Below are 56,531 nucleotides of genomic sequence, written 5' to 3'. Positions count from 1 at the left end.
AAAGTGAATCTAATAGTACTGAGATTAATCAAGGCAATAATACTGGCTCTTCTAGTAGTTTAAAGAAGAATGATGGTGAGCTAAAGTCTGTTGAAAAGCAGCAGCCTGATAGTAACAATGGTGTTGATAAGGCTAAGGCTGAAAAGTTTGCAGATGAGACTGATGCAAAGCAAAAAGCTGAAGGTGCAAAGAAGGAATTCGCCTCTAAGGAAACTGCTCACAGAATGAACAGAAGTGCGAAGGAAGAGCCTCAGTTTCCAAAAGAGTGCATGGATAAAGGGAAAAATACCTTATCTTCATGTTATAAGATTGACTACTATAATAGTCGGTCTATTGTTAAAAGTAGTAATCCTATTGGAGTAGAACGTGGTAGGTCTATAACTATTACTCCAGAATTCAAATTCAGGTTTGGTAAAAAACAAAAAACCACTGTGCCAGAAGGCGTGTGGTTTAAGTTAGAACAAGATGGTGAAGATCCTGTACCAAGTTGGGTGAATTTTGAAAAAACAGAAAATGGTAAAACTATCCCAGTTCAGAATACTGAAAATCAAAAAGGCTTTAACGGTTCTGTTACATTGCACCCAGGCAAATGGGATCGCGGTAGTCATAAATTCAAAATTGGCATATACCACCCTGCTGATACTAAAGGTAAAAAAATTTATGTAAATGTAAAAATTGCCAGATCTGTTAGTGGTGATTTAACACTTAATGTTTACAATCATGAGGATTCTGATTCAACGCGTTCAGAAATAAACGATAAAACTGGAATAACTTTTGAATCAGGCGAAGATGGCAAATATAGCGAAATTACACCTATCTTTATTGATTCTCAATCCAAAAAAGAGCCTGGTTTTATTTATCACCATATGATTTGCCATAAAGATGGTAGTGATGGTAGTGGTGATTCTAATGAAAATTACACGGTAGATAAAGTTAACGGCTTGAGCTTAAGCGCTAAAAATAGCAACTCAGGCATACAGACTCAGTTCAAGCATGTGGAAAATAATAAGCCTTCAACTGGTGCAGATGCTTACGCTGTGTATGAAAAAGGGGATGACAGTATTACTGAGCGTTCCCAAAGCTGGATTACTGGCAAGCCGCAGGCACAAAGTGATGGAACTTTTGAGTGCAAAGTGTTTGCTGTTAAGGATACTAAGTTAATTCACATCAGGAATCAATACGTACCTAAGGAAGTAAAAGATTCTTCGGTGTCAGACGAATTCAGCAGTAAAATTAAAGATAAAAAATCTATTGCGCAATTGTTTGCTAATCCAGAAAGCAATATGGTTGATAGTAGTTTGTGGACTAATAGCAACGATATTACAAAAACCATCGACTGGGATTATAAGACCATTAAGATTGTTTTTAAGTCGAAGAAAAAGAAGCAGCTTGAGGTTAAAGATGGAGATCTTAAGCTGAACGTGTATCCGTTTAAGAGCAATGATTATGGCTCTGGTGGTGCTTCTTCGGCGTTGGCGGATGGCGACACTGTTTCTGTTATGAAGGGAATAGAGCTTAAGCCGTTTATTGAAGCTACGTCTAAGGCGGATTCCACAAAACAAATTAAGCTTAAAATGTTGTGCTCGAAGGGTGAGAAGCCGCAAAAAACTAACGCAGGCGCTGCAGGCGGCGCAAGTAACGCATCCAAAACAGGCGCTGCAGATTTTGAGTATACAAAATGGGTAGATCCAAGCAGCCTTGGCTTTAATTTCCCAGATAGTGATAGTCAAACTAAGTGTACTTCAAACGAAGGCGAGCAGTCTTGCACTCCTGATGGAGCTACTACCAAGTTTGCGGCTAGGACTTACGCTAGCGCTACGTTTAAGTCAACGGAAGCTGGCGATTATAAATGCGTTGTGTATGCGCTTAAAAAACCAGATGCGCTTAATAAGTTCAATGACGAAGCAACTAAAACAGACGTAACGCCAGAGAAAATATCTACCTCTTTTAAGGGTGCGAATCTAACAGCCAACAAAGACTTTGCGCAGTTAGCTTTTAAAATTCACGTGCCAGAAGATTTCACTCTGCCGCACACGGGCGGTCAGAATTGGAACTTGCAGCTGGGTGCTGTAGCTGCCGTAATGGTGAGCGTGCTTGCCGCAGGATTTGTTATAAGTCAAAGTGAAGCATGCAGAAAGCTACTTTACGAAAGGCGGCGATGCTAATGTGAAAGCTGCCTACGTAATCAAGTTGTGCGCGCGTATTAGTGCAGTGCGCGTAGCAAAAATAAAAACATAATTAGATTAACTAAACCAAGATATTTCAACAAGATATTCCAGGTAGTCAAAAAACAAAACAAACACACAAACACAAACAAGTATCGAGTAAGTACGTAAACAAGTGCTAAATCGGTACTCAAACAAACACACAGTAACAAACACAAAAACAAAACAACTTAACTCAACTGCTTTTAGAAGCATAGAGTAAAGGAGATAATATGAATAAACTAACAAAAAAGTGCGTTGCGGCGATTGCGTCGCTCGCGATGGCTGGCACGCTGTGCGTTGCTGGCGCTGTGACTATGGCCAGCGTTGCGTGGGGTGTTCCACATCCTGGGGTGCCCCAACCACATGCCGATAACTCTCCGTGGGGTACGAAACAAGATAAAACAGGTACATTAACGATTAACAAGTTTAAGTACGCAGATACTGTAGATGGCGAGGGTCACCACAAGGGCGCTGCTCTTACTGGCGCAACGTTTACTCTTAAAAAGGTTACCAAGATTGATAACGTTGATCTTAAATACGATGAGTTTAGCACTTGGTCCAAGATTGCTGGCATAGTCGGTGCGCTGAATCGTGGTGATGAGGCTAGCGCAAATCTTACATTTGACGATAATACAAGTCCTACGTCTACTGTAAGTGAAAACGTTACAACTTTCTCAAAACTCCCAGAGGGCTTGTACAAGGTTGTTGAAACGCCTCCTGCAGGCTATGGTGCTGCGGATATGACCGAGTTCTACATAACAATGCCTTTGATTGAGACGAAGGTTGAGAATGGCGCTACGACCACCACTTACAACTGGAATCCAACAATCAACCCAAAGAACAAGGATATTTCTAAGACGTTTACCAAGAAGCTAGACGACGGTAAAGATCACAACTCTGTTCTTGCAAAAGATAAGACGCTTTACTACACGATTAGCGCTTCTGTAAACCGTACCAAGTCTGGCACTTTGAGCGCAGATGATCTTAATGGATTTGCTGTGTTTGATGATTTTCCTACTGCTGCATTTGCGTCACCAACGGATGCCAGCAGCGCTGTTGAGTCTGTGAAGATTGGCGATGGTGATAGTGCTACTGAACTAACTAAGAATACTGACTACAACGTTTCTATCGTGAAAGCTAGCTCTGAAGCCGACGGCAAGAATCTTGAATCTGGTCGAAATCGCATCTTAGTTAAGTTCACCGACGCTGGTTTGAAGAAAATTGCTGAAAAGCTGAATGACGTTACCAACGGCCAAGACCCTAAGGTAAACGTTGCTATTAAGCTCGATCTTAGTGATACTTACCAGAACGGTAATGCTCCTACCGACACAACTTCAACAGAGACAAATGGCAAGAACGAAGTCGTAAATAAGTCTGGTTACTTCCAAGCAAGTCCTAAGGGCACGCCAAATCCAGACCCAATCGTGTCTGGAGATGATGACGGCGGTACTTCTAAAGTCAAGTATGGCTGGTTCGACGTGTTCAAGTACGATGCTGCAGACGAAGGCAAGAAAGATAGGACTGGCCTTTCTGGTGCTGAGTTCAGACTTTTCAACACTGAAGAGAAAGCGAACGCTTGCGCTGAGAAACTTGTCGACGCAAGTAAGACTGCAGATAATATCGCCGAATGCAAAGCTGGTTCTTCTACGTTTAAGGGCGAAGAGGCTACAACTCAAGAAACTACTGGTAAATTGAAGGCGGCTGTTAAGGTTCAAGCTGGCACAAACATTTACCTTGTTGAGGTTAAAGCTCCAAATGACTACATTCGTTTGCCAGAAGTTAAGGCTGTGAATGTAGAAGAAGGCAAGCTCAAGATTGTTGACTTCTCTAACACAAAGAAGAACACATTTGGTACATGGTTCAACCTTCCTGCAACTGGTGCTACTGGCGTGATTATTTTCGCGCTTGCTGGCATGGGCTCGATTGCAGCAAGCGTGTTCCTCTACATGCGCAATCGCAAGGAAGAGGAGCAGGCAAAAGCCTGATGCGCTTTTGCAAAGTAGCTGCTTCAGTAATCTAGTAGTCTAAAAGTAAAGTGTGTGAGTCTAGGGTTTGTATGTAAGCCCTAGACTCGCGCATATTTGCGCTTTTGCTGCTTTTTGTTCAATATTCTGTTCATTTTTTGTAGTGCGTTTGTATTTGATTTCGGTGTTTTTTGGTACAAACGCACTACAAGGCAGGTCGTGCCGTTCGCGCGGTCTGAGCGCGCGAACGTCTTCGCCGCGCAGAAGCAATGCTTCTGCTCTAAGCGGCTCAGCGAATCGAAGTGCATTCGCGCGCTACGCTTTAAGCGCTCATGCAAGTCGATTCGCATTGGAGGAGGAATGAAGGCTAAGAAAAAGAAAAGCCCTTTGCATCGAGCGCTAGAGCCAGTTGTCTTGGCAGTCGCCGCAATCCTATGTTTTACGTACCCAGTGGCATCTACTCTTTGGAACAATCACGCTTCGAAGCAGCTCTCTGCAATTTACGACAAGCTTAGTCGCGAGCAGCCTAAAGACGCGCGTGCGATTAGCTTAGAAAAGGCTCGCAAGTATAACGCGCATCGCAGCGCGATTTTTACGGCGGATCCGTATAACGGAACGGAAGATTTTAAGAAAACACCCGAGTATAAAAAGTACAGTAGCGTGCTGGATGAACCAATGGGCATTATGGGAATCGTAAAAATCCCAAAGATTGGTGTAAAACTTCCTATTTATCACGGCAGTTCGCAGGATGTTTTAGCGTATGGCGCTGGTCATTTGTACGGCACGGATTTACCAGTGGGCGGCAAAAATAGGCATTCTGTTATTACTGCGCACACGGGTTTGCCGCATGCGACTATGTTTGACGACTTAATCTACCTTAAAAAAGGCGATTTTTTCTATTTGGATATTCAAGGCGAGACGCTGCGATACAAGGTGTTTCGCATTAGCGTTGTAGAACCTAACGACATCAGTTTGTTGCAGCGCGAGAAGGGTCGCGATTTGGTGACTTTGCTCACTTGCACGCCGTATGGTGTTAATACGCAAAGGCTGCTGGTAACGGGGTATCGCGTGTTGCCAGATCTTGTTAAGGCTCCAGATGACAAGCTGCAGTGGCCTCTTTGGATGACGCTGTTTGTTATTGCGCTTGTTGGGTGCGCGGTGATTCTTGCGACTATGGTTGTTGCGGATGTTAAAAGAAAGCGCGGCAGGTTTGATTTGCACGCTAAGCATTTGATTAGCATTTAGCGCAATATACACAAAGCATGACACAATAGTGTGTAGTGTGTTTTTTGAAGGGAGCAGGTTCCGTGAGTGTTCAACAAACCTTGCAGCGCTGGATGATTACGGTAGGTGGAGTGGAGCAGGCACGCGTTGGTGCGGGTCGGTCTGTAGAAATTGGCAGGAAGCCTATACGCCCTTTGCGTGAAGATGGTTTTATGCGTGTAGACGTTGTAGACAATAAGCGCTCTATGTCTAAAAGGCACGCGCTTTTTATTGTTGATGCGAGCGGCGCTGCTACTATTCGCGATTTAAACTCTACAAACGGAACTTACTTGGTTAGCGAAAGCGGTGATTTGCTGCGACTAGACCCAGGCGTTGATTTTCACATGCCAGACAGCATTGTTCGCATGCAATTTGGCGACGTTCCAGTTGATTTTGTGCGCATTGAAGAAAAGGCGCCGCAGGGAAGTGATGCGGGTGCGCAGCCAGTGCGCGATTTGTTCTCTTATGCTCCAGATAATGATATTAAGGAGCCAGATGCGGCGGATTTGTCGGTAGATGATATTCTTGACATTCGCGCGGGGGAGCCAACGGGAGTGTTCCATGCGCAGTCGGTTTCGCGGCCTGATTTGGTTTGGGATAGTCAAAAGCGGCTTAATGATGCTGCTGCGGCGGATGACCTTGGTAGTGCTTCGGCGGCGGATGCTGGTGCGGATGCGGATGATAATGCGGATAATAATTCTGCTGTAACTTCTGCTGAGCCTTCAAGTGTTGCGCCTTTAAGTGTTGCGGATGTTGCAAGCGTTCTAGATGTTGCAAGCGTTGCAGAAAGCGTTGCAGAGCAAATTAAGCCTGTTATTGCAGGTCAGGTTGTTTTGCCTGTTGTTCGAGATGAGTTTGAATCGCCTGTGGAACCGCGCAATTTATTTGACGATGCTGCAAATAACGATGTATCTAGTAACGATGTTGCTAGTAATGATGTATCTAGTAACGATGTTGCTAGTAATGATGTTGATAGTAACAATGATGCTAGTAACGATGCTGCTACTAACGATTCTGTAGATAATGATGTATCTACTAACGATGCTGTTACTAACAATGATGCTACTAACGATGATGCTAGCGATGTAAGCAATTCTAGCAATGTAAGTGACGCTAACAACATAAGCGATGTAAGCGCTACAATCGCAAGCGATTCCGCGCAATTTACACCAGCTTTTGAGCCAGGATCCGTGTTTGAAAAAGTTTCAAATGGCGAATTTAGCGCTCGCAAAGAAGTGGTTTCCGCTGGAGGATTTACATCGGAAGAAGCGCAAAAAACAGACGATTTTGCCGAGCAATTTGAGATGGCAAAGTACCAAGAGTTGCTGCCATTCTTGGCAATGAACACAAATTTGTACGACGATTTGTATGCGTGGCTTTCGGCGCAGGGGAACGCAGACGTGGATCAAGCGTTGGCGCAAAATAGCGGATACAGCGCGTATCGCAATGCAATCGGCTTGTAAACAAGGGAGTTGAGTAGTATGAGCGATAATCAAAATGACTTTATGCACAGCCAGCAAGGCCAGGCAAGTCAGTTAAGCCAGCAAAATCAGCAAAATCTTTCAGATAAGACAGATAAGTCAGACCAGCCAGACCAGGCTGCATCACGCCAATCTGCACAATCTTTGCGCGCCGAGAAACTCGAGCGCATGAACAAATGGCATGAAAAATATAAGTCGCAGCTTGCTCCATCTCCGCTAGAAGACATAACAAAACTTTGTGCGCAACTAGAGTTGACTCACGCGCACCCTTCGGGAATCGCCCAGCTTTTTGCCAGTGGAAAGGCCACTCTTCAAGCGCTTTTCCGCGATTCGGGAATGCTGCGTGCGGCAGGTAGAAGGCTAGACAGAGTTTTTGAAGACAGAGACAATAAAGCGCACGAAAATGGCGTTTCGGAGCTTTCGCTTGTTGTTGGAGTTGCGTCGTGGAGCGGCAATCATGTGCCAGTTTTAACGTACCCCGTACGCGTTTTGCGAGAAGCTGGAAAAGACGAGACGGCTGCAACGATTTATTTTTCGGGAAACGTTCGCCTAAACCACGCTCTTGTTCTTAGGCTGCAAGAAAGAGGCGTGCACCTTAGCGAAGACGCGCTTTTTGATGGCTCAAACTACCAGAGCGGCACGCCAGAAACATCCGCAGTTTTTGACGCGATTTGTGCTGCTGCGCAAAGAGTTTTCCCAGATTTCGACATTGAGCGAGATATTGTGCTCGGTTGTTTTACGGACTCGGGATCTAGATTCTTAGCAGAAAGCGGCCAGATTTTGCGCGCGCTTAAGCTGGGGAACGTTGGAAATACAATGATTGACGCGATTGCGGGAGATGATATTGCCGTTGAATCGCTGGGCGCAAAAGCTACTTCCGACTATTCTCCACTAGATGCAGACCCACACTACGAATACGAAGTTGGCGACGTTAGTAACGCTGTGCGATACGCTGCAGGAATGGCGGCAAATGGCGCTTCTTTGGCAATAGACGCAGATGCTGGATGCGATTCCGCTTTAATCGCAGCTGCAATTTCTTCGCGCTGCGTTCTTGCAGGAAAGTCCGTTTTGTACGTTCCAAACGTTATGGAGCAGCAGCGCAGATTCCGCCACGCTCTTAGCGCAAACGAGATTTCTTCTCTTTCGCTAGACGTTTCGGATTCGCATCTTGCAAAGCACGTTGATGCGCAGCTTATAGCGGCCGTTGGGTCCCGCCAAAGCGTTGCTTCTAGTCGCTTTGAGCAAGTTTGCGACGAGCTTGTTGGTGTTAAAACGCGATTAAACCGCTACTTGGGTGATTTGCACGGAGTAAACGAGCGATGGGGTGTCTCCGCTTATCAGACTATGCAAAATCTTGCAGGAATCGCCATGCTGCCTACGCATCCTTGCACGCATGTACGTCTTAGCGTAGATGCTGCGCGCTCGCTTTCTGGTCATTTAGACGAGTGGGCGCAAAAGCTGCACGAGGCAGATTCTCTTGGCGAATTTACTACTAATGCCGAAGATACGCCGTGGTTTGGCGCTTCGCTGTTTAGCGAGAACGAAGCTGTAAACGTGTATCAGCGTGTTGTAGACGTTCTTACAAAGCTTTTGCCAGCCGCGCGCGAGCACGTTAAGTCAACTGTGCAAAATTGCGGTTTCCCTATTCCTTCTACGGCGCGAGAATGGGGTAGGCAGGTTACGGTTCTAAAGAATCTTCGCCGCGTTTTAGACGTTTTCCAGCCAGATATTTTTGAGCGCGATCTTAACGCAATGATTGAAGCGAGCAAGCCTAAAGCTGTTCGCAAGCGCGAAGGCACGCCAATGGGCTTTTGGGAGCGCAGGCATCATATTAAAGAAGCGCGCAGCCTTTTGCGTGTTGGCGCAAAAGTAGACGATCTTCACGAAGCGTTAAAGATTGTTGCCGCGCAAGCTGCGCAATGGCGTACTTTTGTGCCTCATGGCGGTTGGCCAGTATTGCCTCCTAAGCTAGACGAAATCGTTAGTACGCAGGAGCTTTTAGATCGTAATCTTGTAGCGCTTAACGCTGTGCTTTCTACAACGCGACTTGGCGCAGACCTTGAAAACATTGAGTTTACTAAGCTTGACGAGCGCTTGCAAGCCTTGCACGATAGTCGCGAATCCTTAGATACGCTACCAGGTAGGTGTGTTATTGAGCGTGAATTGCGCGGCGTTGGTTTAGAAGATCTTGTTTGCGACTTGCGTAGGCGTAAAGTTACGGGCCATGCCTTAGATGGCGAGCTTCATCTAGCTTGGTGGACTACCGTTTTTGAAGATATTGTTAATTCTTCCGAGATTATATCTAATCAAGACGGCTCCGCGTTGCAAGACGCTTCCGATCGTTTTGTTCAAGTAGACACAGAGCACGTGCGTTCCGTAGGGCCAATGGTTCAGCAAGAAGCACTTAAAAAGCTTTGCGACTTGCTTTTTGCGCGTTCACAAGAGGCAAATCAGCTTCACACTGCTCTTGCAAGCAATGGTTCGGGTGTAACTTTTGCTAAGTTGATGAACTCCTACCCAGATTTGCTGCTTGCTGCTAAGCCGATTCTGGTTGCAATGCCGTCTACTTTAACTATGATGACTGAGTTTAAGCCGATTGTAGACGTTGTAATCATTGATTCTGCAGAGCATATTAACAACATTGAGCTGCTTAGCATTCTTGCGCGCGCACGCCAAGCCGTTGTTATTGCGCACAAGCAAACTGTTAGCTCGCAAAGCGTAAGTGACCTTATTAGTGTTTTGCCTACTGTTTGCGTTAAGTCGCGAGCAACCAGGCGGTCCGCGTATCTTGCCGATTTCCTTGAAAACCACGGCTACGGCGCGCTTAGACACGATGTTCCTGTAGAAAAAATGCAAGGCAAGGTTAAGCTTCATCAAGTAGAAGCCGCTGGCGTTCCAGTTATGGCAACGGGTCTTATTGAAAGCAGCCAGCGTGAGATTGATGAAGTTGTGTCTTTGATTAAGCAGCGCGCTAAGACTTTTAGCGTTGTTCCTTCTAGCTATGTTCTTGCAGTTGTGACTCTTACAAGCGTGTTTAGAAATAGGCTTGGAGCGGAGCTTAAGGCGTTGGCCGTTAAAGACGAAAATATGGGTAGATTCCTTAGGCATGTTCGACTTGTAAGCGTAAACGAGGCTGTTGGTGCATACGCAACGGATGTTATTCTTTCGCTGTGCTACGCAAAGACTTCGCACGGAAGGCTTTTGCAGCAGTTTGGAGTTTTGGAAGAAGAGGGCGGAAAGTCCATGCTTCTTGACTCCTTGGCTTTGGCTCGCAGAAACTTGGACATTGTTTGCGCATTTAAGTCTAGCGATATGGAAGATGATCGTTTGCATCAAGACGGGCCTAAGCTTCTTAAGGATTTGATTACTTGGGCGCAGAATTTGGGCGATGATCCAGTTGATGCAGTAAATGCAGCAAATGCAGCGGTTGCTGGCGATGCTGGTGATTCTGCGGATTCTGGCGATTCTGCTGACGCGGGCGAAGCTGCAAAATCGCAAGCTGCTGGCGATTTTTCCGCAAACGGCTTTAGCAACGTTTTGTTTGCTGATTTGGCAGAACGAATTCGCTCTCGCGGCCTTAATGTGGCAGTAAACTACGGTTTTAGTGAAGATCATAGTATTCCTCTTGTTGTTGGCTTGCCAGATAAGCCGTTTGCTTTGGCTGTTCTAACCGACGACGCGAGTTTTATGAGCCTTGAGTCTACTCGTGAGCGCAATCGCATACTCGCTCAAGATTTGGAATATCTTGGCTGGTCTGTTATGAACGTTTGGAGCGTTGGAGCATTCGTTAATCCCGAAAAAGAAGTTGAGCGAATTGTTTCTAGAATTGGCGAGCTTTATAAAAGCGGCGAGCAGCAATGAGCGAATACAACGCTAATCGCAGATGTTCTAGGGGCCATTCGCGCGTGGTTCGTAAAGGGTCGGAGCTCTTTGACGCGGACGGCGTAAAGCAAGAGTCGGGCGACGCTCAAACGATTGAGCAGCGCGCAAAAGACGACGATAATCGTATTCTTGGCGAGCTTCCTCCTCATTGGGCAGTTTTTAGCGAGCGCGGCAGATAAACCACATAGCGGCATAAGTTTCTTTATTGTTCGCTAGTTTTGCACAGCTATAACTGCAAGGTTTGGAATAATCGCCTGCGTGTTTATGATTTGCAACGCGTTTTCTGCTGGCATTGCCAGCAGTGCGCTTTGCGCAGAATTGTTTACGTTAACAACGATTACGTTGTGAACAAGTGAAACGTTTTTGTCTTGCAAAGTAATGTTATCCGAAGAACTAGCGTTGCTAGATGTTTCTATTTGTGCTGGATTTGTTGAATGATTGGCTGTATTTGAGCTGTTTGGAACTTTGCTAAACGCTATAGAAATAACGTCTCCTTGTGCAAGACTGGCGCTACTACTTGCAAGATTCACCGAAATCGTTGTAAAACCAGGCGGAATTTTTGTTTGCTTTGTAACTTGGTTGCTAAAAATCGGCATTCCGTATTTAATGTTGCATGCAGCAATAATCGCGTTTTTAGTGGAATTGCTTATAGAAGTGTAGTTAAGCACATTGTTAAAAACGCTACTTTTAGGAACATTAACGTAATGCAGGTCGCTTTGCTTAATTACGCTGCCTTTTGCTATGTTTCTAACGGCTACTGGCACACTTTGAGTAGCTTGAAACGTTGAAATAAGGTGTATTGAAAACAATGTTGCAACACTTATAAAAAATATTGAAAGCATGTTTAAGGTTTGCGCCTTTTTTCTGCGCTTTATAAGCTCTACTGGCACCTTATTTTCCGTGTTGTAGCCAACTGTTTTTAGTAAAAATGATGTACGCATATAAGCATCATTTATCGCGCGGAGCGCTTTTGCAAGCTTTTTTGTGCAATGTGGTTAAAGGCTAGCTTATATGAGGATTTTACGCACATATAAACATTTTTGATGAATCTTAATAGTCACTTATACACATATTCACATAAATGGCCATTTTTGATTGGTGTTAATCCACATATCAACATAAGTGATTACTAACATACGCACACATGCGTAGCAAAATAAACGCCACTTACGCACATAAGCACATAAGTGGCGTTATAAATTTTCAATTTATTCACATACACACATAAGTTGCGTCATATTTTTTCACTTATGCACATATGCACAAATTTTAATGGGTTATTTGCACGTTACTTATCGGTGCGATAAAATCCGCTACCCTTAAAGTTGATTGGCGGCGCGCTAAAAACCTTACGAACTTCTTGCTTTCCGCACTTTGGGCACACGGTAATTGGCTCATCTTCAAACGATTGATGTTGTGAAAAATCATATCCGCATTGCTTGCAACGGTAATGATAAGTAGGCAACGGTTCCTCCAATCTATAATTCCATCACATATCCTAGCTCATAATATCGCCTCGTTAAAGCTGTTAATCGCTAATCGTAAACGCTTTTTCGTTTGTAAAATTTTGCGAAACAATCGCAAAAAATCCGACACGCCGACTTATTTTTAGCCTTTACATCCTTAATGCACTTTATATTTGTACGTATGGGTTATGAATCGGTGAGCGCGTTAACAGTATTGATCATCATCGTAACCTTAATGTTTGGTTGGTTGCCTAAACGCACTGAAAACAGCATGAAGTCAATGCTGGAACACAGCGAAGATAGGTATTCACCTTCGTTGCACATTGTGGATTATAGCAGTGATTCGCTTTTCCACGCGTGTAGCGGCACGATGGCGAAAGGGGTTGGCGTGCAGCCGTCGAAGATGCAAGCGAATACAAAGCCTAATAATGGCAAGTCCAGTCGCAATGGCGTGAATGCTAATAAACATAAGTGCGCTAAGCAGTTTAATGGTGTTTTTACGCCTGAACATGTTGCTCGTATTCGCGCGCTTCGCCGTGCGGCAATCCGCCGTCGCCGTGCGTTGGTGCTTTCTCTAACGTTTTTAACTCTTGTTGTGTTTGTTGCTGGTCTTTCTGGCCTTTATAGTGCGTGGTTTGCAATTATTCCTCTTGCTGCTGTTTGCACTGTTCTCTACTTTGGTTCTATGGCTGCTAAGCAAGCGCGTAAGTGGGAAGCAAAAGTTGCTTTGTATAACAAGCGTTCTGCAGCTTTTAATGATTCTGTTGTGGAGCCAATTTTTGACGCTGCCGTAAACTCAGTTGTTGAGCACGTTGAGAATTCAGACAATTCCAGCAATCCAGACAACACAGAGACTTCAGTTATGCAACAGCGAGATATAAGCATGGCTTTAGCAGGAGCAAATAGACAAGAGGCGGTAAAAAGCGCGGTTGCTGGCGATTTTTCCGCTGCTAATGATGCGCGCTCGCAAGTCGATATCTCCAACTCTAACCAAGATCTTATATCGTTCTCGTTTGGCGATGATTCTAGTGATTTTGGTGCTAATGGCAAAAATGCGGGTCCGCAAAGCTTAGAGATAAAGTCTACTAAGCAAGTTACTAAAGCGATTTCAACAGACGATTCAAACGAATCGGCGGCGGCTTTCGATTCAAGCAAAGTCTCTGAAGTATCTGAAGTTACTGTAGAGCCTCCAGTTAGCACAAAAGACTCGCTTGGTAAAGCCGATTTAAGGGATGTTTTGGCTCGTCGCGCTGCTTAAAGTTTGTAAAAATTTTCTAAAATTTTAGCACTCTAGTTGGTAGAGTGCTAAAAACGCGCTATTATAAGGTTCAGTGCTCGATAGTTTTGACGTGATCGTCAGCCTCGTCAACATTATTCGCGCAAAGGTTACATTTCTCTAGAAAGAGGTACCGAAGTGTCGATTAAGCTCACACCTTTGGAAGATAAGATTATTGTTAAGCAAGCTCAAGCAGAAACTCAAACTGCTTCTGGCTTGTACATTCCAGATAATGCTAAGGAAAAGCCACAGCAGGGAGAGGTTTTGGCTGTTGGCCCAGGCCGCAGAGACGATAAGGGCGAGCGCATTCCTATGGATGTTAAGCCTGGAGACAAGATCCTTTACTCCAAGTATGGTGGCACAGAAGTTCATTACGAAGGCGAAGATTACTTAATCGTTTCGTCTCGTGACGTTCTTGCAATCCTTGGCTGATTTTGGTTAATCACTTGTATTAGTCAAGTAGTATTAAAGCTATTTATATAAAGCTATTTAGCGCTGAAAATGGCGACTTATCGCTGTTTTCAGCGTTTTTGTTTAATTTGTATAGCTTGGTTTAATTTGTATAGTTTTGTTTAATTTACTTATTTTGTCTAATTTTTCTTAATTTGTTTAAGACGCGACTATTATAAAATCATGGATTACAAACATCGCAGTATTTTAGATACTTTGCCAAATTACAAGCAAGGTAAGCCAGCGCCATCATTAGACGGTATTCGCGCATATAAGATTTCTAGCAACGAAAACCCATTTGAGCCGTTAGAAAGTGTGAAAAGCGCCATTTCTAGCCGTGCGCTTGGTGTTATTAATCGTTATCCAAACATGCGCGGAACAGAAGTCGTAGAAGAGTTAGCTAAAAAGTTTAACGTTACTCCAGACGAGGTTGTTCTTGGATGCGGCTCTACAGAGGTTATTACGCAACTTGTAAATCTTGTTGCAGGCCCTGGAGACGAAGTTATATACCCGTGGAGAAGCTTTGAAGCGTATCCGATTATTGTTACTGGTGCTGGCGCTACAAGCGTTAAAATCCCTAATCGCGCAGATGGGTCGCACGATGTGGACGCAATGATTGATGCGATTAATGAGCGCACGCGTCTTGTTATTTTGAACAATCCAAACAATCCAACGTCTGCATCGCTTTCAGACGAGGAAGCTAGACGAGTGCTGGACGCTGTTCCAAGCAATGTTTTGGTGCTTATTGACGAAGCTTACGTGCAATTTAACAACGCAAAGGGTACGGCGGATGGCATGCAACTTTACCGCGAATATCCAAACGTTGTTGTTGCACAAACATTCTCTAAGGCTTACGGTTTGGCTGGTTTGCGCATTGGCTACGCTATTGCAAATGCGCAAGTCGTAGAAGGCATGCGAAAAGTGGCTGTTCCGTTTGGCGTAAGTCAAATTGCGCAAGTGGCAGCTCTTGCGTCTTTGGAGAATGAAGCGCTTGTAGAAATGCGCAATCGCGTAGATGCGCTTGTTAAGGAGCGTAACCGCGTTGTGAGCGGCTTGCGCGAGCAAGGGTGGAATGTTGCAGAGCCGTACGCAAACTTCTTCTGGATGCCGTTTGGCGAAGATACAGAGCGAGCTAATCAGCGTTTTGTTGATGCAGGTCTTTCTGTGCGCGCGTTTGCTGGAGAAGGTATTCGCATTACAATCGCAGAAACCGAGGCAAATGATCGCGTGCTTAAAGTGTGCGAGTCTTTAAAGAAAGATGGTTTTTCGCTTAAATAATCGCATTTTTTAGATGCATTTAGATGTGATTTTTGCTTTCGGCGTGTCTTGAACTTGCATTAGTCGCGCGTTCGTGGCAAAATAACAAAGTTGCCGTTTGGAGATGTTCTTCTCCGCGCGGTTACGTTGGCGGGTTACCAGAGCGGCCAAATGGGACTGACTGTAAATCAGTTGCTTCGTGCTTCAGTGGTTCAAATCCACTACCCGCCACGCCTCGATAGCTCAGTGGTAGAGCACTTCCTTGGTAAGGAAGAGGTCGTGAGTCCGATTCTCACTCGAGGCTCTCTGGCGGGGTAGCTCAGCTGGCTAGAGCGTACGACTCATAATCGTAAGGTCAAGAGTTCGAGTCTCTTCCTCGCTACAATGGCCAGCAGGAGTTGGTCAACATACAATATTCTAGAGGTGAACAAAATGGCAAGTAAGAGCGCAGACATCCGTCCAGGCATTACGCTTGCATGCACGGAGTGCAAGGAGCGTAATTACATCACGACGAAGAATCGTCGTAATACGCCTGATCGCCTTGAGTTGAGCAAGTTCTGCCCACGCTGCGGCAAGCACACTCTCCATCGCGAGACTCGCTAAAAGCGTGAACTTCGGCGAAGTTTTATAGCTTTATTACCCCGCGTTTTGCGGGGTTTTTTGTTATTTATTGCTGTTAGGATTAGTCGTATGAGTATGCAATCATCCTTATTGGAATCTGATAATCCAACTTTTGCAAATCTTACAACAATCGGCGTTGGAGGCTCTATTGCTCGTTTTGTAGAGCCTACTAGCAGAGTGGCTGTTATTGAAGCTGTAGAAGACGCAGATTGCGCTGGATTGCCGCTTTGTGTTATTGGCGGCGGGTCTAACATGCTTGTAAGCGACGAACCGTTTAACGGAGTTGTTGTGCGTGATGCTCGTCGTGAGATTTGCGTTTTAGATGAGGCAGCTCCTGGCATAGACGGCGTTGATAAAACTAGCGGAGATTTTTTGGTTCACGTTAGTGCAGAGGCTGGCTGCAATTGGGATGATTTTGTGTCTCACACTATTGAGCTTGGATTGCAAGGCGTAGAAGCGTTATCTGGGATTCCTGGAACTGTTGGTGCGTCTGTGGTACAAAACATTGGCGCATACGGTGCGGAAGTATCACAAAGTGTTGATTCTGTAGAAGTTTGGGATCGTAAAGACAAAACCACTTTTTATATGAATCTTGCGGATCTTAAATTTGGCTATCGCACGTCTGTTCTTAAGCAAAGCATGTATAAGGCTCCTGGTGTTGCTGCTGATTGCTTCTTCCCAACGCCTAGATACGTTGTTTTATCTGTTACTTTTTGCTTAAAGCATTCAAAAACAGGTGTTGTGGCTCATTCGCAGCTTGCTCACGCGCTTGGCGTACAAGTTGGAGATAGGATGGAAACGTCTAAGATTCGTCGCGAAGTTTTGCGCGTTAGAGCATCTAAGGGCATGCTCGAAGATGCTATGCGCTACGCAAATAGGTGGATGTGCTACGCGAAAAGCGAAAATGGTGTTGAGTCTTCGATTAGGCTTCAAAATGAAGACTATGTTTGTGGTGATTTGCAAGATGGCGATTCCAAGTATGCGGACCGCCATAGTTGCGGAAGCTTCTTTATGAACCCGATTTTGACTAAATCTCAAGCAGATTTGCTCCCAGAAGACGCTCCGCGCTTTGACGCCACTTTGCCAGATGGATCTAAAGGAGTTAAGACTTCTGCAGCTTGGCTTATTGACCACGCTGGATTCCACAAGGGATTTAGACTTGCTCAAAGCGATGGCGAAAAAAGTAAAGCTGGATTATCTTCTCTGCACACTTTGGCGTTGACTAATCGCAGTTGTGCAAAATGCAAGGATATTGTTGATTTGGCGCGCAAAATCATAGATGGTGTTTACGATTCGTTTGGTGTAAAACTTGTTCCAGAACCTGTTTTAATCGGCGTTAGTGCGGATTGTTAAGACAATTGTTAACACAAATTTAGCATAATTTAACATAATAAATTGCGATTTGTGTTGTGATTTTCCGCTAGACAAAGTACTATGCTCTTTTAATATCGTAAAAATTATTGTTTGATGACTCTTAATGCGAGTTGAACCGTATTTTTTGCGATTTATAACATATATACCCTTATATGGAATGTTTTAGACGTAGTTTTAGAGAAGGTTGGATTATGCAAATATGGAGAAAAAAGTCTGTTGAACAGACTATTGCAGAAACAATGGATGGTGATCGCCATCTTAAGCGTACATTAAATGCTTGGGATTTGGCAGTTATGGGCGTAGCTGTTGCTGTTGGCGCTGGAATCTTCTCCGTTGGCGCTCAAGCAGCAGCATTCCATGCAGGTCCTGCAGTGATTATTAGCTTTATTATTGCTGGAATCGTTTGCGGAACGGCTGCAATGTGCTACGCGGAGTTTGCTTCGATGATTCCTGTTGCAGGTTCTGCATACACGTTTACATATACCACAGTAGGCGAGCTTATTGCTTGGATTATTGGCTGGGATATGATTCTGGAAATGCTTATGGCAGGATCCGTTATAGCTAAATATTGGGGCGTTTATCTTAACGATTTAATGCACTTGTTTGGCCTTAACGTATCTACTTCGGTAAAGCTTGGTAATTTTACTTTTGATCTTGCTCCAGTAGTTATTGTTGCGTTCTTTACGATTATGCTTGTTGTTGGAACAAAACTTTCTGCTCGTTTTGACGGTGCTTTAACAATTCTTAAGATTGGTATTGTTTTGTTTGTTGTTGTTGTTGGATTCTTCTACATTAAGGCTTCTAACTTCACTCCATTTGTTCCACCTGCAACAGACGTTGCTAGCGTTAAGGGTATTCACGTTTCTGGCACTATGAGCCAGCCGCTCTGGCAGTGGATTACTGGCATGCAGCCAGCTGTTTACGGCATTACGGGTATTCTTTCTGGCGCAGCACTTGTATTCTTTGCATTCATTGGATTCGACGTTGTTGCAACTACGGCAGAAGAAACTAAAGATCCACACAAGAACATTCCTAGGGGCATTGGTCTTGGTCTTTTGATTGTGACTGTTCTTTACATTCTTGTTGCTGTTGTTACAACTGGTATGGTCTCTTACAAGGATTTGGCTAAGCAAGAGGCTCCTTCGCTTTCTACTAGCTTTGAGCTTGTAGGTGCAACTTGGGCTGCTAAGATTATTTCTCTTGGCATTGTAATCGGCTTAACAACTGTTGTTATGGTTCTTCTTTTGGGCCTTACGCGTATTGTGTTTGCTGTTAGCCGAGATGGTTTGCTTCCACGCAGCTTCTCTAAGGTTAGCAAGCGCGGAATCCCTGCACGTATTCAGATTGTTTCTGGCGTTGTAGTTGCTATAATCGCTTCTACATTGGATATTGGAATTCTTTCCGATATGGTGAATATTGGTACGCTTTCTGCGTTCTTGCTTGTTTCTGCAGGCGTTCCTATTATGCGTATGCGTAGACCTGATTTGCATCGATCATTTATGGTTCCATGGAATCCAGTTCTACCTATTTTCGCCGCGCTTTCTACGTTCTGGCTTATGCTAAACCTTTCTGTGCTTACATGGATTCGTTTTGCAATCTGGCTTGCAATCGGTTTTATTGTGTACTTTGGCTATTCTTACCGCAATTCTTTGCTTGGAAGGCAACTTCGTAAAGCTAAGAAGCTTGGTGTTCCAGTAGAAACCTTGTTTGCGCAAGATGCTGTTGCTGCAGAAAAAGTTGCGGAAGGCGAGTCGGAAGATCAAGCGCGAGCTGAGGCAGCTCAAGAGGTAGCTCAAGAGGCGGCTGTTGGGTCTGCTCAAGAGGATGCTCAATAGGCTTTTGCTTTTAGACGTTGATTTTTTTTAGACGTTGATTTAATGTGTTGAGTCGGTATGCGATTACGTATGCCGACTCAATGCGTTTTGCACTCGTAACGTGAACTATAATAGAAGAGTTAGTTTATTTTTTAGTATGAAAGGGGGCGTTTGTTATGCCTTACGTTATTGCAGAACCGTGCGTTGACGTTAAAGATAAAGCGTGTGTTGACGAGTGCCCTGTTGATTGCATTTACGAAGGCGATCGCACGCTTTACATAAACCCTAACGAATGCGTTGATTGTGGCGCATGCGAGTCTGCATGCCCAGTAGAGGCCATTTTTTATGAAGACGATGTTCCAGAAGAGTGGGAATGGTATAAAGACGCTGCTGTGGAATACTTTAACAAGCTTGGCGATTTAGGTGGTGCGCAAGAAGCTGGCCCATCTGGTTGGGATGAGGACCGCGTAGCTGCTCTTCCTAAAAAAGATGCTTAAATGCCCATTTGAGCAGCATTCTTACCATACTTTTTTCTTACTGCATCTAATACGTGTTCTGCGTGACTTATTCTTGCATGCGTATTTTTTATTGCGTTTTGCGCAATTTCTGTTGAATTTTTACGCATACCACTTATGGTGTTTTCTCTTTCGTTCTCTTCTAAGATGTCGCTAATCGTAGGCTGAACAAGCGCTTTGCTTTTATCTACAAGATTGCTTACGCTAACGCCAGCAAGCCTAACGGAGCTTAGTAAACAAATATGACTTCCGCCTAATTTGTGGTCATGAACTGTTGGATTTACTGATTCTAGTAAATCGCAAGCATGCTTGTATAACTCTGGTGCGCAATCGGTTACGTTTCTTAATGTTTTGCATCTTGTTGCATAGTGCAAATCGCTGAATCGCAATTTTAACGTTACTGTTTTTGCCATTGTGTTGCGATTGCGTAATTCTTGTGCCACTTCGTTGCAGCAGTGCCTGATCAGGTTTTTCACTGCTGCAATATCCGTGGTGTCTTTATCAAGAGTGCTTTCTGTACCAATGGATTTTTCTGGAACGTGGGGCGTTACTTGCCGTGTGTCAATTCCGCGCGAAGTGTTATAAAGCATTCGCGCAAGAACTTTAGACCCAGCAACTCGTTCCAAAGTCTTCTCATCTACACTTCTAAGCATCTCAATGCTATTTATTCCCCACGTAGCTAGTTTTTTAGCAAGCGCGGGTCCAATTCCTGGTATTGCTCGTAATGGCATTATTGAAACAAAGTCGGCATTGCGATTTTGGGGGATAATCAACATTCCATTTGGCTTTGCGTTCGTTGACGCCATTTTTGCGATCAGCTTATTTGATGCAATCCCAACAGAGCAAGTGATATGAAACTTGCGCGCGACTTCGCTTCTTATCCACTCGCCTATGGCGATGGGCGTTTTCCAGCGTAATAACGCTGAGCTAACGTCCATGTAACACTCGTCTACAGAAACCTGTTCAACCTTATCTGTGATCTTTGAAAAGACCTCCTTAAAAATCCTAGATGAAATGGAAACGTAATATGGCATATCTACCGGCAGGAAAATGCCATTAGGGCACAAGCTTCGTGCTCGCGCTGTAGGCATAGCGGAATTCACGCCATACTTACGTGCTTCGTAGCTGGCTGCCGAAACTACGGAGCGCGAGCCTGTACCAATAATCAGAGGTTTGCCAAGTAACCTAGGATTACGCGCCGCCTCGAGTGATGCATAAAATGCATCCATATCGATATGAAGTATTGTGCAGCCAGACGTGTTGCGCCCCCAATCGCGTTTAGCTGCATTAACTCGCGGTGCTGTGCTCATGAATTTATAGTAGAACAAACGTTCGATTTTGTACAATAGCGTGTCGCAATAAGTTTACGAAAAATAAGTGTAAAATACGCAAAATAACTACTGGCAAATATAACTACTGCCGTGTAGGGTATGCTTTATGAAACAAATCATAGTAAACGCGCTAAATCGCATGCCTGTTTTGCTAATCGTTGTTGCAGAAGCTGCAACGGTCTATCTAGCAACGTCTATAGCAAAAGTCGCGTTTAGCCAGCTCGATCCGCTATATTCTGTGTGGTATCGCGTTGGGTTTATGTCTTTGTTTTTGCTTGCTTGGAGAAGACCTTTTTCGCGTAAAAAGCGCGCTCGCAACTCTCTTCCTAAAACATTAAAAGAATGGTTAATTGTTGTTGCAGTAGGCATTTCTGTTGTTCTTATGAACACAATGTTTTATTTAGCTATTAGTTGTATGGCTGTTGGAGTGGCTGTAACTATTGAGTTTGTAGGGCCTTTAATGGTTGCTGTTATAACGGGTAAAACATGGCGTGAGCGCGTTGGTATTGTTATTGCGGCTTGCGGAATTGTGCTTCTTGCAAGCGCATCGATGGGCTCTAACGAAAGCCCGCATTTTCTTGTTGGATTAGTGGCGATTCTTATTGGCGGATCAATGTGGGGAATGTACATTGTATCTGGGCGCATGCTTGCAAGAGGCTCTAATGCAATTGACCGAGTTAGTGTAGCTATTTTAATTGGTTGGCTTTTGCAATCGAGCGTTCTTGGAATCCCTGCAATTTTGCATGTTGTGCATCCTAAATCGAGTGCAACATGGGCTGCTCAGCCTTACGGATCTTTGAAACTTCTTGGATTAATGGTTGTTATTGCGATTTGCGCGTCTTTTATTCCAACGCTTTTAGACCAGGTTTTGCTAAAGCGTGTGTCTTCTGCAAGATATTCAGTTATGCAAGCGCTTTACCCTGCGATTGCAGCGCTTGTTGGCATGGGATTTGGCGAAATGCCAACGTTGATTGATGTTTGCGGAATGGCTCTAGTTATGTTGGCTGTTGTGATTACATTTTCGGGAGATCACAACCCCGCATAAATACTGTTGCGCGTTATATAAGCTTCTTTTGTGCGTTTGGTGTGTCGCTTAAGCATTGTGCACGTCCTCAAGAGGTGATATAGTTTGAACCTGTTGCTATCTTGAATAGTTACAAAGTGGAGTCATGCCTGAGTGGCCGATAGGGGCACCCTGCTAAGGTGTTAGTCGCGTAAGCGGCTCGAGAGTTCGAATCTCTCTGACTCCGCGGTTTAGCTCTAAATCGTTGAAAAATCAGCGGTTTAGAGCTTTTTGTTTTGATTTTTGGCCTATAACCCATAATCCGATTCACTGTATTCCCTGTATTCCCACTTAATCGTTGCAAATTGCCAGCAGCTGCCGTAATTGTGTGTAATTGTGCACAATTGTGTATAACAATGTGGATAACTACCCTCTAAAATAGCCTTTAACCACATTGAAAGTTTTTTATTTACAGATTGAAATTCCTAAATCATAGTTAGAGCATGAGCGAATTTTTCGTTCATCGTGGCTAGCAAAAACGTTTGTCACGTTAGAGAAAACAACGTTTTAAGGAGTTGATATGGGAAAACATGGATGTAAAGGGATTCCAATCTTTTTACGCAATAAGCGCACGCGAATGTTCTCTTTACTGACAGCGTTGCTGGCGACTATTGCAATTGTTGTTGGTAATGGCGCAATAAATGCTGCTTCTGCGGATATTTTTGCTCAATACTATACGTATAGTGATGCCTGTTCAAAAGTGAGTCCGAGCAGAAAAATTGTAAAAAAAGATGATGATGGTAATTACGTATTTTGCATTAATACGGGATCAACTGTAAAAGCTGATTCCGATTGGAGAGATATTCCGCTTGATGTTAACAATATTAATGAAATCACAGCAAGAATAGCTAAGTCTGCTATTGAAAATGATTTTACATCCCGAATGGAGGCTGCAGCATATTTAATTCATGAACATTATGATGAAGATAAACGCGGGTGGGAAGAAGCGAAGCGTAGGGGATTTGATGGTGCGTCTAACTTAAAGGAAGATGCAGAAAAACTATGGAACGAAGTAACCCAAAAAACGCCTAAGGGTATGGGATTCAAAATACTTGACCCTTATGCTACCTACTATGCAAGGAGTGGAAGGGTAGTTATTGATACACAGGGTGTTGATGAAAGAAATGTTACATATGACAGCGAAAATACAAAATTTAAAGTTACTGCAGTAGGCGATAAGTTGCGTTTTATAAAAGATAAGAAACAGGTTAAAGAAGTTAAAGATCACATTGGATCTTATAGTACGTTGTATGGAATTGATTGGGTTGCAACAGGAGAAGGTGAAGCAGAAATTAAGGGTGAATACTACATTCCATATTTGCAAAGAAAAGATATAGGGAATGGAGCAGCTTTAATACGAGTAGCAAAAGATGAAAAAGTCAAAGAATTTACAAATGTATTAACAGAGAGAGCGCACAGAAAGTTCCAGCCCTCGCTTTCTTCTAAGTCGACTGTAAAAGAGTTGAAAGTAGGCGATTCTGTAGAAGATACTGTTACTTCGTCGCTAAAGAATCCTACTGAAGGTGAGTGGGTAAGTGGTAAAGACGTTCGTGCTCGCGGATACTACTTTGTTGGTTCTTATAACGATATTATGAAAAAACGCGAAAATAAAAAAGACAAAGTAGAAGAGTATATAAAGGAACTACGAGAAGATAAGAATATTCGTCAAGTTGCTGCAGCTGATGTTTATTTTTCGGGAGAAAATCAAGAGGTTAAGGCGGTTGCGCACGAAGCAACAGGTGACTTATCTAAAGATGAACTTGCTAGCGCAAAAGTTTATAAAGTGAACAAAGACGATGCAGGATTATTTGGAACGTGGGTTTGGTTTATTGATCCCGGAAATCAAAAAGACGACGTTCGAGAGTTTATTCCAGGAAAGTTTGTTGAAGAATTTGGAAACGTAAATTCAACAGTTTCGCATAAGGCAAAAATATCGATTGAACATGTTAAGAATCTAAAAAACAAAGATACAAATGACGTTTCGGATGCGATAGTTGTTAGTGGTGTTCCAAAAGACTACGGAAAATTTGATGGAAATACCGATTATGGGTTTAGTAAAGATGCAAAGATGAACATTCGTCTTTGGTGGGTTGGAAACAAAGATAGTTCAATGAGCAATGAAAATATGGTAAAGCTTGTTTCTAGCTCGGTTGAAGAGCCTAAAGAAGACGAAAATCATAAGAAAATAGATTCATGGGATGTTCCATTGCATAATGGAACTTACACGCTTGGCAATGGAAAGATAATTCTTACTCATAACGAGTCTAATAGTAAAGAAGCTGGCAAAGAATCTGGTAAAGATGGCGATAGTGAAGATAACAAGGGCAGTGAAGATAACAAAGAGAACAGAAGTGCTGAGAATAAAAAAGAAAAGTTTGAAAAAGTTGGAGATATGATCGATCTTTTAGATGGCAATACGGCTAAAAGTGGAATGTATGTTTTTGTTTATGAATTCCCAGGTTCTTCTAGAGCGCAAGAGTTTAAGACGTCGTTTAATAACGAAGATAGTAGAAGCTTCTTTGATAGAAATAAGCCTGTTACTGTGACTGTTAATAAGGCGGAGAATGCTGGTGCGAAGGGTGAGCCTGGTAAGGGTGATCCTGGTAAGGGTGAGCCTGGAAAGGGTGAGCCTGGAAAAGAGCAGCCTGGTGGTTCTAGTGAAAAGCCTGGTAAGCAAGATCCTGGTAAGCAGGATAATCCTGGAGGTTCTAGCGAAAAGCCTAGTAGACAATATCCAGGTAAGAGCGAGCCTGTTGGTAGTGGAAATGTTACGGGTAGTGAAGTTGATCCAAAGACGTCTCCTAGTGGTGGTGTTGTAGATAATATTATTTCAAAGCAGGATCCGCAAGGTTCTGGTAAGCAAGATAATCCAGGTAAGCAAAATCTGAGTAAACAAGAGCCTGGAAAACAAGATAATCCTGTAAAAGATCAGCCTGGTGTGCAAAAGCCAGGTGATTCTAACGAAAAGCCTAGCAGTTTGCAGCCTGGCGGAACGCAGAATAATGGCAGCGCAAGTAGCAGCCAAAATGGTGGTGCAAGCGATGTTAAGGATGGTAGCCAAAGTGGAGAGTCATCGGGTGAGCCTGCTGGTAGTGGAAATGTTACAGGTAGTGAAGTTGATCCAAAGACGTCTCCTAGTGGTGGCGTTGTAGATAATATTATTTCAAAGCAGAATCCTCAGAATCCTCAGAATCCTCAGAATCCGCAAGGTTCTGGTGTGCAAGCTGGCAATAATAATCAGTCTGGTAGCACACAGGGTTCTGGGAAAAACAAGCCTGGTAAGCAAGATCCTGGTAAGCAAGATCCTGGTAAGCAGGATAATCCTGGAGGTTCTAGCGAGCAGCCTGGTGGTACACAAGGTTCTAGTGCGCAGAATGAAGTTGCTGGCACACAGTCTGGCAGAGCGCAAGTTGGCAACAATGCGCAATCTGGTGTAAACGCTGGAGCGAATAATAATACGCTCGGTGCGCAAGTAGATGCTGGAACCAATAATACAGTTCATCAAAATGCAGATGCGACTGGCGATAGTAATCCTAAGAGTAATCCTAAGAGTAATGCTAATAACGATAAAATTAATGAAAAAAACAATAAAAAAGATGATCAAAGTAATGTTAAGACGGATTCTCAGCATAAATCTGAGCATATTGCAAGTAAGGAAGATAGCAAGGAAGGTAAATATACAGCTACTAAATCAGGTACTATTCAGAGAGGTGATTCTAAGAAGGTTGATACTTACCAAAGTGCTACTCAGCAGGGAGATTCTAAACAGGGAGATTCTCAGTATGGAGGTAATCAACAAGTAAGCGACTCTAATGTAGAGCAGAATTCGCAGTCAAATAATCAATATGCAAGTGGAACAAAGAATTCAAAACGACGCCATGCTCGTCTAGGTGCTAATGTTGGGCATCTAGTAACAACTGGCGTAAAAGTTGAAACAACATTAATGTTCTCTCTGGCTATATTGCTTATTGCAGGATCTGTGATTTTGGCAAAACGCGTAAGTTACATTGCATAAAATCTCTCATAAAATATTTGATTCATATGTGCATAAATTTGTAAAACATGTATGTTGAGATATATTAATTGGGATATATTTAAAACAGATAAGAATAGTTGCGTTGTATAATATGCATAATTTATTCTATAAACATAGCTTTTTGGCGCTTATAGTTTTGCGTACTATACAACGCACAATTATTATGTAAATAGTATATAAAAGCACTGTTTTCAAATGAGGTTTTTTATGAGTGACTACAACATAGATAAAGAAAAGATGTTGGTTCGCTTGCATAGAGTATGTGGGCAAGTTCACGCTGTTGAAAATATGGTTGAAAAAGGGGAAGACTACAACAACATTCTTATGCAACTTTCTGCATCTACGGCAGCTCTTAGGGCAGTTGCGCTTATAGTTGCTCATCAAGAAATATCAAAGGCATTAGAAGAAGCACAAGACGCTGGAAATAAAAAGGTTACAGATAAGAAAGTTGCAGAGCTTGTAGATGTTGTAGATCACTTAATGCGCTACGATAAGTCGTGATTTGTGATTTGTGACTTGCGATTTGCGATTTGTAATTCTAGCGGTTGCATATAATCTTTTGTAGCTTTAAGACTGTTTGAATTGAAAACGATTTTAATGTCGAATATCGAATAATATTAAATATCGAATATGAAGAATATGCGAACCGTAACTGATTTATGTGAGAATCCTGCGCACTTTGCTTTTGTGGAAAAGAAGTCAGAGTTTATTTCGGACGCGTGCCACATTTCTAGTGCTGAAGAAGCGCTTGAGTTTGTAGAGTCAATTAGGATGATTCACCCCAAAGCAAGGCACGTTGCGTATGCTGCGATTTACGCAGATAAAAATGGCAGATTGTGCGAGCGTATGAGCGATGACGGCGAGCCATCTGGAACTGCAGGCAAACCAATTTTAGATGTTATTAGGTCTTCTAATGTTGTAGACGCAGTTGTAACAGTTACGCGTTATTTTGGTGGGATTTTGCTTGGCTCTGGTGGATTAATACGAGCGTATTCTGCTGCGGCTGCAGGTGCTGTTAAGTCTAGTAAAATAGCGGATATTGTAGAGTGTAATTGTTTTTCTTACAAAGTTGAGTACGCGCATTTAAGAATGTTTAAGCATTTATTATTAAAAAACAATGCGGAAGTTATAAGTGAAGAATACGGCGTTTCTATTGAATTAAAAGTATGTGTGCCACGTGAAGAGTCAGATAGATTCCTTGAAGCAGTAAAAAATACGTTTTCTGGAGTAATAATTCCAGATTTTTGCGGTGTTTGCACTAGAATTTGCTGATTTTTATTTTTAGTGATTCTTGTTTGGCACTTGTTTGATTCTTGGTTTTAAGATTTGTGTTGCAAAGCTGATAGATTAGATAAGTGACTAAGCAAAGGTTGGTGAGTCTCTTATGAATGATGCGCAAAAGCTTAATGGCGTTGAGAAAAACGAAGATTTAGGCAATAGTGCAAGCCATGATTTATCTAATGAGTCTAATGAATCTAATAATTCCAATGCTTCATACGAGCCATTAACCGCTGTTTACGAGCATTTAAGGCATTCCAGTGATTCTAAAGAATTGCATGAATTTGCTATAAAAGAGTTGCCAGATAGGTCGGATCAGGCAGGATTTTCTAGAGCGACTGCACTTTTGGAAGCTGTAGCAGGCAATTCAAATACTCCAGAAGAAGATCGCGTTCGATTAGCAACAGTAATGCCATTCCCGAATATCTTGGTTAAACTTTCTCAAGACGAATCAAGTAATGTTCGTTTAGCTGTTGCAAAGAACGAAAATGCTAAGAATTGGCTAGTTGGAAGGCTTACTAAAGATTCTTGCGCGCAAGTTAGAGATGCTGCTTTGTGTAATCCGCGAACATCTTGGAAAATGCGATTAGAAGGTGCGCAGACAAATGGTGTTAGCGCAAAAACGTTGGATTACTTGGCTTCTCTTGGTGCAAGCGAAGAAAGTGACGATTCTCCTGTGCTCTCTGCAATGGTAAGAAGAGCAGTGGCTCTTAATCCTGGTGTGTCGCAGCCAACTTTGATTGCTTTGTCTAAAGATAAGGACTCGGATGTCTCGCTTGCTGCGTCAGAAGTCTTAAATAAGTCTTGAATAAGTATTAAATATAAAAATAAGTCTTGAGTATAAAAGTAAAATGAATAATAATTGCATACGTTTGCATTAAAACCCCACAAATAGACTACGATGGAAACTATGAACACTAAAAATGAAGAAACAGTGCAACCAACAAGTCCGTTAAGGCGATTGGCTGAACTAATGGGCGTTCGTTCCAAATTCGTTGGATCGGATGGCGTAGAGCATCAAATCGCCGATAGCGTGCTTGTAAAAGTATTGCAATCACTATGCGTAGAAGCTCAAAACGATAAACAAATCGAAGAAGCAACTCAAAAAATCCTTAATGAGCGTCACACTCGCTTAGTTGCTCCAACAGTTTTGCACACTGTTGGTAAAGAAAGCGAAGTAAGCGTAAACACTGGGATTTTGGAGTATCCTACAGCAACACTTATTTTGGAAGATGGCAGTGAATACAAGGGTGATTTGCAAATTTCTCCTTCTAAAAACGATGTTGCAATTCCCGTAGACGGAAAGTTTGTAGCAACGTCTTTGCTTAAGATTCCTGCAGACGTTCCAATGGGCTATCATACTTTGCGCGTTAGTGTTGCCGACCGCGTAGAAGAGGCCACTCTTATTAGCGCGCCAGAAAGCATTGATACTATTGAGAAACTAGAAAAAGATGGCAAGCAAATTTGGGGTTGGATGGCTCAGCTTTATTCAATCCGCTCCTCTAAGTCTTGGGGAGTTGGCGATTATGCAGATCTGGCGGATTTGCTTGTTAAAGCTAAAGAAAAGTCGGGAGCGGACTTTGTTCTTATAAATCCGCTTCATGCTGGAGAGCCAGTTGCTCCGTTAACGCCTTCGCCATATTTGCCTGTTGCTAGGTCTATGGTAAACGTCACTTATATTCGCCCAGAAAGCATTCCAGAATATAATCTTCTTAGCGAGCAAGATCGCAAAAGCGTTGACGATTTGCATAATCAAGTAGAGCCGCTTAATAATGATGTGCAAATTATTGATCGAGACGCAATGTGGCGCGTAAAAATGCACGCTTTGTGGATTATTTTTAAGTCGGGCATGTCAGATAAGCGCGCGCAAAAGTTTGAAGCATTTAAGAAAGATATGGGAGACACGCTTGAATCCTACGCAACTTGGTGCCTTTGCTACGACAAGTGGGGTGCGCCTAATGGCGATGACTGCTGGGAGAAGCATCTTACTAAAGATTCCGATGAGATTAGCGCTTTAGCAAAGCAATTCCCAGACACGCTAGAGTTTTATCGTTGGCTTGAGTGGGTTGCGTTCGGCCAGTTGCACGACGCGCAAATGGCAGCTAAAAAAGCAGGAATGCGCATTGGAATTATGTCGGATATGGCTGTTGGCGTGCATCCTGCAGGCTCCGAAGTTTGGTGGAATCCAGAGCGATTCGCCAATGGCGCTTGCGTTGGTGCGCCTCCTGATTATTTCAATCAGCAAGGTCAAAACTGGTCTCAGCCTCCGCTTAATCCATTTGAGCTTGAGCGCACAGGTTTTAAGACATACAGAGATATGGTTCATGGCATGTTTGCTTCCGCTGGAGCTGTGCGAATTGACCATATTCTTGGGCTTTTCCGCCTTTGGTGGATTCCAGAAGGATCTACTCCAGGAGACGGAGCTTACGTTTACTACGATGCAAACGTTATGCTTGGCATTCTTGCGATTGAAGCCACGCGCGCAAATGGCGTTGTAGTTGGAGAAGACCTTGGCGTTGTGCCAGCTGAAGCTCTAGAAGTTTTGGCTAAGAATAAGGTTCTTGGATGCACGGTTGAGTGGTTTGAACAGAGGGATGGCGCGTTCCGCGAGCCTAAGAAGTGGCGCGAAATGACGCTTGCTTCTGTAAATACTCACGATTTGCCACCTGCTGCAGGATACTTAAACTACGAGCACGTTAATATTCGCGAGCGTTTGAATCTTCTTTCGGGCTCCGTAGAAGAGTTCCGCGCTGATGCTGTTAAAGAGCATAATGCAATGCTTAAGATGCTTGTTTCTGGCGGATTCTTAAGCGAAAGTGCGCTAGAAGACGAGTCGCAGCATGAGCAAGAGATTGTAGAAGCGTTGTATAAAGCGCTTAAAGCTGCGCCTTCTAAGTTGCTTGCTGCGTCGATTGTTGACGCCACTGGCGAGCGTAGAGCACAAAATCAGCCTGGAACTAACGACGAATATCCAAATTGGCGTATTCCTTTGGCAGATGCCGATTGCAATCCCGTTCTTTTGGACGATTTATTCGACTTGCCTAGAGTTAAGTCTTTAGTGCAAATCATGAATAAATAGAGATGAATAAATAGAGATAGATGCATTATTAATTGCGGGCTGCAGCGTTTGTTTTTGATAGCGAGCGTTGCAGTCCGCAATTGTATAACGTTGTAGTCCGCGTTGTAGTCCGCGCTATATGTAAAATAGAAGTTTGCAAATAGTCGTCATGTGGCGATATACTTGCAGATTGTTGTGTTTCCCTAAGGGGTCCTTCAAAGCGCTTTTCCCACTCGCCATCGAGGACTTTCAGGGAGCCCACGGATTATGAGTAGAGTATCTTCTATAAACCAAGAAGATATAAAGCTCGAAACACAATAGAGAAAAGGTACGATTGTGAAGACTTTCACACCGAAACCAGCAGATTTAACTCATGACTGGTACATTATCGACGCCACTGATGTGGTGCTTGGTCGCTTGGCTTCCCAGGTAGCTATTTTGCTTCGTGGTAAGAATAAGCCAACTTATGCTCCTCACGCTGATTCTGGCAATCACGTTATTATTATTAACGCAGATAAGATTGCTTTGACTGGCAATAAGTTGAGCAAGGAATTGTATTCCCACTCTGGCCGTCCAGGCGGACTTCGCCGCGATAGCTATGCTGAGCTTTTGGAGAAGAATCCAAAGCGCATCATTGTTTCCGCTGTTAGGGGAATGCTTCCAAAGAATCGTCTTGCTAAGGTTCAGCTTGATCGCCTTCGTGTGTTCACTGGCGCTGAGCATCCTCATATTTCGCAAAAGCCACAGGTCTTCGAGATCTCTCAGGTTAGCCAGCAGGCTAAGTGAATCGTAAGGAGAATATGATTATGGTAGATAACAACAACTCCGCGGTTCTTGAGAACGAAGAAGAACTGACTAGCTACACCACCGAAACCAACGCTGGTGCAGGCACTGGTACTTCCGCTATCGCTCCAGGCTATGGCACTGGTCGTCGTAAGGAAGCCGTTGCTCGCGTTCGCTTGGTTCCAGGTTCTGGTAAGTGGACTATTAATGGCCGCACTCTTGAGGAATACTTCCCATCTCGCTTATTGCAGCGTGAAGTTAATTCCCCAATCGTGCTTCTAAAGCTTGAAGGTAAGTTCGACGTTGTCGTTTTGGTAGACGGCGGCGGCACCACTGGTCAGGCTGGCGCAATCCGCTTGGGCGTTGCCCGCGCTTTGAACGCTATTGACCGCGATGCAAACCGTGCTTCCTTGAAGAAGGCTGGCTTCTTGACTCGCGACGCTCGCGTTGTGGAACGCAAGAAGGCTGGTTTGCACAAGGCACGTCGTGCACCTCAGTTCTCGAAGCGTTAAGCTGCGAAGAATTACAACTTCAATGGCTCCTGGCTTATGCTGGGAGCCATTTTTTATTCGTGTGTAATCTAGAATCAAGTTAAATGTTATTAATCGTTTGTAAGTAACAGCTAAATCTAACATTCTAGAAAATTTTTCAGCAAATCGCACATAAATCATTACAAATAAGAACAAATAACGAACATTAGGGGATAAACCTCGCTCATAAATAGCGCAACTCGCTGCAAACTCAAAATAGTACAGTAATTCAAGTAAATTGTGAAATGTATCACATACCAGCATTATGATGCGTCTTTCATAGAAGATTATGCATGTAAATGTTGATGTGCCAAAAGCGTAGAAGTACGTAAGGAATCTAAAGATCAAGGAGGACCAAATGGCGCAAGCGCAAGAAACAGCGCAAGAAAATGTGCTCGATGAAAAAGAGCAAGCGGCATTAGTTGCAAAGCAAGAAGTTGACGAGTTAGCTAAAAAAGCAAAAGTCGCTTTAGATGAATTTGAAAAGTTAAATCAAACTCAAGTAGACCGAATCGTAGCAAAAGCATCGATTGCAGCTCTAAACAAGCATTTAGTCTTAGCAAAAATGGCTGTTGAAGAAACAGGCAGAGGATTAGTTGAAGATAAAGCTACAAAAAACATCTTTGCATGCGAACATATTACGCATTATCTTGCAGGCCAGCGCACAGTAGGCATTATTAGAGAAGACGACGTTCTTGGAATCGACGAAATCGCTGAGCCAGTTGGCATTGTAGCAGGCGTTACGCCAGTCACAAATCCAACGTCTACAGCCATTTTTAAGTCGCTAATCGCGCTTAAAACTCGTTGCCCAATTATTTTTGGCTTCCATCCATTTGCCCAAAAGTGCTCTGCAGAAGCGGCAAGAATTGTGCGCGATGCTGCAATAGAAGCAGGAGCGCCAGAAAATTGCATTCAGTGGATTGAGCATCCATCAATCGAAGCTACGGGAGCTTTAATGAAGCACCCAGATGTTGCAACAATTCTTGCAACGGGTGGTCCTGGAATGGTTAAAGCTGCTTATTCTTCTGGTAAGCCAGCATTGGGCGTTGGTGCAGGAAACGCTCCAGCATACGTTGATGCAGACGTAGATGTTGAGCGCGCTGCAAACGATTTAGTGCTTTCAAAGCATTTTGACTACGGCATGATTTGTGCAACAGAGCAGGCGATTATTGCGCATAAAGACGTATACGATCCTTTGAAGCTCGAATTAAAGCGCCGTAAAGCTTACTTTGTAAACGAAGAAGAAAAAGCAAAGCTCGAGAAGTACATGTTTGGTTGCACGTCTTATAGTGGCCAAACTCCAAAGCTTAATTCTGTTGTTCCTGGAAAGTCTCCTCAATTTATTGCTCAACAGGCTGGATTTGAGATTCCAGAAGATGCTGTGATTCTTATTGCTGAGTGCAAAGAAGTTGGCGAGATGGAACCTCTAACAATGGAAAAGTTGGCTCCTGTTCACGCTTTACTGCGCGCAGATAACAAGGAACAAGGCTTTGAAATGTGCGAGAAGATGCTTGTGCACGGAGCTGGTCACACTGCTGTGATTCATACCAACAATCAGCAGCTTGCTCGCGAATATGGAAGCCGCATGCACGCTTGCCGAATCATTTGGAACTCCCCAGGATCTTTGGGTGGCGTTGGGGACATCTACAACGCAATCGCGCCTTCTTTAACTTTGGGATGCGGTTCTTATGGTGGAAACTCTGTTTCTGGAAACGTTCAAGCGGTAAATCTTATTAATATAAAGCGCATAGCGCGAAGGAATAACAATATGCAATGGTTCAAGATTCCGGCCAAAACGTATTTTGAGCCGAATGCTGTTCGCTATTTGCGAGACATGTATGGCATTGAGCGCGCAGTTATTGTGTGCGATAAAGTGATGGAACAGCTTGGCATTATAGACAAGGTGATTGATCAGCTTCGTGCTAGAGACAACCGCGTAACGTTTAGGATTATTGATTACGTTGAGCCAGAGCCAAGCGTTGAAACTGTTGAGCGCGGCGCGGAAATGATGCGCGAAGAGTTCCAGCCAGACACGATTATTGCTGTTGGCGGCGGATCTCCTATGGATGCTGCAAAGATTATGTGGCTTCTTTACGAGCATCCAGAAATTTCCTTCGCTGATTTGCGCGAAAAGTTCTTCGATATTAGAAAGCGCGCGTTTAAGATTCCGCCTCTTGGCAAAAAAGCTTGCTTGATTTGCGTACCAACGTCTTCTGGAACAGGATCGGAAGTTACTCCGTTTGCTGTTATTACAGACCATAAGACTGGCTATAAGTACCCGATTACGGATTACGCGATTACGCCTTCGGTTGCAATCGTGGATCCAGTTTTGGCGCGTACGCAGCCTAGAAAGCTTGCTTGCGATTCTGGTTTTGACGCTTTGACGCACTCTATGGAAGCTTTTGCTTCTGTTTATGCTAACGACTTTACGGACGCAATGGCATTGCATGCAGCAAAGTTGATTTGGGAGAATCTTAACGATTCTGTGAACGCTAATGACCCTGAGCGCAAGATTCAAGCTCAAGAGAAGATGCATAATGCAGCTACGATGGCTGGAATGGCGTTTGGCTCGGCGTTCCTTGGAATGTGCCACGCAATGGCACATACAATCGGGGCTTTGTGCCACGTTGCGCACGGCCACACAAATGCGATTTTGCTTCCATATGTAATTCGCTACAATGGTCAAATTCCACAAGAGCCTACAAGCTGGCCAAAGTACAATCGCTATATCGCTCCAGAGCGCTACCAGCAGCTTGCTAAGAATCTTGGTGTAAATCCTGGTAAAACTCCTCAAGAGGGCGTAGAGAATTTGGCGCGCGCTGTTGAAAACTACAGGGATAATCTTCTTGGCATGGACGCATCGTTTAAGGCGTGCGGTGTGGACGAAGAATACTATTGGTCTTTGTTGGATCAGATTGGCATGCGTGCTTACGAAGATCAGTGCGCTCCTGCAAATCCGCGTATTCCTCAAATCGAAGATATGAAGGATATTGCGATTGCAGCGTATTATGGTGTTTCTCAAGAAGAAGGACATCGTATGCGCCTACAGCGTGAATCGAAGTAGAATTTAAGCAAAATTTATTGCATGATTATTTGAGTGGTTATCTAAGTGGTTATCTAAGTGATTATCTAGGTAATTATTGAATGATTATTGCATATTTAGTTACAAATGGCAGAGGCTGCACTAGCTGTAGTTTCTGCCATTTTTCGTTGGAAAATAGCCGACACGCCCGATTTTTGTTAATCCAAGGTTGATGGTTTAATTACTTAGTTGCCTGTTTTTAAGGCTCGCATGTTGTAATTCAAAAAAGCGAGCGCAGAAGCAGAAATCGCAGTTTTTTTTTGTTGATTTTTGTAGGCTGCGCACTGATGTGGAATGGCCTTTAGTGTCTATTCTCCCGGTGCCCTTTGATACAGGTTGGTAAACAGTAAACGAATCGCTAGAAAGGGCGGACGGCAATGGCGGGACAGAAAATCCGCATCAGGCTTAAGTCCTATGACCATGAGGTCATCGACCAATCGGCGAAGAAAATCGTCGAGACGGTGACGAACGCGGGCGCCACAGTAGTGGGTCCGGTTCCTCTGCCGACCGAGAAGAACGTGTTTGTTGTTATCCGTTCTCCTCACAAATATAAGGATTCTCGCGAGCATTTCGAGATGCGCACTCATAAGCGCCTCATTGACATCGTTGATCCAACGCCAAAGGCTGTGGATTCTTTGATGCACATTGACCTGCCTGCGGATGTAAATATCGAGATTAAGCTGTAGGAAGGGGGGTAAATAATGTCGCAAAATAAGAATCGCACTGCTTTGCTCGGCCGTAAGCTGGGCATGAGCCAGGTTTGGGATGAAAACGGCCTTTTTGTCCCCGTAACTCTGGTTGAGGTTGCTACCAACGTAGTTACCGCTGTTAAGACCGAAGAAACTGACGGTTATTGCGCCGTGCAGCTCGGTTATGGCCAGATTGATCCTACCAAGGTTACCAAGCCATTGGCTGGTCACTTTGCAAAGGCTGGCGTGACTCCTCGTCGTCACCTCGCTGAGGTGCGCACTGAAAATGCAGCAGATTACAAGCCAGGTCAGGAATTGACCGCTGAAGTATTTGCTGAAGGTGCAGAAGTTGACGTAACGGGTACTACAAAGGGTAAAGGCTTTGCTGGCACAATCAAGCGTTGGGGCTTCAAGTCTTACCGTCGTACTCACGGCTCGCACAAGAATGAACGTCGTCCAGGTTCTGTGGGCGCATGTGCAACTCCAAGCCGCATTTTGAAGGGCAAGCGTATGGCTGGTCGCATGGGTCATGTGACTTCTACTGCGCTCAACCTCACAATCGTTTCTTCGGATGTTGAGAACGGTATTTTAGCTATCAAGGGTGCTATTCCAGGACCTAAGGGTGCTATCGTTCTAGTCCGTTCGGCAGTGAAGGGAGCCTGATTTAAATGGCAAACGTAACTCTGAACGTAACTGACACCAAGGGTAATGCAAACGGCACTGTTGAAGCTCCTGCCGAGATTTTCGGCATCTCCAACGAAGACGTTTTGGCTCATGGCCCATTGGTTCATCAGGTCGTTATTGCTCAGCTTGCTGCTGCTCGCCAGGGTACTCACGCGGTTAAGAATCGCGCTAACGTATCTGGTGGCGGTAAGAAGCCATGGAAGCAAAAGGGCACTGGTCGTGCTCGTCAAGGCTCCATTCGTGCTCCACAGTGGGTACATGGTGGCGTTGTACACGGTCCAGTTCCTCGCAAGTACGATCAGCGTACTCCAAAGAAGATGAAGGCAGCTGCTCTTCGTTATGCTCTTTCGGATCGTGCAAATGCTGGTCGCATTGCAATTGTGGACTTTGGCATTAAGGATGTTCCATCCACAAAGGCAGCTGTTGCAGCACTTACACCAGTAACTAAGGATCAGTTCACCACTGTTGTTCTCTCTCGCGAGAACATCAACGAGTGGATGTCTGTTCGTAACATTCCTACGGTGCATGTGATCTTCGCTGATCAGCTCAACACCTACGATGTCATCACCGCTCAGTACGTCGTCTTCTCCAAGGAAGGTTTCGAAGCCTTCGTTGCAGCTAAGACCGAGCCTGAAGTTAAGGAGGCCTGATTTCAATGGTCGCAGTCCATAACCCAGCACATGACATCATCTTAAAGCCAGTTGTTTCTGAAAAAAGCTATGCAGCTTCCGATCGTGGCCAGTACACGTTCGTCGTAGCTCCAAAAGCTAACAAGGTTCAGATCAAGCAGGCTGTCGAAGAAATCTTCAAAGTCAAGGTAACGAATGTTAACACCTTGAATCGCGCTGGCAAGCTCAAGCGCTCTCGCACCGGCTTCGGTCGTCGTGTGAATCAAAAGCGCGCTATTGTCACCGTGGCACAAGGCCAGACAATCGATATCTTTGGTAACTGAAGGCTAGCCGAGAAAAGTAAAGGAATACTATATTATGGCTATCCGCGTTTATAAGCCTACGACTGCAGGACGTCGTAACGCTTCGGTTTCGGACTTCTCCGAGATTACGCGTTCCACTCCTGAAAAGTCGTTGGTACGCAAACTCAGCAAAACTGGCGGTCGTAACTCTTACGGTCGCATGACTTCCCGCCATCGCGGCGGCGGACACAAGCGTCAGTATCGTCTCATCGATTTTAAGCGTTGGGACAAAGATGGCGTGCCAGCAAAGGTCGCTCATATTGAGTATGACCCTAACCGTTCCGCTCGCATCGCATTGTTGCATTATGCAGATGGTGAGAAGCGCTACATTATCGCTCCTGAAGGCATTTCCCAGGGAGATGTTATTGAGACTGGCGCCCAGGCTGATATTAAGCCAGGCAACAACTTGCCTCTTAAGAACATCCCAACTGGTACCGTGGTTCACGCAATCGAGCTTCGTCCACTTGGTGGCGCAAAGATTGCACGCTCCGCAGGTGCTGCCGTTCAGCTCGTGGCTAAGGATGGCGCTTACGCTCAGTTGCGTATGCCATCTGGCGAAATTCGTAACGTGGACGCTCGTTGCCGCGCTACAATCGGCGAGGTTGGCAACTCCGACCACGCTAATATCGAGCTTGGTAAGGCAGGTCGTGCTCGTTGGCTTGGTCGCAGGCCAATCACCCGAGGCGAATCTATGAACCCTGTTGATCACCCTCATGGTGGTCGTACCCGTGGTGGTAAACCACCTGTTTCTCCATGGGGCAAGGGCGAGGTTCGTACCCGCCGTCCGAAGAAGGCTTCGAACAAGATGATTGTTCGTCGTCGTCCGAATGGTAAGAACCGCAAGTAAGGGAGTGTCGAACAGATGACTCGTAGCATCAAGAAGGGCCCTTTCGTCGACGCCCACTTACAGAAGAAAGTCGATGAACAAAACGACAAGGGCACGCATAACGTCATCAAGACGTGGTCGCGTCGTTCGATGATCACTCCTGATTTCATTGGACACACCTTTGCCGTACACGATGGCCGCAAGCATGTGCCGGTATTCGTTACCGAAGCAATGGTTGGTCATAAGCTCGGTGAATTCGCCCCAACCAAGACCTTCAAGGGTCATGTGAAGGACGACAAGAAAGCACGCCGCTAAAGGAGAGTTAGGACACATGGAAGCTAAAGCAATCGCTCGTCACGTACGTGTGACGCCGCGCAAGGCTCGCCGCATGGTCGACCTCATCCGAGGCAAGCGTGCAAGCGAAGCTATTACCATTTTGAAGTTTGCTCCTCAAGACGCATCGTTGCCGGTGCGCAAGGTTCTTGAAAGCGCGATCGCTAATGCTCGCGTTAAGGCTGAGAAAGCTGGAGAACCATTCCGCGAGCAAAACTTGGTCATCAAGGAAACTTATGTGGATGAGGGTGTAACGCTTAAGCGTTTCCGCGCTCGTGCACAGGGTCGCGCTGCGCGCATTAACAAGCGCACAAGCCATATCACTGTTATCGTCTCGCTTAAGGAAGGGGATCGCTAAAGATGGGTCAGAAGATCAATCCTTTCGGCTATCGCCTGGGCATTACCGAGAATCATCGCTCTAGGTGGTTCTCCGACTCTACTAAAGCCGGCGAGCGTTACCGTGACTTCGTCCTTGAGGATGACAAGATTCGCAAGGAAATGAGCCATGACCTCGAACGTGCAGGCGTGTCCCGCATTGTTATCGAGCGTACCCGTGACCGCGTTCGTGTGGATATTCACACCGCTCGTCCAGGTATTATTATCGGTCGTCGTGGCGCAGAAGCCGAGCGTGTTCGTGCAAAGCTTGAGAAGCTCACTGGTAAGCAAGTACAGCTCAACATCTTTGAAGTAAAGAACGCTGCACTTGACGCTCAATTAGTTGCTCAGGGAATTGCGGAACAGTTGACTAACCGCGTTACATTCCGTCGTGCTATGCGTAAGGCACAGCAGGACGCAATGCGCGCAGGTGCCAAGGGTATCCGTATTAAGCTCTCTGGTCGCCTTGGTGGCGCCGAAATGAGCCGTTCTGAGTTCTACCGCGAAGGTCGCGTTCCACTGCAGACCTTGCGCGCCCTTATTGATTACGGCTTCTTTGAAGCCAAGACCACTTATGGCCGTATTGGCGTAAAGGTTTGGATTTACAAGGGCGATATGACTGAGCGTGAGTTTGAAGAGCAGCAGGCTCAGCAGGGTAAGCGTGAAGGTCGCCGTGGCGATCGTCGTCCACGTCGTGGCGCACGCTCTGCCAATCAGCAGAAGGCTACCGAGGCACAGGCCGAAAAGCCAGCCGAGGCTGTAGCTGCTGAAGCTCCTGCCGCAACGGAAACGAAGGAGTGAGCAGATGCTTATCCCAAAAAGGACTAAATATCGCAAGCAGCACCGTCCTACCCGTAGCGGCATGTCTAAGGGTGGAACCGCTATCGCTTTCGGCGATTTCGGTATTCAGGCGCTGGCTCCGGCGTACATCACTAACCGTCAGATCGAGGCAGCCCGTATCGCAATGACCCGCTATATTAAGCGTGGTGGTCGCGTGTGGATTACGGTTTTCCCTGATCGTCCATTAACCAAGCACCCGCTTGGTGCACGAATGGGTTCCGGTAAAGGTGCTCCAGAATTCTGGATTGCCAACATTCACCCAGGTCGTGTAATGTTCGAGATCGGTGGTGTTTCTGAGGACGTCGCTCGCGAGGCTTTGCGCCGCGCTATCGACAAGCTCCCAATGAAATGCCGTGTTATTGCGCGTGAAGGCGGTGACATCTGATGCCAGTCGGAACTGCAGACTACACCATCAAGAATTTAAACGAGAAGACTAATGCTGAAATCGAAGGCTTCTTAAAGAAGTCTAAGGAAGAGCTTTTTAACTTGCGCTTCCAGGCAGCAACTGGTCAACTTGAAAACAGCGCTCGCCTCAAGGCGGTCAAGCACGACATAGCCAGGATGTATACTATCCTGCGTGAGCGTGAACTCGGCATCAGCCAAGAGCCTGGCGCCACTGAGGTCAAGGAGAAGTAAGCATGGCTGAGAACCAAGAGCGCAACTTCCGCAAGGTTCGTCGCGGCTACGTCGTGTCCGAGGCCATGGACAAGACGATTGCCGTGGAGTTGGAGCAGCGTTCGACACACCCACTTTACGGTAAAGTCGTCCGCTCCACCCGCAAGGTCAAGGCCCATGATGAACACAATGAGGCGCATATTGGCGACCTCGTGAGTATTATGGAAACTCGGCCTTTGAGCAAGACCAAGCGTTGGCGTCTCGACTCGATTATCGAGCGCGCCAAGTAAACAAGTTCAGCAAGGCTCCGCGCTTCACCTGTGCTGCTTATTTGAGCGGTACGGGTGAGCGGGGAGAACCAGCTCGACTAAGGAGAATCAATGATTCAGCAGGAAACGCGGCTTCATGTCGCCGACAACACGGGTGCTAAGGAATTACTTGCCATCCGCGTGCTCGGTGGATCGAAGCGACGCTATGCCGGCATCGGCGACATCATCGTCGCCTCCGTTAAGGATGCTATTCCTGGCGGGTCGGTCAAGAAAGGCGACGTAGTTAAGGCTGTCGTCGTCCGTACTGTCAAGGAACATCGTCGTGTTGATGGTTCCTATATTAAGTTCGACGAGAACGCCGCTGTTATTCTCGGCTCCGGCCGTGAACCAAAGGGCACTCGTATCTTTGGACCAGTCGGTCGTGAATTGCGCGATAAGCGCTTCATGAAGATTGTGTCCCTCGCCCCGGAGGTGATCTGAGATGGTAGCCAAGATTAAGTCCGGCGACCAGGTAAAGGTTATCCGCGGCAAGGATCGCGGTAAGGAAGGCAAAGTACTTCGTGTACTCGCCGAAGACCGTTTGATCGTCGAGGGTGTTCAGGTTGTTAAGAAGCACGTGCGTGCTACCCAGCAGGGTCAGCAGGCAGGCATCGTCTCTGTTGAGGCTCCAATTCACCGTTCTAACGTTATGGTGATTGACCCAGAGACCAAGCAACCAACCCGCGTGGGCGTGATTGTTAAGCAAGAAGCTCGCGACGGCAAAGTAAAGACCGTGCGCGTGCGTGTAGCTAAGAAGTCCGGAAAGGAGCTGGCATGACCGATACTACAGTTGAAGCGCCGGCAACTCCGCGCTTAAAGCAACAATACAATGATCAAATCGTTCCAGCTTTGGAAAAGGAATTTGGCCACACTAATCCTATGCAGGTGGCTCGTTTGCAGAAGGTCGTCGTCTCTATGGGCGTTGGCGCTGCAGCTCGCGATTCCAAGCTTATCGAAGGTGCGATTAAGGATCTCACTTTAATCACTGGTCAGAAGCCAAAGGTTACTAAGGCTAAGAAGTCTGTTGCGCAGTTCCATTTGCGCGAAGGCCAGGCTATTGGCGCTTACGTAACTCTTCGTGGTGATCGTATGTGGGAATTCTTGGATCGTTTGCTCACTCTGGCTTTGCCACGTATCCGCGATTTCCGTGGTATTAATGGCAACCAGTTCGACGGTCAGGGTAACTACAACTTCGGTCTTACGGAGCAGTCAATGTTCCACGAGATTGATCCTGATTCGATTGATCATCAGCGTGGTATGGACATCACCGTGGTGACCACCACCAAGGACGATGTGGAAGCGAAGTCGCTACTTAAGCACCTCGGTTTCCCATTCAAGGAGAACTGATATGGCAAAAACCGCTCTGAAAAACAAGGCGGCCGCTAAGCCGAAGTTCAAGGTGCGCGCTTATACGCGTTGCCAGGTTTGTGGTCGTCCTCACTCCGTGTATCGCAAGTTCGGTCTGTGCCGTGTATGCCTTCGTGAAAAGGCACATCGCGGTGAGTTGCCGGGTGTTACGAAGTCCAGTTGGTAAATATCGACGCTGAAGGTCCACTGCTTTATAAATAACAAACAGGCGGTGGAAACCACGGCGAGAAAGGGCGTTAGCCCAACATGACAATGACAGATCCTATCGCAGACATGTTGACACGTCTGCGTAATGCGAGCGCGGCAAAGCACGATATCGTGGAAATGCCGTACTCCAAATTCAAGGCGAATATCGCCGAGATTCTTAAGCGCGAAGGCTACATTAAAGACTTTGCTGCTAAAGAAGCTAAGGTTGGACAGACTTTGGAAGTTACGTTAAAGTACGGCTCCAATGGTCAGCGTTCCATCCAGGGCATTAAGCGCATCTCTAAGCCAGGCTTGCGTCGTTACGCAAAGTCTGATTCTTTGCCTATGCCTCTTGGCGGTCTCGGTATCGCTATTATCTCGACCAGCTCGGGATTGTTGACTCAGAAGGAATGCCTCGATCGAGGCATTGGCGGCGAAATCGTCGCCTACGTATGGTGAGAAAGGAGAGCTGAAAATGGCATCGCATATTGGTAAGCTCCCCGTCGACATTCCTGCAGGCGTGGAAGTTAAGATTGAAGGTCAGTCCTTTAGCGCTAAGGGTGCTAAGGGCTCTGATTCCTATGTAATTCCAGAAGGTATTACCGCTGAAGTTGCTGATGGCAAGATCGTTTTGACCCCAGTTGACGATTTGCGTCCAACTCGTGCAAAGCACGGCTTGGCTCGCGCAATCGTGGCGTCTATGGTTAAGGGTGTGCACGAAGGCTACGCCAAGACTCTAGACATTGTTGGAACTGGTTATCGTGCTGTAATGAAGGGCAAGGGCATTGAGTTCTCGCTCGGCTATTCGCACACTATTACCGTTCAGCCACCTGAGGGCATTGAGTTTGAATTGCCAAACGCAAATCAGGTAATCGTCAAGGGTACTGACAAGCAGGCCGTTGGTCAGGCTGCCGCTAACATTCGCAAGCTTCGTGCTCCAGAACCTTATAAGGGCAAGGGCATTAAGTACAGCGATGAGCGTATTTTGCGCAAGGCTGGAAAGGCTGGTAAGTGATATGAGCGTTAAGATTTTCGGTAAGGGTACCAAAGTCGCACGTTTGCGTCGTCACGCCCGCCTTCGTAAGCGCATCTCTGGCACTCCAGAGCGCCCACGTTTGGTAGTTTCTCGTTCTAACCGTCACATGGTTGCTCAGATTGTGGATGACACTAAGGGTCTTACCCTTGTAAGCGCTTCCACCTTGACTTCTGACTTCGCTGGTTTTACTGGTACGAAGACTGAAGCTGCTACCAAGGTTGGCGAGTTAATCGCAGCCAAGGCGAAGGAAGCGGGAATCACCGCTGTTATCTTCGATCGTGGCGGTAATAAGTATCATGGTCGCGTCGCAGCCGTAGCTGAAGGCGCCCGTCAGGGAGGTCTAGCACTGTGAGCGATAACGAAAAGGAAACCCAAGTGGCTGAAGAAACTCAGAACACTCAGGCATCCGCTGAGGAGCGTACCGACGATCGTCGTTCCCGTCGTTCTAAGGGCGAAGGTAAGCGTAGCGAACGTCGTAGCCGTCGTGAAGAAAACCGCGGCGAAGAGCTTTTGGATCGCGTAGTTACTATTAACCGTGTTTCCAAGACCCACAAGGGTGGCCGTACCTTTAGCTTTGCAGCACTTGTTGTTGTTGGCGACGGTAAGGGCACTGTTGGTGTTGGTTACGGTAAGTCTCGCGAAGTTCCAGCAGCTATCGCTAAGGGTCAGCTTGACGCTAAGAAGCATATGTTTACTGTTCCACGCATTCGTGGTACCGTGACTCACCCTGTGTTGGGTCACGATGCTGCTGGTACAGTTTTGCTTCGTCCAGCTGCTCCAGGTACTGGTGTAATCGCTGGTGGCGCTGTGCGTGCTGTTATGGAGTGCGCTGGCATTACCGATATCCTCACCAAGTCCATGGGCTCCGCAACCGCTGTTAACGTGGTTCGCGCTACTGTGGATGCTTTGAAGAAGCTTGAAGAGCCAGAAGAAATTTGCGCTCGTCGTGGACTTTCCCTCGAGGAAGTTGCACCAGACGCATTGCTTCGTGAGCGCGCTGCTGGCATTGCCGAAGCACGCAAGGCTCGTGAAGAAGCTCAGGCTGCTAAGGCTGCCCAGGCAAAGGATGGTGAGTGATGGCTAACTTAAAGATCACTCTGGTGCACGGTTTGGTTCATTCCACCGAGCGTCAGCGCGCTAACGTTAAGACTCTTGGCCTTCACAAGATTGGTCAAAGCGTTGTTCGCGAGGACAATTCAGTCAATCGTGGCTTGGTTATGGCCGTTCGCCACTTGCTGAGCGTTGAGGAGGTTGACTGATTATGGCTAATGAAGAACCAATGTTGCACATGCACACGTTGCGTCCAGCTCCAGGAGCTAAGAAGGATCGCATCCGCGTGGGTCGTGGTGAAGGCTCTAAGGGTAAGACTTCGGGTCGTGGAGACAAAGGTACGAAGAAGCGTTACCAAGTTCGTCCAGGCTTTGAAGGCGGCCAGCTTCCACTTTACATGCGCTTGCCTAAGCTTCGTGGCTTTAAGAGCCCATTCAAGAAGGAGTTCCAGGTTGTTAATGTTGCAGCCCTTGCAGAACTCTTCCCAAAGGGTGGTGAAGTCACTGTTGCTGATTTGGTAGTTAAGGGCGCTGTGCGTGATGGTTACCCAGTTAAGGTTTTGGGCGATGGCGATCTTAAGGTTGCTTTGACTCTTAAGGGAGTTAAGGCTTCTGCATCCGCTAAAGCCAAGATCGAAGCTGCTGGTGGCTCTGTTAGTGAAGAGTAGTAATAAGTAGTAATACTTAAGCTAGTAATGCTAATTAACGCAGTGATTTAACTGTTTAATAATCCCCCTAGTTTGCACTGGGGGGATTATTTTATTGCAAAACTCACTCAATTATTGTTTCAGTATGTACCGTGATATAAACTATTGCCTCAGAGTTTGTTTTTTTACTGGTGCGCCTAGATCGTAGCGCAAAAAAGGGAGGAAGACCCAGGTGAAAACGTTAATCCAGGCCTTCAAGACGAAGGAGTTGAGGAATAAGATCCTCTTCGTCTTCGCAATGATTATTATCTACCGAATCGGCTCATTTATTCCGATTCCTGGAGTTGACTACAAAGTTATTCGAGCTTGCACCGCTAAGCTGGCTTCTTCTAGCGAGAACTTTATTGGGTTGGTGAATCTGTTCTCTGGCGGTTCTCTTTTGCAGCTTTCGATTTTTGCATTAGGCGTTATGCCATACATTACGGCGTCCATTGTTATTCAGTTGCTTAGAGTTGTGATTCCACGCTTTGAGGCTCTTCACAAAGAAGGTCAGTCTGGAGAAACGAAACTTACTCAGTACACCCGTTACTTAACCATCGGTTTGGCTGTTTTGCAATCAACTACCATTTTGGTTACGGCTCGTTCTGGCGCGCTATTTAACTATCAATGCGGCCAGGTTATTCCAGACGGTTCTATGTGGAGCCTTATTGTAATGGTCTTAATCATGACTGGTGGCACTGGCCTCATAATGTGGATGGCAGAGCTTATTACAGATAAGGGTATTGGCCAGGGTATGTCTGTATTAATCTTTATGTCTATTTGCTCTGGATTCCTTCCAAAGTTGTGGGAAATCGGTTGGGGTACGAATGGCCTTAATGGAGATTGGACTAAGTTCTCCATTGTTGCTGGCGTTTTCCTTGTGATTCTTATTTTCGTTGACTTTGTGGAGCTTGCTCAGCGTAGAATCCCTGTTCAGTACACGCGTCGAATGATTGGCCGCAAAATGTACGGCGGCTCTTCCACATACTTGCCTCTTAAGGTGAATATGAGTGGCGTTATTCCACCAATCTTTGCGTCTTCGATTCTTGCTATTCCAACACTTCTTGCTCAATTTGGAGATAGTCGTAAGGATTGGGTGCGTTGGATTAATGCCAATTTAGCAAACTCTACTTCTGTTTGGTACATAGCGTTGTACACCGTTATGATCGTGTTCTTCTGCTTCTTCTACACCGAGATTACTTTTAATCCAGATGAGACTGCAGACAACATGAAGGAATACGGCGGATTTATTCCTGGTATTCGCGCTGGTAGCGCTACAAGCCGTTATCTTAGCTACGTTATGAATAGGCTTAACACAGTTGGTGCTATTTACTTGCTGTTTGTGGCTTTGATTCCAACGGTTTTGATTATGTCTTTGCATCTTAATATGAAGCTTCCATTTGGTGGTACAACAATTCTGATTATTGCTGGTGTTGGCTTGGATACTTTGCGTCAAGCTAAGGCTCAAACTGAGCAATTCCAGTATGCTGGATTCCTGTTTGATCACAGCAATAATAAGCAGGTTGCTAAGTAGTATTTCAGATAGGTTTTGTTTAATATTTGTATTGGATTTGCATTGGCATAAAACTAGGAGATTAATATGCGATTGTTAATTATGGGTCCGCAAGGAGTAGGTAAAGGCACTCAAGCCGCTTTGCTTGCAGAGCATTACAATATTCCTGCTATTTCTACTGGCGACATTTTCCGTTACAACTTAAAGAATAAGACGGAGCTTGGCAAGAAGGTTCAAGGTTATCTCGATAAGGGAGAGCTTGTTCCAGATGAATTGACAAATAGCATTGTTAAAGATCGTCTTGCTCAAGATGATGCAAAGAATGGCTGGATTCTAGATGGCTATCCTCGCAACGCTTCTCAAGTTCAGGCTCTTGATCGCATGTTGGAAGAGCTTGGCACTCCGCTCGATCACGTTGTTGCTTTAGAGGCGGAGCGTGAGGTTTTGCTTGAGCGCATGCAAAAGCGTGCTGTAGAGCAGGGTCGTTCCGACGATACTCCAGAAGTTATTGCTAAGCGTTTGGAAACTTACGAGAAGGAAACAGCTCCTTTGTTGGATATTTACGAAACCCGCGGTCAACTTGTTGAAGTTGATGGCGTTGGAGATATTGCCGAAATTAACAATCGCATAGTTGAATCCTTGGTATGAGATTTATTTAAGATTTAGATTTTCTCATATTTGTAATGCGCCCTTGCGACACGCCGAGTGTTGTATTGGGCGCATTTACTGTATCATAGAAGATTGGCGTGTCTTCGGATGCGCAAAGTAGTATATCCAAGGAACGGAACGAGGCTCATGGCAAAAGACGGTGTGATTGAAGTCGAAGGCACGGTAGTAGAAGCACTACCTAACGCGATGTTTCGCGTTCAGCTTGAGAACGAGCACATTGTACTGGCTACGATTTCGGGAAAAATGCGTAAGAATTACATTCGCATTCTTCCGCAAGATCGTGTTGTGCTGGAGATGAGTCCTTACGATTTGAACCGCGGACGTATTACGTACCGTTATAAGTAAAGGTACAAGCAAAGGAAAACCATGAAGGTCAGCCCTAGCGTGAAGAGGATCTGCGAAAACTGCCGCGTGATCCGCCGTCACGGTCGCGTCATGGTGATTTGCATCAACCCACGTCATAAGCAGCGTCAGGGCTGAGTGGATCTCCACCGCGAATATAAAGGAATAAGGCGCTAAGTCGCAGCTTAAGCTGAACCCTGGGTGCGCAGGCCCAGGCCGCAAATAATCGATATTATTGCGGGAGACTTGGTGCACGACCTGCGTAATAGTAAAGGAATTACAATGGCACGTCTTGCCGGAGTAGATATTCCCAATGAGAAGCGCATTGAGATTGCCCTCACCTATATTTTTGGTGTAGGCCGCACTCGCGCTAAGGAAACGCTTGCCGCGACCGGTGTTAATCCGGATACCCGCGTCAAGGATCTTACGGATGAACAGTTAATCACTTTGCGTGATTATCTTGAGGCCAACTATAAGATTGAAGGCGATTTGCGTCGTGAAATCGACGCTGACATCCGTCGTAAGATTCAGATCAACTGCTATCAAGGCCAGCGTCATCGCAAGGGTCTTCCTGTGCGTGGTCAGCGTACTAAGACTAATGCTCGTACTCGTAAGGGTCCAAAGCGTACTGTCGCCGGGAAGAAGAAGGCCACCCGATAGTCGGTGGTCGGCTCTAGGCCACGAGTTAATTCTCATCGCCTAGACATACCAACTAATTCGTCATAGGAAACGAGGGTCAATGGCAGCTGCAAAGCAAGCCTCGCGCAAGCCGCGTCGCCGGGACCGCAAGTCGGTACCGGTTGGGCAGGCGCATATTAAATCAACATTCAATAACACGATTATTTCCATCACCGATCCATCGGGCGCAGTCCTCTCTTGGGCTTCCGGTGGCGATGTCGGCTTTAAGGGTTCCCGTAAGTCGACTCCTTACGCTGCAGGTATGGCCGCTGAGTCTGCTGCTCGTAAGGCAATGGAACATGGCCTTAAAAAGGTCGACGTGTTTGTTAAGGGTCCAGGTTCCGGTCGCGAAACCGCTATCCGTTCCCTTCAGTCCGCGGGTCTTGAGGTCGGTTCTATTACCGACGTCACCCCACAAGCGCATAACGGCGTTCGCCCACCAAAGCGTCGCCGCGTCTGAGCACTCTTACGAATCCATCCATCCAACCCGCTTATGGGCGGCGAGTGCACCACCGACCAGAAGCTGAAAGGATACAAAAGTGCTTATCGCACAGCGTCCAACACTTACCGAGGAATCACTGAATCCCCAGCGTTCTCGCTTTACTATTGAGCCGTTGGAACCAGGTTTCGGATACACGCTCGGCAATTCGCTGCGTCGTACCCTGTTGAGCTCCATTCCAGGTGCGGCCGTTACTTCGGTACGCATCTCTGGTGCTTTACATGAGTTCACGACTCTGCCAGGTGTTGAAGAGGATGTCACTGAAATCCTGCTGAACATCAAGGGCATCGTACTTACAAGTGAGTATGACGAGCCAGTAGTGATGTATCTACGCAAGAGCGGCAAGGGTGAGGCAACAGCTGGAGATATTACTCCTCCTGCTGGCGTCACTATTGCCAACCCACAGATGCATATCGCTACACTTGCTGAAGATGGCGAGCTCGAAATTGAGTTCACTGTGGAGCGTGGTCGTGGCTACGTGCCTGCTCAAATGAATAAGCAGGAAAACAGCGAAATCGGTCGCATTCCAGTGGATTCGATCTACTCGCCAGTTTTGAAGGTGAGCTATAAGGTCGAAGCTACCCGCGTGGAACAGCGCACGGACTTCGATAAGCTTATCCTGGATGTGGAAACTAAGCCAGCTATTACACCACGAGACGCAGTTGCGTCCGCAGGTTCGACTTTGGTTGAGCTTTTCGGTCTTTGCCGTGAGCTTAACGTCGATGCTGAAGGTGTTGAAGTTGGTCCAGCTCCAGTCATGGCGGAAGCTGATTCCCAAATGGCCACTCCAATTGAGGACTTGAACCTAACGCAGCGCAGCTACAACTGCTTGAAGCGTGAAGGAATCCACACAGTTGGTGAGCTGGTAGTTCACACTGAGCAGGATTTGCTCGATATTCGTAATTTCGGCATGAAATCCATCGATGAGGTTAAAGAAAAGTTGCAATCCATGGGATTGTCTCTTAAGCCTTCACCGCTTGGCTTTGACGCCAATAATCTCGAAGGTGGCACATTCTTCTCGCCAGAAGACGAGTAAACAACCACCGCAAATCGTCGCGGTTTTTGGATGTTCGGGTTTTTGCCCACCTGAATTCCGCGGCAATAAGGAGTAATAATGCCTACACCGAAACAAGGGCCTCGTCTGGCTTCTAGCCCAGCGCATGAGCGCCTGATGCTGGCCAATATGGCTACAAGCCTCTTCCAGCACGGTCGTATTGTGACTACTTTGCCAAAGGCAAAGCGTCTTCGTCCACTTGCTGAGCGTTTGGTAACATTCGCTAAGCGTGGCGATTTGCATTCGCGCCGCCGCGTGTTGCGCGTAATTCGCAATAAGTCCGTTGTTCACATGCTTTTCACTCAGATTGCTGAGCAGATGAAGCAGCGTGAAGGTGGCTATACTCGCATCGTTAAGATGGCCCCTCGTCGTGGTGATACTGCTCCACAGGCTATTATCGAGCTTGTTGTTGAGCCAGTAAGCCCAAAGAAGGCTGTTGTTAAGGAAGCTGAGTCCGCTACTAAGGTTGCTGCTAAAGAAGAAGCAGCCGAGTAGTTGAGATTAGCATCTTGATGCATCGGTAAGTAAATCTTTTGCGATTAATCGCAAGTATAAAGGTTTATTAAACGGGTTGGAGATATCTCCAGCCCGTTTTTCTATATCTGACATATATTTTCTATATCTGGTATCAATTATTATTGAACTATGTCAAATATTCTCGATTTACTGAATAACGATTTTACTAATTTTAAAGAGCGAAAATTCAACGCCGTAGATTCGCTTATTTTATGCGAGTTGGCGTATATTTGCATGCCTGAATCGATTCCAAAGTATAATGACGATTCTAACGCACTAGCAACCGTTCCTTTAAGCGAATTGCTTCGCGGCGAGGATTTTTCTTCAATGTTTAGCTCTGGTTCTACTAAGGTAGATGAGTTTCGCAAGAATCTACTTTTGGCTGTTGAGTCTAGCCCGCGTTATAGGGGCATGCGTGTTGGTGAGGTTCTTGAACGTTTTGATGAGTCGAATATTGATGACTCTTGCGAACAGCAATTTGCGGCTGTTACTTTTGATTTAACAGATTGCATTGGGTCTAGCTGCTTTGTTGTTGCTTTTAGGGGAACAGACAACACGCTTGTTGGCTGGAAGGAAGACTTTAACATGGCGTTTCGCTGCCCAGTGCCAGCACAGGAGTCGGCGGCGGAGTATTTGCTCTCTATATCTAGGCGCGCGTGTAAAGATTCTTGCAAAAGTGGCGGTATTCGTGGGATTTTTGGCAGTGTTGGTGATTATTTTGCGAATTTGTTTAATAAGAAGAGTGATTTTAAGAATAGTGATTTAGATAATAGCGATAACACAAATAGCAATGATTGCGATTTAAGTGATAATCCTAAAATATTTGTTGTGGGTCATTCAAAAGGCGGAAATATGGCTGCATACGCGGCAATGCGATTAGACGCGCAAGATCGAAGCCTTGGAAACCATATTAATAAAATCTACTCAATGGACGGCCCTAGTTTTGGCTCGGATGTTGTTGATCCAAAGGTTTTTTCTCGCGTTGTTTCCAGAATCGAAAAAGTTGTTCCGCAATCTGCTTTTATTGGATTGATTATGGATACTGGAGTGCCGTATAAGGTTACAGCTGCTGATTCGATTGGATTAATGCAACATTTTGGCATGTATTGGCAAGTTAAAGATGGTGATTTTGACTACTGTGATTGTGTAACTCCGCGCGCTCTGGCCGTTTCTAAGGCTGCAAACGAGTGGATGATGAATTTGCCATTTGAAGAGCGAAAACGCAGAATTGATAGTGTTTACAGCATTTTTAGTAGTTTAGGGTACTCGACTTTCGACGAGATGTCTGCGCATTGGTCGGAGGTTGTTCCTGCATTATTGAAGATTGCAATGCGTATGGATTCAAAGACACATGAGTTGATTCGTAGCGTTATGAGTGCTTTTGCGCTCGCTAGTGTGCCTTCAGATAAGGAAAACTAGTGTAAGTTTGTTTGTAGGTCTGTTTGTAAGTCTGTTTGTAAGTCTGTTTGTAAGTCTGTTTGGAAAGGTTTTGAATGCGTCTTCGTTTGGATTTAGCGTATGATGGCGGCGATTTTTATGGTTGGGCAAAGCAGCCTACTTTGCGCACCGTTCAAGGTGTTTTAGAAGACGCATTGCATAAGGTTTTGCGCGTGAATAAAGACGATGCTAGCGAACCTTTGCGCCTTAGCGTTGCTGGCCGCACAGATACGGGCGTTCACGCATCTTACCAAGTTTGCCATTTAGACGTTTCGGAATCCATTTTGCAAAATTGCGTCGGTCACACAAATCTTACGCCAGTAAAAGCCTTGGAATATAGGCTTTGTGGCGTTTTGCCTAAAGACATTTCGATTCACAGCGTAAGCATTGCGCCAAGCGGTTTTGATGCGCGTTTTTCTGCGTTGGATCGCACATACGTGTATAGGATTAGTGATGCTGCGAATCGCGCGAATTTGGATCCGCGTATGCGTGGCTTTGTGTTGCAACTTGACTACGACTTAAACGTTGATGCCATGAATCAGGCGGCGTCTTTGATTGTTGGTTTGCACGATTTTGGCTCTTTTGCGCGGCCGAATCCTGGTGGGACTACGATTCGGTGCGTTAAAAAGGCTGTTTGGAATCGCGTTTTCGTGGGGAGCTGTTTATCTAAATCAACTGGAAAAATTCCTTGCATTGAGAACGGTTTGCTTGAGTTTACTATTGTTGCAGACGCGTTTGCGCATAACATGGTTCGTTCGCTTGTTGGGGCGTGCGTGCAAGTTGGGTGTGCAAAGCGTTCTGTTGATTGGTTCAAAAATAAGATTGAAAATCCTATTCGAGAAGGCTCTACTGGTCCGATTGCAGCAAATGGCTTGACTTTGGAATATGTTGAATACCCTAAAGACGAGGAGCTTGGTGTGCGAGCAAACGCGATTCGTGCTAAGCGCACGATCGAGGAGCTTGGGTGAGTGTCAACGCGCCATGCGTCTTATATATTCTAGGGTTGTTTTACAATTGAAAAGTTGCGTTTCTTTTTGCATTTGCGTTTTGCGTATTTGCGATTGGCGCAAAGGATGAATGTCCGAGCGGTCTAAGGAGCACGCCTCGAAAGCGTGTGAGGGCTACACCCTCCGCGAGTTCAAATCTCGCTTCATCCGCAAGCAGGGTTTCTGGCGATTAGCCAGAAGCCCTTTTTGCTTACACAAGCGCTTTCCTTATTTGTCGTTGCGCGAGGTTTGAGTATTTCTCTCCTCGCAAGTCCCGTCGCTACGCTCCTCTTTTATTGCTCGTAGAGAAATACATCAAACCTTCTGGATATCTAGAACTTTTTCGTATCTTTCATCACCGAGATTCTCGATTTTTCTTCTTCATTCGATGAATCACCACCTTCGGCGCTGAGGTTCATCTCATTCAGTGCGAAAAATCTCGAATCTCTACTTTATTTGGCGTACATATGCAATCATGCAGTGTGCTATTGCTCAAAAATCGCGGAAGAATCGCTAGGGTATCCATACGCGTACGCGCTCATAATATGCGAAATAGTAATGTTTGCAAGAATCTCAATAAACTCTTGATTTGTTCTGCTAGAAAGTGCGCTATGATTTACGCTGCCGTCTTTGTTTGTAGGGAAAATGGCTTGATTTAGCGCATCTAGTTCTCCGCGCGCGCAATCCATATATGCTATTGCAACTATTGGCAAGTCTTTTGCGCTAGCTTCGTCTTTTGCAACGCCAGAATCCAGATTCTTTTGTGGTATTTCGTATACTTTTTGTCGCAAGTCGCTTCCGCTTGAAGCAAAGTGCATAAGCGTGTTAGCAATCGTAGCTGTAATATCGCTTTGTCTTAACGAAACATTATCAACATCTTTTGCAGCTAAAGTTTGTAACATAAAAGCTAGTTTGTCTTGTTCTAATGCCGCTTTTGCAAGTGGGTCGTGATTCCAATACAAATTACTAGTACTATTTGCAAAGTCATACAATTTTTTGTAAACGCTTGATTCCATTTGATTTGCGATTTTAGAGGCGTTTGCCGCTCCGCTTTCGTTACCTTGACTTAAGTTGGCCAATTTCCAGGTGTTTTGCGCGCTAAAAACAACGCCTTGAGCAAATCGTGCGTTGCATTGTATTGCAACGTTTTTCCAAGAATCCGCAGCATTTTGCAAGTTGTTTCTAGTTACGTTTGCTTCTTGTTTATCTACGATTTTTTGATTGTGCTTTGCGCTTTGTAGAACTTGGTAGCACTCATTATTGCTTTTAGATGAACGAACCGCAGTGTTGTTAACGTTATTAAATTGCCCTGATCCCGAGCAAGCGCTAGAAGCCATTAATACAGCAATAAGTGATGCAAATACTAGAACAAACTTTTTTTTGTGCATTGGAACACCTTTTGCTACGCGTTTGATAATATTTTGCACGCCTTGCAAGGCTTTAGAACAAAACAAAACGTGTCTGCATAATCTACTAAAATAGTCCGTGACTGTGACCAATGTTGGCTTGCTTTGTGTCTAACATTTTATGCTTAACATTTTTAATCATAGTCATAAAATTTTGCGCTTTACATACTTGTTAAAATTAGATTTTAGCGTTTTGTTATGCGTAAAACGTATAAAAGAAGAATAAGTTAATTTTATAAGTGAAAATTTATAAATGAATCACAGGAGGACGTGCACGATGGAATTGGATTTGGCGGGAATGCATCAGCTTGCGGCTCAGCAGGGGATTAATGCCGACGAGCTGGACGAGGCACTCGCCGAGGCTTTGCGTCTTGCATACATGAAGACTTCCCACCCAGCAAGGCATGCTCGAGTTGAGCTAGATGAGCGTGCTGGTTGCTTTACTGTATGGGCACGAGATGAGATTCCAGGTGTTCCTACAGAAGATAATCCTCACCCAGCATTTACTTTGGGCGAGGAGTATGACGATACGCCTAGAGATTTTGGACGTCTTGCTGCAGCAACAGCTCGCCAAGTTATTACTCAACTTTTCCGCAAAGTGGAAGATGACCGCGTATTTGGAGCTTTTTCGGGTCAAAAAGGAAAGCTTATTAACGGCATTGTGCAGCAGGATTCTAAAGATCCTTCTAATATTCACGTTGCTGTTGGAGATGTTGAAGCCATTTTGCCTAGAAGAGAGCAAGTTCCTGGCGAAAGGTATCGTCACGGCGAGCGTATTCGCGTTTATGTTGTAAACGTTGCTCGCGGCTTGCGCGGACCAGAAATAGTTGTTTCTAGGTCTCACCCAGATCTTGTTCGCAGACTTTTTGAGCGAGAAGTTCCAGAACTTGTTTCGGGAGCTGTTTCGATTATGGCAATTGCTCGAGAAGCTGGCGCTCGTACTAAGATTGCTGTTCGCGCTAACACAGATGGCGTTAATCCAAAGGGTGCTTTGATTGGTCCTGGTGGTTCGCGCGTTCGTGCTGTATTGGAAAATCTTGGTCAAGAAAAAATCGATATTGTTGATTGGTCGCAAGATCCAGCACAGTTTGTTTCCGCTGCATTGTCTCCAGCAGTAGTAACTGAAGTTCATGTTGTTAGTGAGAAAAGTCAGACTGCTGTTGCTTTTATTCACGATTCTCAGCTTTCGCTTGCAATTGGCAAGGAGGGACAGAACGCGCGACTTGCAGCAAAGTTGACTGGTTGGAAGATTGGAATTGAGTCTGCGGAAGAGCATGCTAAAAAGCAAGAAGCTATGAACGCTGATTCTAATTCGGCGGAATAAGATTTTTGCTAGTATTTAGCAAACTTGCGACACTCCCGAGAATCCAACGTTTCGAGTAAGCTGAAAGCTGCAATCTGGGCTTATTAGCAGCTTTTTGCCTAGGGAACGAGGTACAAAATCATGGTTGAAATCATGGTTACACGATGAGATATCGCATTATGAGATATCTAAATAAAAAGCATAAGAGTAAGAATCTTATAACAATATAAAGTGGTTGCGTTCGTTTTACGCTGCCACAGACTGAGGAGAACACTGAGTGGTAAAAAAGCGCGTATACGAACTGGCCAAAGAATTTGGTGTAGATAGTAAAACCGTATTGGAACGTTTGAAGAGTATGGGCGAATTCGTAAAGTCCGCTTCTTCAACTGTTGAAGCTCCTGTAGTGCGTCGTCTAAAGACGGAATTTGTGCCTGCGGATTCTGCTGCAAAGAGCGAATCGAAGCCTTCTGCGTCTAAGAATGTTGATCATGCGTCTAATAAATCTGCGGATTCTGCGTCTAATAGCAAGCCAGAATCTCATGGTCAAAATGCAGAAAAGAAGGCTAATCAAAAGCCAGAACAAAAGTCTTTTGCAAAGCAGAATTCTGCGCAAAAAGTGCATGAAAATCACGAATCTAAGACTTCTAATGCGCATGCTGCTAACAATGCAACTCCTAAGCCTTCGGCTGGAAACGCAAAGCCTAATAATGCTTCTAGGTCTGGCGATTCAAAGCGCAACGCAGAAAAGCGCAGTGGTGCAGAATCTAAATCTGCTAAGCAAGAGCGTTCTGCGCAAATGCCTCCACGCCCTAGACCACACCAAGGCTCTGGCTCGGGAGCCGCTCCTCGACCAGGAAACAATCCGTTTAGTCGAAAGCAGGGTATGCGCGCGCCTACACCTGGAGACATTCCACGCCCACATCCAATGTCGCGGCCAGGCGCTGCTGCAGAGAATGCTCGTGGCTCAAAACCAGGATCTGGTAATGGTAATGGCGGCAACGGCGGTGGTCGCGGTCGCGGTGGTCGCGGCGGAAACCGTCAAGGCGGCGGCAATGGCAACGGCGGCAACGGAGCAAATCGTTCCCAATGGCAAGGTTCGCATCGTTCAGGCGGCGGCAATGGTGGGGCAGGATCGCGCCCATCGGCAGAGTCGCGCTTTAACGCAAATCAAGCAGCAAGCTTCCAAGCAGCGGCTGCAGGCGCTCCAAACGCAGGCCCATCTAGGGGCGGTCGCGGACGCGCAGGAGCCGCAGGTGCGTTTGGTCGCCAAGGTGGAAAGTCCTCTAAGGCTCGCAAGAATCGTCTTGCAAAGCGCAGGGAATACGAAGAGCTTAAAGCACCAGTTATTGGTGGCGTGCGTATTCCTTCGGGTAACGGCGCTACGATTCGCCTTCGTCAGGGAGCAACGCTTTCGGATTTGGCAGAAAAGATT

The 56,531-nt window shown here is 45.5% G+C and carries 59 protein-coding genes and 5 tRNA genes (2 of these 64 only partly in view); 60 read left to right on the top strand and 4 right to left on the bottom strand.

Features of this window, described 5'->3' with window-relative positions; translation table 11 throughout:
* The 6 genes from NYP55_RS03720 to NYP55_RS03695 all read left to right on the top strand — a co-directional run.
* Positions 1-2,165 carry the 3' portion of a hypothetical protein gene (locus NYP55_RS03720; protein ID WP_472781585.1) on the top strand. It extends 253 nt beyond the left edge of the window, so the window shows 2,165 of its 2,418 coding nt (coding positions 254-2,418); its start codon lies off the left edge, out of view; the stop codon is at positions 2,163-2,165.
* A gap of 272 nt (positions 2,166-2,437) precedes the next feature.
* Positions 2,438-4,192: a SpaH/EbpB family LPXTG-anchored major pilin gene (locus tag NYP55_RS03715; RefSeq protein ID WP_472781584.1), complete on the top strand. Its 1,755-nt coding sequence runs from the start codon at positions 2,438-2,440 to the stop codon at positions 4,190-4,192.
* 339 nt (positions 4,193-4,531) lie between these two features.
* Positions 4,532-5,416, top strand: coding sequence for a class C sortase (locus NYP55_RS03710; protein WP_102704769.1), 885 nt, complete (start codon positions 4,532-4,534; stop codon positions 5,414-5,416).
* A 62-nt stretch (positions 5,417-5,478) separates the two neighbouring features.
* A complete protein-coding gene (locus tag NYP55_RS03705; RefSeq protein ID WP_472781583.1) occupies positions 5,479-6,897 on the top strand; it encodes an FHA domain-containing protein in 1,419 nt (472 codons plus the stop codon).
* Positions 6,898-7,083: 186 nt separating this feature from the next.
* Complete coding sequence (locus NYP55_RS03700) at positions 7,084-10,776, top strand: helicase (protein WP_472781644.1); 3,693 nt, start codon at positions 7,084-7,086, stop codon at positions 10,774-10,776.
* A complete protein-coding gene (locus NYP55_RS03695) occupies positions 10,773-10,976 on the top strand; it encodes a hypothetical protein (protein ID WP_472781582.1) in 204 nt (67 codons plus the stop codon). Before NYP55_RS03700 ends, NYP55_RS03695 begins: the two co-directional genes overlap by 4 nt.
* Positions 10,977-11,009: 33 nt before the next feature.
* Here NYP55_RS03695 and NYP55_RS03690 read toward each other — a convergent pair whose 3' ends face one another.
* Both NYP55_RS03690 and NYP55_RS03685 read right to left on the bottom strand, forming a co-directional pair.
* Entirely contained in the window at positions 11,010-11,738 is a 729-nt protein-coding gene (locus NYP55_RS03690) for a CpaB family protein (protein WP_472781581.1), read from the bottom strand.
* Between the two features lie 347 nt (positions 11,739-12,085).
* Positions 12,086-12,262, bottom strand: a complete 177-nt coding sequence (locus NYP55_RS03685; protein ID WP_016636054.1) for an FmdB family zinc ribbon protein — start codon at positions 12,260-12,262, stop codon at positions 12,086-12,088.
* Positions 12,263-12,498: 236 nt separating this feature from the next.
* Here NYP55_RS03685 and NYP55_RS03680 point away from each other — a divergent pair, with 236 nt between their 5' ends.
* From NYP55_RS03680 to fdxA, 10 genes are all read left to right on the top strand, one after another.
* Positions 12,499-13,521: a hypothetical protein gene (locus NYP55_RS03680; protein ID WP_415697428.1), complete on the top strand. Its 1,023-nt coding sequence runs from the start codon at positions 12,499-12,501 to the stop codon at positions 13,519-13,521.
* 156 nt (positions 13,522-13,677) lie between these two features.
* Positions 13,678-13,971 (top strand): co-chaperone GroES, encoded by a 294-nt coding sequence (gene groES / locus NYP55_RS03675; protein ID WP_004131681.1) that lies wholly within the window; start codon positions 13,678-13,680, stop codon positions 13,969-13,971.
* Between the two features lie 201 nt (positions 13,972-14,172).
* The gene (hisC, locus tag NYP55_RS03670; protein WP_415697429.1) at positions 14,173-15,267 is read left to right on the top strand and encodes a histidinol-phosphate transaminase; all 1,095 of its coding nucleotides are present in this window, start codon (positions 14,173-14,175) and stop codon (positions 15,265-15,267) included.
* 128 nt (positions 15,268-15,395) lie between these two features.
* Positions 15,396-15,477, top strand: a tRNA-Tyr gene (locus NYP55_RS03665).
* Position 15,478: 1 nt separating this feature from the next.
* Positions 15,479-15,550, top strand: a tRNA-Thr gene (locus NYP55_RS03660).
* Positions 15,551-15,554: 4 nt separating this feature from the next.
* A tRNA-Met gene (locus NYP55_RS03655) sits at positions 15,555-15,628 on the top strand.
* A gap of 50 nt (positions 15,629-15,678) precedes the next feature.
* On the top strand, positions 15,679-15,849 hold the full coding sequence (gene rpmG, locus NYP55_RS03650) for a 50S ribosomal protein L33 (RefSeq protein ID WP_004114322.1): 171 nt from the start codon (positions 15,679-15,681) through the stop codon (positions 15,847-15,849).
* Between the two features lie 87 nt (positions 15,850-15,936).
* Positions 15,937-17,220: an FAD-binding protein gene (locus NYP55_RS03645; RefSeq protein WP_415697430.1), complete on the top strand. Its 1,284-nt coding sequence runs from the start codon at positions 15,937-15,939 to the stop codon at positions 17,218-17,220.
* A 212-nt stretch (positions 17,221-17,432) separates the two neighbouring features.
* Positions 17,433-19,076: an APC family permease gene (locus tag NYP55_RS03640; protein WP_415697431.1), complete on the top strand. Its 1,644-nt coding sequence runs from the start codon at positions 17,433-17,435 to the stop codon at positions 19,074-19,076.
* 155 nt (positions 19,077-19,231) lie between these two features.
* Positions 19,232-19,552, top strand: a complete 321-nt coding sequence (fdxA, locus tag NYP55_RS03635) for a ferredoxin (RefSeq protein ID WP_415697432.1) — start codon at positions 19,232-19,234, stop codon at positions 19,550-19,552.
* Here the strand turns inward: fdxA and dinB are convergent.
* Positions 19,549-20,880, bottom strand: a complete 1,332-nt coding sequence (gene dinB, locus NYP55_RS03630; RefSeq protein WP_004133479.1) for a DNA polymerase IV — start codon at positions 20,878-20,880, stop codon at positions 19,549-19,551. The genes fdxA and dinB overlap by 4 nt on opposite strands.
* A gap of 127 nt (positions 20,881-21,007) precedes the next feature.
* On the opposite strand from dinB, the gene NYP55_RS03625 reads away from it, so the two are divergent.
* The 42 genes from NYP55_RS03625 (at position 21,008) to NYP55_RS03420 (ending at position 52,561) form a co-directional block, all read left to right on the top strand.
* A complete protein-coding gene (locus tag NYP55_RS03625) occupies positions 21,008-21,946 on the top strand; it encodes an EamA family transporter (RefSeq protein ID WP_004133478.1) in 939 nt (312 codons plus the stop codon).
* Positions 21,947-22,064: 118 nt separating this feature from the next.
* Positions 22,065-22,151 (top strand) — tRNA-Ser (locus NYP55_RS03620).
* Between the two features lie 333 nt (positions 22,152-22,484).
* On the top strand, positions 22,485-25,979 hold the full coding sequence (locus NYP55_RS03615; RefSeq protein WP_415697433.1) for a peptidase: 3,495 nt from the start codon (positions 22,485-22,487) through the stop codon (positions 25,977-25,979).
* Between the two features lie 228 nt (positions 25,980-26,207).
* Positions 26,208-26,501, top strand: coding sequence for a metal-sensitive transcriptional regulator (locus NYP55_RS03610; RefSeq protein ID WP_004131689.1), 294 nt, complete (start codon positions 26,208-26,210; stop codon positions 26,499-26,501).
* A gap of 129 nt (positions 26,502-26,630) precedes the next feature.
* Positions 26,631-27,272 carry an IMPACT family protein gene (locus tag NYP55_RS03605; RefSeq protein WP_080573955.1) on the top strand — a complete coding sequence of 214 codons (642 nt, stop codon included), beginning with the start codon at positions 26,631-26,633 and terminating at the stop codon, positions 27,270-27,272.
* A gap of 112 nt (positions 27,273-27,384) precedes the next feature.
* Positions 27,385-28,086, top strand: coding sequence for an AbrB family transcriptional regulator (locus NYP55_RS03600; RefSeq protein ID WP_116689352.1), 702 nt, complete (start codon positions 27,385-27,387; stop codon positions 28,084-28,086).
* Between the two features lie 102 nt (positions 28,087-28,188).
* Positions 28,189-30,357, top strand: a complete 2,169-nt coding sequence (gene malQ, locus NYP55_RS03595) for a 4-alpha-glucanotransferase (RefSeq protein ID WP_172539702.1) — start codon at positions 28,189-28,191, stop codon at positions 30,355-30,357.
* A 315-nt stretch (positions 30,358-30,672) separates the two neighbouring features.
* On the top strand, positions 30,673-31,122 hold the full coding sequence (rplM, locus tag NYP55_RS03590) for a 50S ribosomal protein L13 (protein WP_004131693.1): 450 nt from the start codon (positions 30,673-30,675) through the stop codon (positions 31,120-31,122).
* A 20-nt stretch (positions 31,123-31,142) separates the two neighbouring features.
* Positions 31,143-31,631, top strand: a complete 489-nt coding sequence (gene rpsI, locus NYP55_RS03585; protein ID WP_004131694.1) for a 30S ribosomal protein S9 — start codon at positions 31,143-31,145, stop codon at positions 31,629-31,631.
* 376 nt (positions 31,632-32,007) lie between these two features.
* Positions 32,008-34,713: a bifunctional acetaldehyde-CoA/alcohol dehydrogenase gene (gene adhE / locus NYP55_RS03580; protein WP_102704758.1), complete on the top strand. Its 2,706-nt coding sequence runs from the start codon at positions 32,008-32,010 to the stop codon at positions 34,711-34,713.
* Positions 34,714-35,108: 395 nt separating this feature from the next.
* Positions 35,109-35,417, top strand: a complete 309-nt coding sequence (gene rpsJ / locus NYP55_RS03575) for a 30S ribosomal protein S10 (RefSeq protein WP_003808013.1) — start codon at positions 35,109-35,111, stop codon at positions 35,415-35,417.
* 15 nt (positions 35,418-35,432) lie between these two features.
* Positions 35,433-36,083: a 50S ribosomal protein L3 gene (rplC, locus tag NYP55_RS03570; RefSeq protein ID WP_004116043.1), complete on the top strand. Its 651-nt coding sequence runs from the start codon at positions 35,433-35,435 to the stop codon at positions 36,081-36,083.
* Between the two features lie 5 nt (positions 36,084-36,088).
* Positions 36,089-36,754: a 50S ribosomal protein L4 gene (rplD, locus tag NYP55_RS03565; protein WP_004133440.1), complete on the top strand. Its 666-nt coding sequence runs from the start codon at positions 36,089-36,091 to the stop codon at positions 36,752-36,754.
* A gap of 5 nt (positions 36,755-36,759) precedes the next feature.
* Positions 36,760-37,056, top strand: coding sequence for a 50S ribosomal protein L23 (gene rplW / locus NYP55_RS03560; protein ID WP_472781580.1), 297 nt, complete (start codon positions 36,760-36,762; stop codon positions 37,054-37,056).
* 34 nt (positions 37,057-37,090) lie between these two features.
* On the top strand, positions 37,091-37,921 hold the full coding sequence (rplB, locus tag NYP55_RS03555) for a 50S ribosomal protein L2 (RefSeq protein ID WP_004114355.1): 831 nt from the start codon (positions 37,091-37,093) through the stop codon (positions 37,919-37,921).
* Positions 37,922-37,936: 15 nt separating this feature from the next.
* Positions 37,937-38,215: a 30S ribosomal protein S19 gene (rpsS, locus tag NYP55_RS03550; RefSeq protein WP_004114357.1), complete on the top strand. Its 279-nt coding sequence runs from the start codon at positions 37,937-37,939 to the stop codon at positions 38,213-38,215.
* Between the two features lie 16 nt (positions 38,216-38,231).
* Entirely contained in the window at positions 38,232-38,591 is a 360-nt protein-coding gene (gene rplV / locus NYP55_RS03545) for a 50S ribosomal protein L22 (RefSeq protein WP_004131697.1), read from the top strand.
* Positions 38,592-38,593: 2 nt separating this feature from the next.
* A complete protein-coding gene (gene rpsC / locus NYP55_RS03540) occupies positions 38,594-39,409 on the top strand; it encodes a 30S ribosomal protein S3 (RefSeq protein WP_004131698.1) in 816 nt (271 codons plus the stop codon).
* A gap of 4 nt (positions 39,410-39,413) precedes the next feature.
* Positions 39,414-39,833 carry a 50S ribosomal protein L16 gene (rplP, locus tag NYP55_RS03535; RefSeq protein WP_004114362.1) on the top strand — a complete coding sequence of 140 codons (420 nt, stop codon included), beginning with the start codon at positions 39,414-39,416 and terminating at the stop codon, positions 39,831-39,833.
* Positions 39,833-40,084 (top strand): 50S ribosomal protein L29, encoded by a 252-nt coding sequence (gene rpmC / locus NYP55_RS03530; protein ID WP_004105502.1) that lies wholly within the window; start codon positions 39,833-39,835, stop codon positions 40,082-40,084. The genes rplP and rpmC overlap by 1 nt, the downstream gene beginning before the upstream one ends.
* Positions 40,085-40,086: 2 nt before the next feature.
* A complete protein-coding gene (rpsQ, locus tag NYP55_RS03525; RefSeq protein ID WP_004114365.1) occupies positions 40,087-40,353 on the top strand; it encodes a 30S ribosomal protein S17 in 267 nt (88 codons plus the stop codon).
* A gap of 90 nt (positions 40,354-40,443) precedes the next feature.
* Entirely contained in the window at positions 40,444-40,812 is a 369-nt protein-coding gene (gene rplN, locus NYP55_RS03520) for a 50S ribosomal protein L14 (RefSeq protein ID WP_004114366.1), read from the top strand.
* A gap of 1 nt (position 40,813) precedes the next feature.
* Positions 40,814-41,149: a 50S ribosomal protein L24 gene (rplX, locus tag NYP55_RS03515; RefSeq protein WP_004114367.1), complete on the top strand. Its 336-nt coding sequence runs from the start codon at positions 40,814-40,816 to the stop codon at positions 41,147-41,149.
* A complete protein-coding gene (gene rplE / locus NYP55_RS03510; RefSeq protein ID WP_004114368.1) occupies positions 41,146-41,718 on the top strand; it encodes a 50S ribosomal protein L5 in 573 nt (190 codons plus the stop codon). The genes rplX and rplE overlap by 4 nt, the downstream gene beginning before the upstream one ends.
* 1 nt (position 41,719) lies before the next feature.
* The gene (locus NYP55_RS03505; RefSeq protein WP_004114370.1) at positions 41,720-41,905 is read left to right on the top strand and encodes a type Z 30S ribosomal protein S14; all 186 of its coding nucleotides are present in this window, start codon (positions 41,720-41,722) and stop codon (positions 41,903-41,905) included.
* Positions 41,906-41,985: 80 nt separating this feature from the next.
* Entirely contained in the window at positions 41,986-42,384 is a 399-nt protein-coding gene (gene rpsH / locus NYP55_RS03500) for a 30S ribosomal protein S8 (RefSeq protein ID WP_004131699.1), read from the top strand.
* 16 nt (positions 42,385-42,400) lie between these two features.
* Positions 42,401-42,940 carry a 50S ribosomal protein L6 gene (gene rplF, locus NYP55_RS03495; RefSeq protein ID WP_004133436.1) on the top strand — a complete coding sequence of 180 codons (540 nt, stop codon included), beginning with the start codon at positions 42,401-42,403 and terminating at the stop codon, positions 42,938-42,940.
* A gap of 1 nt (position 42,941) precedes the next feature.
* Positions 42,942-43,313: a 50S ribosomal protein L18 gene (gene rplR / locus NYP55_RS03490; protein ID WP_004114376.1), complete on the top strand. Its 372-nt coding sequence runs from the start codon at positions 42,942-42,944 to the stop codon at positions 43,311-43,313.
* Positions 43,310-44,038 carry a 30S ribosomal protein S5 gene (gene rpsE, locus NYP55_RS03485; RefSeq protein ID WP_004131701.1) on the top strand — a complete coding sequence of 243 codons (729 nt, stop codon included), beginning with the start codon at positions 43,310-43,312 and terminating at the stop codon, positions 44,036-44,038. The genes rplR and rpsE overlap by 4 nt, the downstream gene beginning before the upstream one ends.
* A complete protein-coding gene (gene rpmD / locus NYP55_RS03480; protein ID WP_004131702.1) occupies positions 44,038-44,220 on the top strand; it encodes a 50S ribosomal protein L30 in 183 nt (60 codons plus the stop codon). Before rpsE ends, rpmD begins: the two co-directional genes overlap by 1 nt.
* 2 nt (positions 44,221-44,222) lie before the next feature.
* Entirely contained in the window at positions 44,223-44,678 is a 456-nt protein-coding gene (gene rplO, locus NYP55_RS03475) for a 50S ribosomal protein L15 (RefSeq protein WP_004131703.1), read from the top strand.
* 211 nt (positions 44,679-44,889) lie between these two features.
* Positions 44,890-46,230, top strand: a complete 1,341-nt coding sequence (secY, locus tag NYP55_RS03470) for a preprotein translocase subunit SecY (RefSeq protein WP_004131704.1) — start codon at positions 44,890-44,892, stop codon at positions 46,228-46,230.
* 66 nt (positions 46,231-46,296) lie between these two features.
* On the top strand, positions 46,297-46,857 hold the full coding sequence (locus tag NYP55_RS03465) for an adenylate kinase (RefSeq protein ID WP_410293975.1): 561 nt from the start codon (positions 46,297-46,299) through the stop codon (positions 46,855-46,857).
* Positions 46,858-47,004: 147 nt separating this feature from the next.
* Positions 47,005-47,223, top strand: coding sequence for a translation initiation factor IF-1 (infA, locus tag NYP55_RS03460; protein WP_004105485.1), 219 nt, complete (start codon positions 47,005-47,007; stop codon positions 47,221-47,223).
* Between the two features lie 21 nt (positions 47,224-47,244).
* Positions 47,245-47,358 carry a 50S ribosomal protein L36 gene (rpmJ, locus tag NYP55_RS03455; RefSeq protein ID WP_003842636.1) on the top strand — a complete coding sequence of 38 codons (114 nt, stop codon included), beginning with the start codon at positions 47,245-47,247 and terminating at the stop codon, positions 47,356-47,358.
* 144 nt (positions 47,359-47,502) lie between these two features.
* Entirely contained in the window at positions 47,503-47,880 is a 378-nt protein-coding gene (rpsM, locus tag NYP55_RS03450) for a 30S ribosomal protein S13 (protein WP_004105472.1), read from the top strand.
* A gap of 79 nt (positions 47,881-47,959) precedes the next feature.
* Positions 47,960-48,358: a 30S ribosomal protein S11 gene (gene rpsK / locus NYP55_RS03445; protein WP_004105468.1), complete on the top strand. Its 399-nt coding sequence runs from the start codon at positions 47,960-47,962 to the stop codon at positions 48,356-48,358.
* A gap of 79 nt (positions 48,359-48,437) precedes the next feature.
* The gene (locus NYP55_RS03440; RefSeq protein WP_004131706.1) at positions 48,438-49,433 is read left to right on the top strand and encodes a DNA-directed RNA polymerase subunit alpha; all 996 of its coding nucleotides are present in this window, start codon (positions 48,438-48,440) and stop codon (positions 49,431-49,433) included.
* Between the two features lie 78 nt (positions 49,434-49,511).
* A complete protein-coding gene (gene rplQ / locus NYP55_RS03435; RefSeq protein ID WP_004131707.1) occupies positions 49,512-49,946 on the top strand; it encodes a 50S ribosomal protein L17 in 435 nt (144 codons plus the stop codon).
* A 150-nt stretch (positions 49,947-50,096) separates the two neighbouring features.
* The gene (locus NYP55_RS03430; RefSeq protein ID WP_004131708.1) at positions 50,097-51,386 is read left to right on the top strand and encodes an Mbeg1-like protein; all 1,290 of its coding nucleotides are present in this window, start codon (positions 50,097-50,099) and stop codon (positions 51,384-51,386) included.
* A gap of 74 nt (positions 51,387-51,460) precedes the next feature.
* Positions 51,461-52,372, top strand: coding sequence for a tRNA pseudouridine(38-40) synthase TruA (gene truA, locus NYP55_RS03425; protein WP_004131709.1), 912 nt, complete (start codon positions 51,461-51,463; stop codon positions 52,370-52,372).
* Positions 52,373-52,475: 103 nt separating this feature from the next.
* A tRNA-Ser gene (locus NYP55_RS03420) sits at positions 52,476-52,561 on the top strand.
* A 314-nt stretch (positions 52,562-52,875) separates the two neighbouring features.
* On the opposite strand, the gene NYP55_RS03415 is transcribed toward NYP55_RS03420, so the two are convergent.
* Positions 52,876-53,817 carry a hypothetical protein gene (locus NYP55_RS03415; RefSeq protein ID WP_472781579.1) on the bottom strand — a complete coding sequence of 314 codons (942 nt, stop codon included), beginning with the start codon at positions 53,815-53,817 and terminating at the stop codon, positions 52,876-52,878.
* A gap of 256 nt (positions 53,818-54,073) precedes the next feature.
* Here NYP55_RS03415 and nusA point away from each other — a divergent pair, with 256 nt between their 5' ends.
* Positions 54,074-55,120, top strand: a complete 1,047-nt coding sequence (gene nusA, locus NYP55_RS03410; RefSeq protein ID WP_004131711.1) for a transcription termination factor NusA — start codon at positions 54,074-54,076, stop codon at positions 55,118-55,120.
* Positions 55,121-55,376: 256 nt separating this feature from the next.
* Positions 55,377-56,531, top strand: the 5' portion of a protein-coding gene (gene infB / locus NYP55_RS03405) for a translation initiation factor IF-2 (protein ID WP_101889570.1). 1,743 nt of this gene lie beyond the right edge of the window; 1,155 of the gene's 2,898 nt are visible here — the first part of the coding sequence; its start codon is at positions 55,377-55,379; its stop codon lies off the right edge, out of view.

This window comes from Gardnerella sp. c10Ua_31 (assembly GCF_055700915.1).
The sequence above is the reverse complement of the archived record's forward strand: the minus strand, read 5'-3'. Positions and strand labels throughout refer to the sequence as shown.

Excerpts from the sequence above, each read along its gene's own strand:
- malQ (WP_172539702.1), top strand. The coding sequence starts at position 28,189 with ATGAACACTAAAAATGAAGAAACAGTGCAACCAACAAGTCCGTTAAGG.
- truA (WP_004131709.1), top strand. The coding sequence starts at position 51,461 with ATGCGTCTTCGTTTGGATTTAGCGTATGATGGCGGCGATTTTTATGGT.
- rpsK (WP_004105468.1), top strand. The coding sequence starts at position 47,960 with ATGGCAGCTGCAAAGCAAGCCTCGCGCAAGCCGCGTCGCCGGGACCGC.
- NYP55_RS03615 (WP_415697433.1), top strand. The coding sequence starts at position 22,485 with ATGGGAAAACATGGATGTAAAGGGATTCCAATCTTTTTACGCAATAAG.
- infA (WP_004105485.1), top strand. The coding sequence starts at position 47,005 with ATGGCAAAAGACGGTGTGATTGAAGTCGAAGGCACGGTAGTAGAAGCA.
- rpsI (WP_004131694.1), top strand. The coding sequence starts at position 31,143 with ATGGTAGATAACAACAACTCCGCGGTTCTTGAGAACGAAGAAGAACTG.
- rplF (WP_004133436.1), top strand. The coding sequence starts at position 42,401 with ATGGCATCGCATATTGGTAAGCTCCCCGTCGACATTCCTGCAGGCGTG.
- NYP55_RS03690 (WP_472781581.1), bottom strand. The coding sequence starts at position 11,738 with ATGCGTACATCATTTTTACTAAAAACAGTTGGCTACAACACGGAAAAT.
- NYP55_RS03710 (WP_102704769.1), top strand. The coding sequence starts at position 4,532 with ATGAAGGCTAAGAAAAAGAAAAGCCCTTTGCATCGAGCGCTAGAGCCA.
- rpsC (WP_004131698.1), top strand. The coding sequence starts at position 38,594 with ATGGGTCAGAAGATCAATCCTTTCGGCTATCGCCTGGGCATTACCGAG.
- rplN (WP_004114366.1), top strand. The coding sequence starts at position 40,444 with ATGATTCAGCAGGAAACGCGGCTTCATGTCGCCGACAACACGGGTGCT.
- hisC (WP_415697429.1), top strand. The coding sequence starts at position 14,173 with ATGGATTACAAACATCGCAGTATTTTAGATACTTTGCCAAATTACAAG.
- NYP55_RS03430 (WP_004131708.1), top strand. The coding sequence starts at position 50,097 with ATGTCAAATATTCTCGATTTACTGAATAACGATTTTACTAATTTTAAA.
- rplX (WP_004114367.1), top strand. The coding sequence starts at position 40,814 with ATGGTAGCCAAGATTAAGTCCGGCGACCAGGTAAAGGTTATCCGCGGC.
- adhE (WP_102704758.1), top strand. The coding sequence starts at position 32,008 with ATGGCGCAAGCGCAAGAAACAGCGCAAGAAAATGTGCTCGATGAAAAA.
- NYP55_RS03700 (WP_472781644.1), top strand. The coding sequence starts at position 7,084 with ATGAACAAATGGCATGAAAAATATAAGTCGCAGCTTGCTCCATCTCCG.
- rpmJ (WP_003842636.1), top strand. The coding sequence starts at position 47,245 with ATGAAGGTCAGCCCTAGCGTGAAGAGGATCTGCGAAAACTGCCGCGTG.
- NYP55_RS03695 (WP_472781582.1), top strand. The coding sequence starts at position 10,773 with ATGAGCGAATACAACGCTAATCGCAGATGTTCTAGGGGCCATTCGCGC.
- rpsH (WP_004131699.1), top strand. The coding sequence starts at position 41,986 with ATGACAATGACAGATCCTATCGCAGACATGTTGACACGTCTGCGTAAT.
- rpmD (WP_004131702.1), top strand. The coding sequence starts at position 44,038 with ATGGCTAACTTAAAGATCACTCTGGTGCACGGTTTGGTTCATTCCACC.
- rpmC (WP_004105502.1), top strand. The coding sequence starts at position 39,833 with ATGCCAGTCGGAACTGCAGACTACACCATCAAGAATTTAAACGAGAAG.
- rplC (WP_004116043.1), top strand. The coding sequence starts at position 35,433 with ATGTCGCAAAATAAGAATCGCACTGCTTTGCTCGGCCGTAAGCTGGGC.
- NYP55_RS03605 (WP_080573955.1), top strand. The coding sequence starts at position 26,631 with ATGAAGAATATGCGAACCGTAACTGATTTATGTGAGAATCCTGCGCAC.
- NYP55_RS03640 (WP_415697431.1), top strand. The coding sequence starts at position 17,433 with ATGCAAATATGGAGAAAAAAGTCTGTTGAACAGACTATTGCAGAAACA.
- NYP55_RS03610 (WP_004131689.1), top strand. The coding sequence starts at position 26,208 with ATGAGTGACTACAACATAGATAAAGAAAAGATGTTGGTTCGCTTGCAT.
- rplB (WP_004114355.1), top strand. The coding sequence starts at position 37,091 with ATGGCTATCCGCGTTTATAAGCCTACGACTGCAGGACGTCGTAACGCT.
- NYP55_RS03505 (WP_004114370.1), top strand. The coding sequence starts at position 41,720 with ATGGCAAAAACCGCTCTGAAAAACAAGGCGGCCGCTAAGCCGAAGTTC.
- NYP55_RS03645 (WP_415697430.1), top strand. The coding sequence starts at position 15,937 with ATGAGTATGCAATCATCCTTATTGGAATCTGATAATCCAACTTTTGCA.
- rpsQ (WP_004114365.1), top strand. The coding sequence starts at position 40,087 with ATGGCTGAGAACCAAGAGCGCAACTTCCGCAAGGTTCGTCGCGGCTAC.
- rplW (WP_472781580.1), top strand. The coding sequence starts at position 36,760 with ATGGTCGCAGTCCATAACCCAGCACATGACATCATCTTAAAGCCAGTT.
- rplR (WP_004114376.1), top strand. The coding sequence starts at position 42,942 with ATGAGCGTTAAGATTTTCGGTAAGGGTACCAAAGTCGCACGTTTGCGT.
- rplV (WP_004131697.1), top strand. The coding sequence starts at position 38,232 with ATGGAAGCTAAAGCAATCGCTCGTCACGTACGTGTGACGCCGCGCAAG.
- nusA (WP_004131711.1), top strand. The coding sequence starts at position 54,074 with ATGGAATTGGATTTGGCGGGAATGCATCAGCTTGCGGCTCAGCAGGGG.
- NYP55_RS03600 (WP_116689352.1), top strand. The coding sequence starts at position 27,385 with ATGAATGATGCGCAAAAGCTTAATGGCGTTGAGAAAAACGAAGATTTA.
- rplQ (WP_004131707.1), top strand. The coding sequence starts at position 49,512 with ATGCCTACACCGAAACAAGGGCCTCGTCTGGCTTCTAGCCCAGCGCAT.
- rpmG (WP_004114322.1), top strand. The coding sequence starts at position 15,679 with ATGGCAAGTAAGAGCGCAGACATCCGTCCAGGCATTACGCTTGCATGC.
- NYP55_RS03625 (WP_004133478.1), top strand. The coding sequence starts at position 21,008 with ATGAAACAAATCATAGTAAACGCGCTAAATCGCATGCCTGTTTTGCTA.
- rpsJ (WP_003808013.1), top strand. The coding sequence starts at position 35,109 with ATGGCGGGACAGAAAATCCGCATCAGGCTTAAGTCCTATGACCATGAG.
- rplE (WP_004114368.1), top strand. The coding sequence starts at position 41,146 with ATGACCGATACTACAGTTGAAGCGCCGGCAACTCCGCGCTTAAAGCAA.
- NYP55_RS03715 (WP_472781584.1), top strand. The coding sequence starts at position 2,438 with ATGAATAAACTAACAAAAAAGTGCGTTGCGGCGATTGCGTCGCTCGCG.
- rpsM (WP_004105472.1), top strand. The coding sequence starts at position 47,503 with ATGGCACGTCTTGCCGGAGTAGATATTCCCAATGAGAAGCGCATTGAG.
- rpsS (WP_004114357.1), top strand. The coding sequence starts at position 37,937 with ATGACTCGTAGCATCAAGAAGGGCCCTTTCGTCGACGCCCACTTACAG.
- NYP55_RS03465 (WP_410293975.1), top strand. The coding sequence starts at position 46,297 with ATGCGATTGTTAATTATGGGTCCGCAAGGAGTAGGTAAAGGCACTCAA.
- fdxA (WP_415697432.1), top strand. The coding sequence starts at position 19,232 with ATGCCTTACGTTATTGCAGAACCGTGCGTTGACGTTAAAGATAAAGCG.
- NYP55_RS03680 (WP_415697428.1), top strand. The coding sequence starts at position 12,499 with ATGTTTGGTTGGTTGCCTAAACGCACTGAAAACAGCATGAAGTCAATG.
- dinB (WP_004133479.1), bottom strand. The coding sequence starts at position 20,880 with ATGAGCACAGCACCGCGAGTTAATGCAGCTAAACGCGATTGGGGGCGC.
- rplD (WP_004133440.1), top strand. The coding sequence starts at position 36,089 with ATGGCAAACGTAACTCTGAACGTAACTGACACCAAGGGTAATGCAAAC.
- rplP (WP_004114362.1), top strand. The coding sequence starts at position 39,414 with ATGCTTATCCCAAAAAGGACTAAATATCGCAAGCAGCACCGTCCTACC.
- rplO (WP_004131703.1), top strand. The coding sequence starts at position 44,223 with ATGGCTAATGAAGAACCAATGTTGCACATGCACACGTTGCGTCCAGCT.